This is a genomic window from Alteripontixanthobacter muriae (genome assembly GCF_013336795.1).
GTDB classification, from domain to species: Bacteria; Pseudomonadota; Alphaproteobacteria; order Sphingomonadales; family Sphingomonadaceae; genus Pseudopontixanthobacter; species Pseudopontixanthobacter muriae.
The window spans coordinates 1-57,671 of the sequence record NZ_JAAFZT010000035.1 but is presented as its reverse complement, the minus strand read 5'-3'; the positions used below and the strand labels follow the sequence as shown (position 1 = coordinate 57,671).

At 59.0% G+C, this 57,671-nt stretch carries 49 protein-coding genes, 1 tRNA gene and 3 pseudogenes (1 of these 53 running past the window's edge); 33 read left to right on the top strand and 20 right to left on the bottom strand.

Translation table 11 applies throughout. The annotated features are described in order from the left end of the window. Window positions 1-911: the 3' portion of a PH domain-containing protein gene (locus tag G7A66_RS10195; RefSeq protein ID WP_332310533.1), read on the top strand. The gene continues 697 nt to the left of window position 1, outside the view; only the last 911 of its 1,608 coding nucleotides appear in the window; its start codon lies off the left edge, out of view; it ends in the stop codon at window positions 909-911. A gap of 15 nt (window positions 912-926) precedes the next feature. Here G7A66_RS10195 and G7A66_RS10190 read toward each other — a convergent pair whose 3' ends face one another. Continuing rightward, on the bottom strand, window positions 927-1,250 hold the full coding sequence (locus G7A66_RS10190) for a GNAT family N-acetyltransferase (protein ID WP_232366801.1): 324 nt from the start codon (window positions 1,248-1,250) through the stop codon (window positions 927-929). Between the two features lie 58 nt (window positions 1,251-1,308). Between G7A66_RS10190 and G7A66_RS10185 the strand changes: the two genes are divergently transcribed. Continuing rightward, entirely contained in the window at window positions 1,309-2,313 is a 1,005-nt protein-coding gene (locus tag G7A66_RS10185) for a threonine aldolase family protein (RefSeq protein ID WP_174295576.1), read from the top strand. Beyond that, entirely contained in the window at window positions 2,310-3,320 is a 1,011-nt protein-coding gene (locus G7A66_RS10180) for a DMT family transporter (RefSeq protein WP_332310532.1), read from the top strand. The genes G7A66_RS10185 and G7A66_RS10180 overlap by 4 nt, the downstream gene beginning before the upstream one ends. On the opposite strand, the gene G7A66_RS10175 is transcribed toward G7A66_RS10180, so the two are convergent. Further along, complete coding sequence (locus G7A66_RS10175; RefSeq protein ID WP_174295575.1) at window positions 3,317-4,096, bottom strand: Rossmann-fold NAD(P)-binding domain-containing protein; 780 nt, start codon at window positions 4,094-4,096, stop codon at window positions 3,317-3,319. The two genes, G7A66_RS10180 and G7A66_RS10175, sit on opposite strands and share 4 nt — an antisense overlap. A gap of 88 nt (window positions 4,097-4,184) precedes the next feature. Here G7A66_RS10175 and pepN point away from each other — a divergent pair, with 88 nt between their 5' ends. The 8 genes from pepN (at window position 4,185) to G7A66_RS10135 (ending at window position 13,786) form a co-directional block, all read left to right on the top strand. Beyond that, window positions 4,185-6,863 carry an aminopeptidase N gene (gene pepN, locus G7A66_RS10170; RefSeq protein ID WP_174295574.1) on the top strand — a complete coding sequence of 893 codons (2,679 nt, stop codon included), beginning with the start codon at window positions 4,185-4,187 and terminating at the stop codon, window positions 6,861-6,863. Further along, complete coding sequence (gene pgeF, locus G7A66_RS10165) at window positions 6,856-7,575, top strand: peptidoglycan editing factor PgeF (protein WP_232366800.1); 720 nt, start codon at window positions 6,856-6,858, stop codon at window positions 7,573-7,575. Before pepN ends, pgeF begins: the two co-directional genes overlap by 8 nt. Before the next feature lie 249 nt (window positions 7,576-7,824). Next, entirely contained in the window at window positions 7,825-8,412 is a 588-nt protein-coding gene (petA, locus tag G7A66_RS10160; protein ID WP_174295573.1) for a ubiquinol-cytochrome c reductase iron-sulfur subunit, read from the top strand. A 14-nt stretch (window positions 8,413-8,426) separates the two neighbouring features. Then, complete coding sequence (locus G7A66_RS10155; protein ID WP_174295572.1) at window positions 8,427-9,722, top strand: cytochrome b; 1,296 nt, start codon at window positions 8,427-8,429, stop codon at window positions 9,720-9,722. Between the two features lie 28 nt (window positions 9,723-9,750). Continuing rightward, a complete protein-coding gene (locus tag G7A66_RS10150; RefSeq protein ID WP_174295571.1) occupies window positions 9,751-10,599 on the top strand; it encodes a cytochrome c1 in 849 nt (282 codons plus the stop codon). A 19-nt stretch (window positions 10,600-10,618) separates the two neighbouring features. Further along, complete coding sequence (locus tag G7A66_RS10145; RefSeq protein ID WP_174295570.1) at window positions 10,619-11,155, top strand: adenine phosphoribosyltransferase; 537 nt, start codon at window positions 10,619-10,621, stop codon at window positions 11,153-11,155. A 99-nt stretch (window positions 11,156-11,254) separates the two neighbouring features. Further along, complete coding sequence (locus G7A66_RS10140) at window positions 11,255-13,102, top strand: cation:proton antiporter (RefSeq protein ID WP_174295569.1); 1,848 nt, start codon at window positions 11,255-11,257, stop codon at window positions 13,100-13,102. Window positions 13,103-13,174: 72 nt separating this feature from the next. Continuing rightward, on the top strand, window positions 13,175-13,786 hold the full coding sequence (locus G7A66_RS10135) for an OmpA family protein (RefSeq protein WP_174295568.1): 612 nt from the start codon (window positions 13,175-13,177) through the stop codon (window positions 13,784-13,786). Here G7A66_RS10135 and G7A66_RS10130 read toward each other — a convergent pair. Genes G7A66_RS10130 through cysD form a run of 3 tightly spaced genes read right to left on the bottom strand, consistent with a single transcriptional unit; the run spans window position 13,779 to window position 17,469 of the window. Further along, window positions 13,779-14,540, bottom strand: coding sequence for a 3'(2'),5'-bisphosphate nucleotidase CysQ (locus tag G7A66_RS10130; protein ID WP_174295981.1), 762 nt, complete (start codon window positions 14,538-14,540; stop codon window positions 13,779-13,781). The two genes, G7A66_RS10135 and G7A66_RS10130, sit on opposite strands and share 8 nt — an antisense overlap. A gap of 20 nt (window positions 14,541-14,560) precedes the next feature. Further along, window positions 14,561-16,513: a sulfate adenylyltransferase subunit CysN gene (gene cysN / locus G7A66_RS10125; protein ID WP_174295567.1), complete on the bottom strand. Its 1,953-nt coding sequence runs from the start codon at window positions 16,511-16,513 to the stop codon at window positions 14,561-14,563. Beyond that, the gene (gene cysD / locus G7A66_RS10120; RefSeq protein WP_174295566.1) at window positions 16,513-17,469 is read right to left on the bottom strand and encodes a sulfate adenylyltransferase subunit CysD; all 957 of its coding nucleotides are present in this window, start codon (window positions 17,467-17,469) and stop codon (window positions 16,513-16,515) included. The genes cysN and cysD overlap by 1 nt, the downstream gene beginning before the upstream one ends. A gap of 111 nt (window positions 17,470-17,580) precedes the next feature. Here cysD and G7A66_RS10115 point away from each other — a divergent pair. From G7A66_RS10115 to G7A66_RS10095, 6 genes are all read left to right on the top strand, one after another. Further along, window positions 17,581-17,654 (top strand) — tRNA-Gly (locus tag G7A66_RS10115). A gap of 46 nt (window positions 17,655-17,700) precedes the next feature. Continuing rightward, on the top strand, window positions 17,701-17,880 hold the full coding sequence (locus G7A66_RS14640; protein WP_408609257.1) for a DUF6538 domain-containing protein: 180 nt from the start codon (window positions 17,701-17,703) through the stop codon (window positions 17,878-17,880). 694 nt (window positions 17,881-18,574) lie between these two features. Next, on the top strand, window positions 18,575-20,554 hold the full coding sequence (locus G7A66_RS10110; RefSeq protein ID WP_174295565.1) for a polysaccharide biosynthesis protein: 1,980 nt from the start codon (window positions 18,575-18,577) through the stop codon (window positions 20,552-20,554). Between the two features lie 471 nt (window positions 20,555-21,025). After that, window positions 21,026-21,730 (top strand): phytanoyl-CoA dioxygenase family protein, encoded by a 705-nt coding sequence (locus G7A66_RS10105; protein ID WP_174295564.1) that lies wholly within the window; start codon window positions 21,026-21,028, stop codon window positions 21,728-21,730. Window positions 21,731-21,759: 29 nt separating this feature from the next. Continuing rightward, entirely contained in the window at window positions 21,760-23,091 is a 1,332-nt protein-coding gene (locus tag G7A66_RS10100; RefSeq protein ID WP_174295563.1) for a hypothetical protein, read from the top strand. A 271-nt stretch (window positions 23,092-23,362) separates the two neighbouring features. After that, complete coding sequence (locus G7A66_RS10095) at window positions 23,363-24,553, top strand: hypothetical protein (RefSeq protein WP_206675166.1); 1,191 nt, start codon at window positions 23,363-23,365, stop codon at window positions 24,551-24,553. Here the strand turns inward: G7A66_RS10095 and G7A66_RS10090 are convergent. Beyond that, on the bottom strand, window positions 24,550-25,737 hold the full coding sequence (locus tag G7A66_RS10090) for a hypothetical protein (RefSeq protein ID WP_174295561.1): 1,188 nt from the start codon (window positions 25,735-25,737) through the stop codon (window positions 24,550-24,552). The genes G7A66_RS10095 and G7A66_RS10090 overlap by 4 nt on opposite strands. A 790-nt stretch (window positions 25,738-26,527) precedes the next feature. On the opposite strand from G7A66_RS10090, the gene pseB reads away from it, so the two are divergent. From pseB to G7A66_RS10040, 10 genes are all read left to right on the top strand, one after another. Further along, complete coding sequence (gene pseB, locus G7A66_RS10085) at window positions 26,528-27,538, top strand: UDP-N-acetylglucosamine 4,6-dehydratase (inverting) (RefSeq protein ID WP_174295560.1); 1,011 nt, start codon at window positions 26,528-26,530, stop codon at window positions 27,536-27,538. A 24-nt stretch (window positions 27,539-27,562) separates the two neighbouring features. After that, window positions 27,563-28,726, top strand: a complete 1,164-nt coding sequence (pseC, locus tag G7A66_RS10080; RefSeq protein WP_174295559.1) for a UDP-4-amino-4,6-dideoxy-N-acetyl-beta-L-altrosamine transaminase — start codon at window positions 27,563-27,565, stop codon at window positions 28,724-28,726. A 1-nt stretch (window position 28,727) separates the two neighbouring features. Continuing rightward, window positions 28,728-29,420, top strand: a complete 693-nt coding sequence (gene pseF, locus G7A66_RS10075; RefSeq protein ID WP_174295558.1) for a pseudaminic acid cytidylyltransferase — start codon at window positions 28,728-28,730, stop codon at window positions 29,418-29,420. Between the two features lie 4 nt (window positions 29,421-29,424). Continuing rightward, a complete protein-coding gene (pseG, locus tag G7A66_RS10070; protein ID WP_174295557.1) occupies window positions 29,425-30,918 on the top strand; it encodes a UDP-2,4-diacetamido-2,4,6-trideoxy-beta-L-altropyranose hydrolase in 1,494 nt (497 codons plus the stop codon). A gap of 40 nt (window positions 30,919-30,958) precedes the next feature. Beyond that, window positions 30,959-31,651: a methionyl-tRNA formyltransferase gene (locus G7A66_RS10065; protein ID WP_174295556.1), complete on the top strand. Its 693-nt coding sequence runs from the start codon at window positions 30,959-30,961 to the stop codon at window positions 31,649-31,651. Continuing rightward, window positions 31,648-32,331, top strand: coding sequence for a PIG-L deacetylase family protein (locus G7A66_RS10060; protein ID WP_174295555.1), 684 nt, complete (start codon window positions 31,648-31,650; stop codon window positions 32,329-32,331). Before G7A66_RS10065 ends, G7A66_RS10060 begins: the two co-directional genes overlap by 4 nt. A 17-nt stretch (window positions 32,332-32,348) precedes the next feature. Then, window positions 32,349-33,407 (top strand): pseudaminic acid synthase, encoded by a 1,059-nt coding sequence (pseI, locus tag G7A66_RS10055; protein ID WP_174295554.1) that lies wholly within the window; start codon window positions 32,349-32,351, stop codon window positions 33,405-33,407. 421 nt (window positions 33,408-33,828) lie between these two features. Then, the gene (locus G7A66_RS14250) at window positions 33,829-34,119 is read left to right on the top strand and encodes a hypothetical protein (RefSeq protein WP_232366799.1); all 291 of its coding nucleotides are present in this window, start codon (window positions 33,829-33,831) and stop codon (window positions 34,117-34,119) included. Between the two features lie 305 nt (window positions 34,120-34,424). Continuing rightward, a complete protein-coding gene (locus G7A66_RS10045) occupies window positions 34,425-35,717 on the top strand; it encodes a glycosyltransferase family 4 protein (protein ID WP_174295552.1) in 1,293 nt (430 codons plus the stop codon). A gap of 95 nt (window positions 35,718-35,812) precedes the next feature. Beyond that, window positions 35,813-36,760 carry an NAD-dependent epimerase/dehydratase family protein gene (locus G7A66_RS10040; RefSeq protein ID WP_174295551.1) on the top strand — a complete coding sequence of 316 codons (948 nt, stop codon included), beginning with the start codon at window positions 35,813-35,815 and terminating at the stop codon, window positions 36,758-36,760. Between the two features lie 359 nt (window positions 36,761-37,119). Here the strand turns inward: G7A66_RS10040 and G7A66_RS10035 are convergent, their stop codons facing one another. The 6 genes and pseudogenes from G7A66_RS10035 to G7A66_RS10010 all read right to left on the bottom strand — a co-directional run bounded on the left by G7A66_RS10035 (window position 37,120) and on the right by G7A66_RS10010 (window position 43,776). Then, complete coding sequence (locus G7A66_RS10035) at window positions 37,120-37,680, bottom strand: sugar transferase (protein WP_174295550.1); 561 nt, start codon at window positions 37,678-37,680, stop codon at window positions 37,120-37,122. 177 nt (window positions 37,681-37,857) lie between these two features. After that, window positions 37,858-38,201: pseudogene (locus G7A66_RS10030) on the bottom strand (integrase core domain-containing protein); the annotation flags it as partial. Window positions 38,202-38,299: 98 nt separating this feature from the next. Then, on the bottom strand, window positions 38,300-39,508 hold the full coding sequence (locus G7A66_RS10025; protein ID WP_206675165.1) for a hypothetical protein: 1,209 nt from the start codon (window positions 39,506-39,508) through the stop codon (window positions 38,300-38,302). 23 nt (window positions 39,509-39,531) lie between these two features. Further along, entirely contained in the window at window positions 39,532-41,742 is a 2,211-nt protein-coding gene (locus G7A66_RS10020; RefSeq protein WP_206675164.1) for a GumC family protein, read from the bottom strand. An 8-nt stretch (window positions 41,743-41,750) separates the two neighbouring features. Continuing rightward, window positions 41,751-42,455 (bottom strand): polysaccharide biosynthesis/export family protein, encoded by a 705-nt coding sequence (locus tag G7A66_RS10015; RefSeq protein WP_232366798.1) that lies wholly within the window; start codon window positions 42,453-42,455, stop codon window positions 41,751-41,753. An 82-nt stretch (window positions 42,456-42,537) separates the two neighbouring features. Then, on the bottom strand, window positions 42,538-43,776 hold the full coding sequence (locus G7A66_RS10010) for an O-antigen ligase family protein (protein ID WP_206675163.1): 1,239 nt from the start codon (window positions 43,774-43,776) through the stop codon (window positions 42,538-42,540). A 364-nt stretch (window positions 43,777-44,140) separates the two neighbouring features. On the opposite strand from G7A66_RS10010, the pseudogene G7A66_RS10005 reads away from it, so the two are divergent. Beyond that, window positions 44,141-44,931, top strand: a pseudogene (locus G7A66_RS10005) (IS5 family transposase). 246 nt (window positions 44,932-45,177) lie between these two features. Here the strand turns inward: G7A66_RS10005 and G7A66_RS10000 are convergent. Next, window positions 45,178-45,576, bottom strand: a complete 399-nt coding sequence (locus G7A66_RS10000; RefSeq protein ID WP_174295546.1) for a hypothetical protein — start codon at window positions 45,574-45,576, stop codon at window positions 45,178-45,180. A 291-nt stretch (window positions 45,577-45,867) separates the two neighbouring features. Here G7A66_RS10000 and G7A66_RS09995 point away from each other — a divergent pair. Then, window positions 45,868-46,967, top strand: a pseudogene (locus G7A66_RS09995) (IS630 family transposase). 21 nt (window positions 46,968-46,988) lie between these two features. Here the strand turns inward: G7A66_RS09995 and G7A66_RS09990 are convergent. Further along, window positions 46,989-47,737 (bottom strand): IS5 family transposase gene (locus G7A66_RS09990; protein WP_174295545.1). Its coding sequence is split into 2 segments (ribosomal slippage): window positions 46,989-47,401 and window positions 47,401-47,737, totalling 750 coding nucleotides; the frame shifts between segments, so codons are not numbered across the junction. A 171-nt stretch (window positions 47,738-47,908) separates the two neighbouring features. Continuing rightward, window positions 47,909-48,769: a pantoate--beta-alanine ligase gene (gene panC, locus G7A66_RS09985; protein ID WP_174295544.1), complete on the bottom strand. Its 861-nt coding sequence runs from the start codon at window positions 48,767-48,769 to the stop codon at window positions 47,909-47,911. A 148-nt stretch (window positions 48,770-48,917) separates the two neighbouring features. Between panC and G7A66_RS09980 the strand changes: the two genes are divergently transcribed. Genes G7A66_RS09980 through pgmG form a run of 3 tightly spaced genes read left to right on the top strand, consistent with a single transcriptional unit; the run spans window position 48,918 to window position 51,478 of the window. Further along, the gene (locus tag G7A66_RS09980) at window positions 48,918-49,739 is read left to right on the top strand and encodes a division plane positioning ATPase MipZ (protein WP_174295543.1); all 822 of its coding nucleotides are present in this window, start codon (window positions 48,918-48,920) and stop codon (window positions 49,737-49,739) included. A 3-nt stretch (window positions 49,740-49,742) separates the two neighbouring features. Next, a complete protein-coding gene (locus tag G7A66_RS09975; protein WP_174295542.1) occupies window positions 49,743-50,066 on the top strand; it encodes a J domain-containing protein in 324 nt (107 codons plus the stop codon). Continuing rightward, entirely contained in the window at window positions 50,063-51,478 is a 1,416-nt protein-coding gene (gene pgmG / locus G7A66_RS09970; RefSeq protein ID WP_174295541.1) for a phosphoglucomutase/phosphomannomutase PgmG, read from the top strand. The genes G7A66_RS09975 and pgmG overlap by 4 nt, the downstream gene beginning before the upstream one ends. A 97-nt stretch (window positions 51,479-51,575) precedes the next feature. On the opposite strand, the gene G7A66_RS09965 is transcribed toward pgmG, so the two are convergent. After that, complete coding sequence (locus G7A66_RS09965) at window positions 51,576-52,418, bottom strand: BON domain-containing protein (RefSeq protein WP_174295540.1); 843 nt, start codon at window positions 52,416-52,418, stop codon at window positions 51,576-51,578. Between the two features lie 227 nt (window positions 52,419-52,645). Here G7A66_RS09965 and G7A66_RS09960 point away from each other — a divergent pair, with 227 nt between their 5' ends. Further along, the gene (locus tag G7A66_RS09960) at window positions 52,646-55,102 is read left to right on the top strand and encodes a ligase-associated DNA damage response DEXH box helicase (RefSeq protein WP_174295539.1); all 2,457 of its coding nucleotides are present in this window, start codon (window positions 52,646-52,648) and stop codon (window positions 55,100-55,102) included. A gap of 177 nt (window positions 55,103-55,279) precedes the next feature. Here G7A66_RS09960 and G7A66_RS09955 read toward each other — a convergent pair whose 3' ends face one another. The 4 genes from G7A66_RS09955 to G7A66_RS09940 all read right to left on the bottom strand — a co-directional run. Continuing rightward, window positions 55,280-55,723: an ExbD/TolR family protein gene (locus G7A66_RS09955; RefSeq protein WP_174295538.1), complete on the bottom strand. Its 444-nt coding sequence runs from the start codon at window positions 55,721-55,723 to the stop codon at window positions 55,280-55,282. Between the two features lie 47 nt (window positions 55,724-55,770). After that, window positions 55,771-56,304 (bottom strand): ExbD/TolR family protein, encoded by a 534-nt coding sequence (locus tag G7A66_RS09950; protein WP_174295537.1) that lies wholly within the window; start codon window positions 56,302-56,304, stop codon window positions 55,771-55,773. 84 nt (window positions 56,305-56,388) lie between these two features. Then, a complete protein-coding gene (locus tag G7A66_RS09945) occupies window positions 56,389-57,219 on the bottom strand; it encodes a MotA/TolQ/ExbB proton channel family protein (RefSeq protein WP_174295536.1) in 831 nt (276 codons plus the stop codon). 84 nt (window positions 57,220-57,303) lie between these two features. Further along, on the bottom strand, window positions 57,304-57,671 hold a 368-nt coding region (locus G7A66_RS09940; RefSeq protein ID WP_174295535.1), incomplete at its 5' end, for an energy transducer TonB.

Sequence of the window (57,671 nt, the reverse complement as noted above, 5' to 3'; positions counted from 1 at the left end):
ACCTGTGGGATTTCGACGGCTGGCAAGATCGCCTCGCCGGGCCGGGCGCCTGGCTGCAGGGGCTGGGCTTCGCAGCGCAGGCGGCCGGAGCGGTAGTCGCGGCAGCAACCCTGATCGTGGTCGGCATGACGACCGGATTCATCCGGACATTTACCCGCGACTGGGATTTCCGCCTTGAGGAGACGGACAGAGGGTTCCGCCGCCGCCGCGGTCTGTTCACGCGAACCGATGTGGTGATGCCGAAGCATCGCGTTCAGGCCGTCCAGGTTACAACCGGGGTAGTCCGGCGGTTTTTCGGCTGGCATGGGCTGAAGTTCATCAGCCTTGCGCAGGACGCGGGCAGCGCCAGTCATGTCGTGGCACCTTTCGCAAGAACGTCCGAAATGACACCGATTGCCGAAACTGCCGGCTTCTCGCTGCCTGTCGACGCGGCCGGCAATACCGAATGGCGCAGATCCAGTGCGCGCTACCGTGTCGATCAAGCTCTGATCGAATTTGGCCTGCTGCTACTTGTATCGGCGTTTCTCGCGGCTTCCTTGTGGTTTGAGGCGGAGGAGGCGACTGTCCGGGCGATCCTGCTCGCGATTGCACCGTTTGCCGCCGTTACTCTCGCGGTACGCCAATGGCTTCTCTGGCAACGCGAGCGGCATTCGATCGACCTGCACCAGATTTACAATAGGACCGGCCTGTTTGCTCCGACGCTGAACGTCGCCAGCAGGATCAAGCTGCAATCGGCAGAAATCGTGCAGGGACCGATTGCCCGCAGACGCGGTTACGCAACGCTGCACCTGGGACTCGCAGGCGGCAAATTTGCGATACGCGGGATCGAACTCGATCGTGCTCACGCATTGCGCCGAGGTATATTGTCCAGCATCCGTTCCCGCGATTTCAGCGCACTTATGCAGGGCTGAGCGGCGATAAGGTCGTCAGCTTTCCACCGGAGCCCGCAGATCAGCCCATTCGGGATGCTTGCGGAACTGGGCCTCGACGTAGGAACACTGCGGCACGATGGTGAAGCCTTCCGCCCGCGCATCCGCCACCAGCGCCTTGACCAGATCCAGCGCCACGCCGCGCCCGCCGATCGCCGGCGGCACCAGCGTGTGGTCAGCGATGCGGGCATTGCCGCGCGCCTTCCACGTCAAACGGCCCTTGGCATCCGCGCCTTCGACGGTGGCGACATATTCGCCGTGGGTGGTCTCGTCATGATGGGTGATCTGGGCGGCGGTCTGCGGCGGGGTGTCTTGGGCCAAGGGGTTTCTCCTGCTGAGGCTTCTTGCCTTAAACGGGTCGGTCGGTAAGGGCGTTCCCATGAGTGCAAAGCAATTCCTGTCCGACAATGCCGCCCCCTGCCACCCGCGCCTGTGGGACGCGATGCGCGCAGTGGACGAGGCCGACAGCCCCTATGACGGCGACCGCCTGTCGCAGGCGATGGACGAAGCCTTCTCCAGCGCATTCGGGCGCGAATGCGTGGCGCTGTGGGTGGCGACCGGCACGGCGGCCAATTGCCTGGCGCTCAGCACCATGGTGCAGCCGCATGGCGGGGTGGTCTGCCACCTTGAAGCGCATATCGAGATGGACGAAGGCGGCGCGCCGGGTTTCTACCTCCATGGTGCCAAGCTGCTGCTGTGCGAAGGCGATCACGCAAAGCTGACCGTAGATACGATCAGCGCGGTGGTCGAACCCATTCGCGACGATGTGCATCAGGTGCAGCCGCATGCTGTCTCGATCACCCAGGCGAGCGAATATGGCTGCGCCTATCGCCCGGAAGAGATCGCGCAAATCGCGGACTACGCACACGCCAAGGGGCTGCGCCTCCACATGGATGGGGCGCGCTTCGCCAATGCAGCGGCGTTTCTCGGCGTTCCGGCGGGAGAGGCGGCAGGTTCCGTCGATGCGCTCAGCTTCGGCGCGGTAAAAAACGGCGGGATGAGCACCGAAGCCATTCTCTTCTTCGATCCGGCGCTGGCAGATGTCGCCCGTTACCGGCGTAAGCGGGCGGGCCATCTGCAATCCAAGGGCCGGTTCATGGCGGCGCAATTGCTGGCGATGCTCGAAGGCGATCTGTGGCTTCAGAATGCCCGCTCCGCCAATGCAGCGGCGCAGGAAATCGCGAGCGCATGCGCCGACAGGCTGATGCATCCGGTGGAAGCCAACGAATTGTTCGTCCGCTGCACGGCGGCGGAACGCGAGGCGCTGCGGGAGCAGGATTTCGCCTTCTACGACTGGGGCATCGACGCCGCCCGCTTCGTCACCGCGTGGAACAGCCGTCAGGATGACGCCATGGCCCTCGCTCGCGCAATCTCCTCGCTGTGACCAACGCCGCAAGTCCCGGTGACGGGGCCTCCGCTCCGGCAGAGCAGGCTGCCCCGCCACACGGCCTGCTGCAGCCCGCCATCGTGCTGCCCTTCCTTCTGACCGGCATCATCTGGGGCAGTACCTGGTGGGTCATCAAGGACCAGATCGACGGCGTCCCGCCAAGCTGGAGCGTCGCCTGGCGCTTCCTGCTGGCGACTCCGGCCATGTTCCTGGTCGCGAAGTTCATGGGTAAGAGCCTTGCCATCGGCCGCAACGGCCAGTGGCTGGCGCTCGCCATCGGGATCACCCAGTTCTGCGGGAATTTCAACTTCGTCTACAGGGCCGAATTGCACCTGACGTCGGGCATCGTGGCGGTGATGTTCACCATGCTGATCGTGCCCAATGCCATCTTCGGCCGATTTCTGCTCGGCAATGCGGTCACGCGCAATTTCGTCATCGGTAGCATGGTCGCGCTGTCGGGCATCGCCCTGCTGCTGGTTCATGAGGCGCAAATGTCGCCTCTGGACGGTAACATCGCCCTAGGGATCACTCTCGCGGCCATGGGCATTCTGTCGGCCAGCATCGCGAATGTGGTGCAGGCGAACAAGACGGGGCGGGTTCTGCCGATGGTGAGCCTGCTCGCCTGGTCGATGCTGTATGGCACGATCGCCGATTTCGCGCTGGCCTGGTGGACGGCGGGCCCGCCAGAAATACCGACGCGGCCCAGCTATTGGGCGGGTATAGCCTGGCTGGCGCTGGCGGGTTCGGTGGTGACCTTCCCGCTGCATTACACTCTGGTGCGCAACATTGGCGCAGGGCGGGCGGCCTACAATGGCATCGTCACCGTCATCGTTGCCATGCTGCTGACGACGCTGTTCGAGGGGTATCGATGGACTCCACTGACGGTGCTCGGGGCCGTCCTCGCACTGATCGGGCTGGTGCTGGCGCTGCGTGCCCGGCGCGTATCGGTTGCGCCGCCCGTCAGCGCCGCTGAAGAAGCCGGAGCAAAGGCCGCGATTCCCTAATCGGCTTGCAGCAGGGCACGCAGCCCGCTCCGATAATCGGGAAAGCGGGGGCGCCAGCCTAGCCCTCGCTTAGCCTTGCCGTTCGCGACCCGGCGATTTTCCGCGTAGAAACCCCGCGCCATGGGCGACAGTCCGGCCTCATCTATCGTCTGAAGCGGGGGCGGCGGGGTGCCGAGCAACCGGCAGGCTTCCTCCGTCACCAGATTGTGGCTGGCTGGCAGGTCGTCGGCAAGGTTGTAGGCTCCAGGCGCAGCATCCAGACCCGCCATGATTCCGCGCACGATGTCGTCCACGTGAATGCGGCTGAACACCTGTCCGGGCATGTCGATGCGATGCGCCCGCCCCTCGCGCACCCGGTCGAGCGGACTGCGGCCGGGGCCGTATATGCCGGGCAGGCGGAAGACCCGCGCGCCCGCCTCCAGCCAGCGTGCGTCGCATTGCGCCCGCGCCGAACGCCGCCCATGGCCGGTGGGGGAGGCTTCATCCACCCACGCGCCCCGTGCATCGCCATAGACGCCGGTGGAGGACAGATAGAGCAGGCGCCTGCCCGCAAGACTTGCCCCGTAACGGTCGAGCACCGGGTCGCTGCCATCGGCAGGAGGCACGCTCGACAGGATGTGGGTCGCTTGTGCCAAGGCACCTTGCACCGCGCCCGGGTCAGCAAAGTCGATATTGCCTGCGCTGCCCGTCGCATCCACGTGCCCGCCCGCCGCTCGGACGGCATCGGCGATACGGCTGGCAGTGTAGCCGAGGCCGAAAATGAACATCTGGACCATGTAGCGCGTTATAGCGCATGAACGCTCCGATGCACCCCCGCCGCCCGAATCTCGCGGTGGCCGACATGACCCGAGACAGGATTCTTCGATGGATATCGCCCCTACCCCGTCCACTGCCAGCGGCAATCACGAGATGGCGGACGCCGCGCCCGAACCGCAGCACCCGGCCACGATCCGGCGGCTGGACTATAAGCCTTTCCCCTGGGATGTGCCGGAAATCGCGCTCGATTTCAGGCTGGGTCTGGAGCGCACCCGCATCGCCGCGACGCTGAAGGTCAGCCGCAAGACAGATCAGGCGGCGGGTGACAAGGTCGCGGGCGAGGGTGCGCGCCACATCCGCCTCAACGGCGATGCGCTGGAACCCTTGTCGGTCGAAGTGGATGGCGAGATCACGCATGGCTGGACGATGGACGGGTCCGACCTGCTGGTTTCCCTCCCCGCCGACGAACACGAGATCCGCATGGTCACCGAGGTGAATCCCTCTGCCAACAGCCAGCTGATGGGCCTGTTCGCATCTGGCGGAATGCTCTGCACGCAATGCGAGGCGGAGGGCTTTCGCCGCATCACCTTCTTTCCCGACCGGCCCGATGTCCTGTCGAGCTATTTGGTGCGGATGGAAGGTGACAAGGCGCGCTTTCCCGTCCTGCTTTCCAATGGCAACAAGGTCGCCGAAGGGGACAATGAAGACGGTACCCACTGGGCCGAATGGCACGATCCGTGGCTGAAGCCTTCTTATCTGTTCGCGCTGATCGCAGGCGATCTCGTCGACAATCGCGACAGCTTCACCACGATGAGCGGACGCGAGGTCGATCTCGCAATCTACGTCCGCGAAGGCGATCTGGGGCGTACCGATCACGCCATGCAATCGCTGAAGAAGAGCATGGCGTGGGACGAGCAAACCTTCGGTCGGGAATATGATCTCGACCTGTTCAACATCGTCGCCGTCAGCGATTTCAACATGGGCGCAATGGAGAACAAGGGGCTGAACGTATTCAATACCAAATACGTCCTGGCCGACCCTGAAACCGCGACGGATGGCGATTACGACGCGGTCGAAGGCGTGATCGCGCATGAATATTTCCACAATTGGTCGGGCAACCGCGTCACCTGCCGCGACTGGTTCCAGCTGAGCCTGAAGGAAGGCTTCACCGTCCTGCGTGACCAGCTTTTCAGCCAGGATTGCCAGGGTGAGGCGGTGAAGCGCATCGAGGATGTCCGCATCCTGCGCAGCGTCCAGTTCCCGGAGGATTCCGGCCCTCTGGCGCATCCTATCCGGCCCGACAGCTTCCGCGAGATCTCGAATTTCTACACCAGCACTATCTACAACAAGGGTGCCGAGGTCATTCGCATGATGCGGACCATGGCCGGACCCGATGCCTTCCGCAAAGGCACCGACCTCTATTTCGATCGCCATGACGGCGAGGCCGCGACATGCGAAGACTTCATCCGCAGCATGGAAGACGGGGCCGGGCTGGACCTCGAAAAGTTCCGCCTTTGGTATTCGCAGGCCGGTACGCCGCAGGTGCAGATTACCACGCGCCACCAAGGCGACACCATTACCATTCGCCTCTCGCAAACAGTACCGCCGACTCCCGGGCAGCCGGCAAAGCATCCTATGCCCATCCCGCTGAAGATCGCCTTGTTCGACCGATTCACCGGCACACACGATGGCGAACGGCTGGTGATGCTCGATACGGCGGAAAAGGAACTGTCCTTCGAAGGCTCGACGCAGCCGCCCGTTCTGTCCGTCAACCGTGGCTTCTCCGCGCCGGTGCGCATTTCGCGCGAGATTTCCCGCGACGATCTCACCTTCCTTGCCGCGCATGACGATGATTCCTTCGCCCGTTACGAGGCGATGCAGGATCTGATCCTCGGCCATCTCACCGCCAGCCTTGGTGACGGGCTGGACGACCGCGAGCGCGACGCGGGGCAAAGCGCCATCGCAGCCGCGCTGCGGGCGGTTTTGCAGGATGAGAGGCTGGACGCTTCCATGCGGGCGGAACTGATGACCATGCCCGGCCTCACCTACATCGCCGAACAGATGCTGGTGGCGGACCCGGCGAAGATCCATGCCGAGCGCGAGAAACTGAAAGAATGGCTCGCCAGACAGCTTGAGGGCGAACTGATCGCCGCGCATGAACGGGCCGGCGGCATCGCATATTCTGCCGACGTCGCCTCGCGCGGTGCGCGCAAGCTGAAGACGCAGGCGCTCGTCTATCTGGCCGCGGGCAATCCGCAGCTTGCCGCGCAGATGGCAGCCGCTCAATATGATAGCGCGGATAACATGACGGACCGCCAAGGGGCGCTGATGGTGCTGACCGGCATCGACAGCGCCGTGCGCACCGATCGCCTGATCGACTTCCACCGCCGTTATGATGGAAATGCGCTCGTCATCGACAAATGGTTCGCGCTGCAGGCATCTTCACTCCATCCCGCAGTGCTCGACCATGTGAAGGCGCTGGCCGAGCATCCCGATTTCACGCTGACCAACCCCAACCGCGTGCGCAGCCTGTACATGGCTTTCGCCGGTAATCCGCACGGCTTCCATGCGGAGAGCGGCGAGGGCTATCGGATAATCGCGGATCTCATCCTCGAACTCGACCCCGTAAATCCGCAGATCGCCGCCCGTTTCGTGTCACCGCTGGGCCGCTGGCGGCGGATCGAACCACGCCGCGCTGCGATGATGCGCGAACAGCTGGAGCGCATCGCCAAGGCAGCCAAACTGTCGCGCGATACCTTCGAACAGGTCACCCGCAGCCTTGGTTGAGGAAGTAAGCGACGAGCAGGCTGAGCCGCAGGGCGTGACGGCGGGGGTGCTGCAGGGCATCCCCCACGCCTTCATGCAAAAGGGCAGCAAGGGTCCTGATGAAGCCGCTGCACTGGCCGCCGTCGGCCAAGGCGGACCGTTGCTGATGGTCCGGCAGGTGCACTCGGCAGATGTCGTCTTTGTCACCGATCCGGCAAGCCATTCCCGCGACATCGCAGCGGACGCTCTGGTCACGAAATGCCGTGAACTCGCCATTGCCGTCGTAACGGCGGACTGCGCGCCGGTCCTGCTGGCGGACGAGGAAGCGGGCGTCATCGCTGCCGTGCATGCAGGATGGCGCGGCGCGCAGGGCGGCATCCTTGGCAATTCGGTGAGCGCGATGGTGCGCGCTGGCGCGCAAGCAGACAGGATCAAGGCCGCTATCGGGCCCTGCATCGCACAGGAAAGTTACGAAGTCGGCGGCAACATGAAGAACCATTTCGAGCTTGGGGATGCCGCCTGCTTCGCGCCCGGTCGGAAAGATCACTGGCAGTTCGACTTGGCGGGGTATGTCGCGGCCCGGTTGGCGGACGCCGGAATTGAAAAGGTCGAGGCGCTGGCAATCGACACCTACCGACATCCGGACCGCTTCCACTCCTTCCGCCTTGCAACTCATCGCGGCGAAGAAACGGGCGGTCGCCAGATTTCACTGATCGCGCTGCCCGCATCATGATAGGCTGTTGCCAACCGAAGCCGTAGCGGAAGGCTGGGATCCAGCATCCGGTCTCACCACAATTTTGCCAAGAATCCGGTTGGCACCGGGCGCTTTTGTCACTATCAGCGCGGCAAAACCGGTATTGAAAGCCTCGCCTTTACAGGCGGCTTGGCGATCCGGCGTACCAGGGTTCCCGGGTGCGAAGACACCGTGAAAATCAACGCGAACCGCCGCACGATCGGGTCGCGGCAGGCAAGGCAAGGGCTGATGGCTGACACAACCGGTACCGCGACGACCGAAATTCCGGTCAGGCAAATCGATGACACGGCGGATGACGGTGTGCGTCGCCGCGATTTCATCAATATCGCGGCCGTCAGCGCTGGCGGCGTCGGCGCCGTGTTCGTTCTGTACCCGCTGATCAGCCAGATGGCCCCTTCCGAAGACGTTCTCGCCGAAGCGGTGACCGAAGTCGACGTTTCCGCAATCGAACCCGGGCAGGCCATCAAGGCCGTATTCCGCAAGCAGCCGCTTTTCGTGCGCCGCCTGACTGCCGCGGAAATCGCAGAAGCGCAGGCTGTTCCCGCTGGTTCTCTGCGTGACCCCGAGACATTGGACGAACGGACCCGGGAAGGGCATCTCGACATGCTCGTCACCATGGGCGTTTGCACCCACCTCGGCTGTGTGCCGCTGGGTGCCGCTGAGGGTGAGAACAAGGGTGAATATGGCGGCTATTTCTGCCCGTGCCACGGGTCGCATTACGACACGGCGGGACGCATTCGGAAAGGTCCGGCTCCGACCAACCTGCTGGTTCCGGAATATGAATTCACGACCGACACGACGATCACCGTGGGCTGAGGAAAGATAGCGACATGAGTTTCCCCTGGGCGCAAGCTTACGAACCCAAGACCGGCCTGACCAAGTTCCTGGACGAAAGGCTGCCGCTGCCGCGCTTCGTCTACAATGCGGTCGGTGCGGGCTATCCGGTGCCGCGCAACCTCAACTACATGTGGAATTTCGGCGTGCTCGCCGGTTTCGCGCTGATGTTGCAGATCGTCACCGGCATCGTTCTTGCCATGCACTATGCGCCGAACGCTCTTGTCGCTTTCGCCACGACCGAACACATCATGCGCGACGTCAACTGGGGCTGGATGATGCGTTACGCGCATGCCAACGGCGCCAGCTTCTTCTTTGTCGTCATCTACTTGCATATCTTCCGCGGGTTGTTCTATTCCTCCTACAAGGCCCCGCGCGAGATGATCTGGCTGCTGGGCGTCGTCATCTTCCTGCTGATGATGGCGACCGCTTTCATGGGCTATGTCCTTCCCTGGGGTCAGATGAGCTTCTGGGGCGCCAAGGTCATCACCGGCCTTTTCGGGGCCATCCCGCTGGTAGGTGAGCCGCTTCAAATCTGGCTGCTGGGTGGTTTTGCGCCTGACAATGCCGCTCTGAACCGCTTCTTCAGCCTCCATTTCCTGATGCCCTTCGTCATTGCCGGTGTGGTCATCCTGCACATCTGGGCGCTGCATATCCCCGGTTCCTCCAACCCCACCGGAGTGGAGATCAAGGGAGAGAGCGACACCGTGCCGTTCCACCCGTATTACACCGCCAAGGATGGTTTCGGACTGGGCATCTTCCTGCTGGTCCTCATGACGTTCGTGTTCTTCCTGCCGAATTTCCTCGGCCACCCTGACAATTATATCGAGGCGAACCCGCTCTCGACCCCGGCGCATATCGTTCCCGAATGGTATTTCTGGCCGTTCTACGCCATTCTGCGGGCCTTCACGCAGGACATCTTCTTCATTCCTGCGAAGCTGCTGGGCGTGCTTGCGATGTTTGCGTCGATCCTGGTCTGGTTCTTCCTGCCCTGGCTGGACAAGAGCCCGGTACGGTCCGGCCATTATCGTCCGCTGTTCCGCAAGTTCTTCTGGTTCGGCCTGATCCCGACGATGCTGGTGCTGTTCTATTGCGGTGGTGCTCCGGCAGAAGAGCCCTTCGTGATGCTGAGCCAGATCGCGACCGCTTATTACTTCCTGCATTTCCTGGTGATCCTGCCGATCATCTCATCGATCGAGAAGCCGCAGCCGCTGCCCTATTCGATTACCGAGGCTGTGCTGGGCTCCGACAAGAAACCCGTGCTGGGCGAAAACGCCTCGCCCGCGGTGTGACGAACGCAGGAATTGGAAAGCTACTGACATGATCCGCATTATCGGTATCCTCGCCGGCCTGTTCTTTGCCCTGGGCGTGCTGTGGTCCTTCGTGACCGGTGCCTTCACCGCCGCGACCGAAGGCTTCGGCGAAGAAACCGCCGAACACGCGTTCCATGAACATCCACTCGACCTTGAACTGTCGAGCGACGGTCCGCTAGGCACGTGGGACGTTCCGCAGCTGCAGCGCGGTTTCAAGGTCTATCAGGAAGTCTGTTCCGCCTGCCACGGCCTGCAGTATGTCGCTTTCCGCGATCTTGCCGACCTCGAATATACCGAGGCCGAGATCAAGGCGATTGCGGCGCAGTTCCAGGTCCCCGGCATCGATCCCGATACCGGTGAATCGGTCCTTCGGGCGGCAACGCCGACCGACTACATTCCTTCGCCTTACCCCAATGCCGTTGCTGCTGCGGCTGCCAACAACAACGCGATTCCTCCCGATCTTTCTCTGATCACCAAGGCGCGGCATGATGGGTCGGCCTATGTCTATTCGCTTCTGGTTGGTTACAGCGCGATCCCAGAGGAACTGAAGGCGGAGTTTCCCGACTTCTCCACGCCGCCAGGACTGTATTACAACCGCTACTTCCCGAACCTGAACCTCGCCATGGCTCCACCGCTGACGTCTGATGGTCAGGTGACCTACGAAGGCGGCTCCCCCACGATCGCGCAGATGTCCGAGGATGTTGCCGCGTTCCTGACCTGGACCGCAGAACCGACGATGGCTGAACGCAAGGCGGTAGGCTGGCCGGTGCTTGGCTTCCTGCTGTTCGCCACAATTCTCGCCTGGCTGGCGAAAAAGCAGATCTGGTCCTCGATCAAACCTAGCCGGAAGGACTGACCGCATTTCTGCCGCGCGGATGAGCCTTGCCGATTTGAAGGCGTTCATCCGTACGGTGCCCGACTTTCCGGTGAGCGGCGTCAAGTTCCGCGATATCACGACGCTGATTGCTGATGGTGCTGGCCTTTCCAGCGCCATCAGGCATTTGGCTGAACGTCTGACCGGGCACTCTGTAACCGCGATTGCCGGCATGGAAGCCCGCGGTTTCATCTTCGGTGCCGCTGTCGCCGCCGAACTCGGGATCGGGTTTCTGCCGGTTCGCAAACCGGGAAAGTTGCCCGGTCGCACAATTTCGGTTGCCTATGCTCTCGAATATGGTGACGACCGGCTCGAGCTGGACCCTGACACCATCCGCCAGGGCTCGCGAGTTGCAATCGTCGATGATCTCATCGCGACAGGAGGCACGGCGCTGGCCGCGACCGCCCTTCTGCGTAAAGCAGGTGCAATCGTCGACCGTGCCGAATTCGTCATCGACCTTCCCCATCTTGGCGGTGCCAGCCAGCTGCGAGAGGCTGGCGTGAATGTTGACGCGCTCGTAAGTTTCGCAGGCGATTGACAGCGAGGTGGCCGGCACAAGGCTGCGGATGAAGCCTCTGATGCGATCCGCGACAGCCAGTCTTTGCCCTGAGCAGATTTCCCGCCTAGAACGCTGACCATGGAAGAACAGGCACTTGTCATCGCCCTAATCGGCGTTTTGGGGATTGGGGCGCAGTGGATTGCCTGGCGGACGGGTTGGCCGGCCATCGTGCTGATGCTTGCCGCCGGGTTCCTGGCCGGGCCGGTGCTGCATCTCTTCAATCCTGAAGAGATTTTCGGTGATCTCCTTGAACCCATGATCGGCATCGGCGTCGCGCTGATCCTGTTCGAAGGCGGGCTCAGCCTTGACCTGCGCGAATTGAAACATTCGGGCGATTCGGTCTGGCGGCTTGCCACGGTGGGCGTGATCATCGGCTGGGTTCTGGGCGCGGGCGCCGGTTATTACATTGCCGGGCTCGTCTGGCCGGTCGCCATCCTGTTTGGCGGCATTCTGGTGGTGACCGGACCTACCGTCGTCCTGCCCCTGCTTCGCCAATCCAGCGTGCAGGCACGGCCCGCATCGGTGCTGAAGTGGGAATCCATTGTCAATGACCCGACCGGGGCCTTGCTGGCGGTGATCGCCTATGAATATTTCCGCCTGTCCGCAGATGGCGCGACCGTCTTCGAAGTGGTTCCTCCGCTGCTGATTGCGGCGGTCATCTCCGGCCTGATCGGCTATGCCGCGGCGTGGGTAATTGCCTTTACCTTCCCGCGCGGAACCGTACCCGAATATCTGAAGGTCCCGGTCCTGTTCACCACGGTGATCGGCGTGTTCGTGCTCTCCAACCAGATCGAGCACGAAGCTGGCCTCGTTGCCGTGACGGTCATGGGTGTGGCGCTGGCCAACATGAATGTCTCCAGCTTGCGCTCAATTCATCCTTTCAAGGAAAACATCGCCGTCCTGCTCGTCTCGGGCATCTTCATATTGCTGTCGGCCTCGCTCGAGGTTGAGGAACTGTCATACCTCAACTGGCGGTTCGGGCTGTTCCTGATCGCGCTCCTGTTCATCGTCAGGCCCGTCACGGTTCTCCTGAGCTTGCTCGGCACGTCGATGCCGTGGAACGAGCGTCTTTTCGTCGCCTGGATCGCGCCCCGCGGGATCGTGCTTGTCGCGATTTCCGGTCTGTTCGCCCTTCGGCTCAGCGAGCTGGGCTATGCCGATGGCAACGTCCTTATCGGGCTCAGTTTCGCCGTGGTGGTGGTCACGATTGTCGCACACGGTTTCACCATCGATACGGTTGCGCGCTGGCTGAAGATCAAGGGCAACGAACGTCCCGGGTTGCTCATCGTCGGATCAAACTCCTGGACCATCGCGCTGGCCGAACAGATGCACGAATTGAAAACGCCGGTGATGATCGTGGATTCGAGTTGGCAGCGGCTCGCACCCGCGCGGCAGAAGGGCCTGCCCTTCTATCACGGCGAGATCCTGAACGAGGCAACCGAACATAATCTCGACCTGAACCCCTTTCAGGTGCTGGTCGCCGCAACCGAGAACGAGGCCTACAACGCGCTGGTCTGCAACGAATTCGCTTACGAGATTGGCCGAGATTCCGTCTACCAGCTTGGCGAGGTGAACGAGGCGGACCCACGTGCGCTCCCCGAGAGCCTCAGGGGACGTGCACTGTTCGAATCTGGCTTCGGGGTGGAAGACGTCAACGAGCGCCAAGGGGAAGGGTGGATCTTCCGCAAGACGAAGCTGTCGGAGCAGTTCGATTTCGATGATGCCCAGGAAAAGCTGCCCGACACTGCACATATGCTGCTGCTGCTGCGCGAAAGTGGCAGGATGCGCTTCTTTACGCATGCATCCCGCCCCGACCCGAGCGCTGGCGACATCATACTGAGCTATACTCCGCCGGTGACGCGCACTGCAGAAGAAAAAGCGGCGAAGAAAGCCGCAAGACGAGGAGCCAAGCCGCAGCCGACCTGATCAGGCGGCAGGCGGATAATGAGAGCGGGCTGAATTTGCCTGTTCGGCTCGACAGGAAGGAAGGAATTTTCGATGATGCGTTGGGGAACGGCCTTGATAGCTTCGATGGCGCTGACCGCGTGCGACAACGACACGGTGGCTCCGGAGCCCGAAGAAACGGCAATTGCCGAACAGCAGGGCGCGGCGCCGACGACCTCGATCATCCGACCCGACGTGGAAGTCGTTCGAGAAGAGCCGGCGATGCAGGATCTGAAGGCGGTGATCCCGTTTTCGGAAGGTGGTGCCGAGCTAAGTCAGGCAGCAGAGGCCCGATTGGCGGAAGTGCTCGAGAGCCCGCAGATCGCCTTCGGTGGGCCGATCGTCCTGCGCGGTCACAGCGATGCGGTCGGCCGCGACGAAGCCAATCTTCGTGCCTCCCGCGAAAGGGCCGAAGCGGTGCGTGAGTATCTGGTGCAGAATGGCATAGAAGAAAACCGCATTCGCGTGATCGCATTAGGGGAAATGCGGCCAATTGCCCCGAATGCGACAGAGGAAGGCGAGCCTTACGAAGAAGGCCGTGCCGCAAACCGCCGAGTGGAACTGTTCGTCGATTTACCGGAAGGTCCTCCGGCAGAGCCGGACATCGTTCCCCTGATATCGTCCGGGAACGAGGCAACGCTCGAGAGCGAAGAACCGATCAGCTAATCGGTTCTTCTTCCGCTTCCCGGGCGACAAGTGCGAGCACGCGCTCGGCATAATCCAGCCGGCAGATCAGCAGATCGGGGATCCGTGTGTCGGCATTGTTGTAGCGCATCGCCGACCCGTCGATACGTGAGCAATGCAACCCATGCGCCGCCGCCACGGCCACAGGTGCGCAATTATCCCATTCGTGCTGACCGCCGGAATGCAGGTAGATCTCCGCCTCACCGCGTACAATAGCCATGGCCTTGGCCCCTGCCGACCCCATCGGAACGCAGTCCGCTCCCAAGATTTCGGCCACGGCAGCGGCCTCAGCAGCAGGACGGGTTCGGCTGACTACCATGCGCGGGACATCGGGCAGCGGCGGCAGGACCGCCGGAAAATCCGACCGCAGCACCGGGGAGCCCGGCACACCGGGCAGAGCGACCGCGCCGATCGCGGCGCGACCGCCGATCGAGAGCGCGACATGCACGGCCCAGTCGCTTCGGCCTTCGCCGTATTCGCGTGTTCCGTCGAGTGGGTCGATGATCCAGACTCGGTCCATCCGCAACCGTTCTGGTCCATCGGCTGACTCTTCGGAAAGAATCCCATCATCGGGCCTGATATCGCGGAGTGATTCGACCAGTAGCGTGTTCGCCGCAGCATCGCCCGCATCGCCGAGTTCGCGGCCGGTCAGTCCGGTGCGTTCGCGTAATTCGAGCAGGAGCTGGCCCGCTTCGCCCGCAAGCACGGCGGCAAGCTCCGCATCCTGTGCGTCCATCGCCGCTTGGTCGCTGTCGCTCACAGTTGAGGACTCCAGATGCCCAGGACGCGTGCAGCGATAAGCTCGGCGGCCTCGTCTGGCGAAATGTTCATCGTGTCGATCATAATCTCTGCATTTTCGGGGCGTTCGTAGGGGCTGTCGATGCCGGTGAAGTTCTTCAGCTTGCCGCTCCGCGCTTTTGCGTAAAGACCTTTGGCATCCCGCCGCTCCGCTTCTTCCAGTGGCGTGTCGACGAACACCTCGCAGAACTCGCCCTCGGGCAGCATGGCGCGCACCAGATCGCGCTCGGCCCTGAATGGGCTGATGAAGGCGGTGAGGACGATCAGCCCGGCATCGGTCATCAGGCGTGTTACCTCGCCCACGCGGCGGATATTCTCGATCCGGTCTGCTTCCGTGAAGCCAAGGTCGCGGTTGAGGCCGTGGCGGACATTATCGCCATCCAGCAGGAAAGTGTGTTTGCCCGCCGCATGCAGCTTTTTCTCGACCAGATTGGCGATGGTCGATTTGCCGGAACCCGATAGCCCAGTGAACCAGAGCACCTGCGGCTTCTGCCCCTTGGCCAAAGCGCGGGTTTCCCGGTCGATATCGAGTGCTTGCCAATGCACGTTCTGTGCCCGGCGCAGCGCGAAATTGATCATCCCCGCGCCAACAGTCGCGTTGGTCAGCTTATCGATGAGGATGAAGCCGCCCAATGCCCGGTTTTCGGCATAGGGCGAGAATGTCAGCGGCCTTTCGCACTGCAGTTCGGCCACGCCAATCTCGTTCAGCTCGAAGGTCGTCGCGGCCAGCCGATCGAGCGTGTTGACGTTGATGCTGTATTTCGGCTGCTGGACGGATGCGGTGATCGTCTGCGTGCCCAGCTTCAGCCAATATCCCCGGCCCGGCATCAGCGGCTCGTCGCTGAGCCAGACAATTGAGGCATCGAATTGGTCGGCACTTTCGGGCGGATCGCCGGCGCTTGCGATAACGTCACCGCGGCTGCAATCGACCTCATCCGCCAGCACGAGGGTGACGGACTGGCCCGCAACCGCCTCCTCCAGATCGCCGCCGAAGGTCACGATCCGTTCAATGCGAGTCGTCCGTCCCGAGGGCACGATGCGCACCTCGTCGCCGGCGCGGATGGTGCCGGCAGAGATCTGACCAGCGAAACCACGGAAATCGAGATCGGGGCGGTTGACCCACTGCACGGGCATCCTGAACGGTTCGTCCTGCAGTGACGACGTACCGATGTCGACATGCTCAAGGTGCGAAATCAGGCTGGGGCCGGAGTACCAGGGAGTTTGCGGCGAGGGCGCAGAGGCGATGTTGTCGCCCCGGAAACCGCTGATCGGGATGGCGGTAAAGGCATCGATCCCGATCTTTCCGGCGAATGCCGCGTAATCGGCGCAAATCGCGTCGAAAGTGGCCTGGTCATATCCGACCAGATCCATCTTGTTCACGGCCAGCACGATGTTCCTGATGCCCAGCAGATGCGCGATATAGGAATGGCGCCGCGTCTGCGTCAGAATGCCCTTGCGCGCGTCCACCAGGATGACGGCAGCGTCCGCTGTGGATGCGCCGGTGACCATGTTGCGCGTATATTGTTCATGACCGGGCGTGTCGGCGACGATGAATTTGCGCTTTTCGGTCGAGAAGAAGCGATAGGCGACATCAATCGTGATGCCTTGCTCCCTTTCTGCCGACAGACCATCGACCAGAAGAGCGAAGTCGAGTTCCGCCCCTTGCGTCCCATGCCGGCGCGAATCGCTTTCCAAGGACGCCAGTTGATCCTCGAAGATCATCCGTGAATCGTAGAGCAGGCGGCCGATCAGGGTCGACTTTCCGTCATCCACGCTGCCACAGGTGATGAATCGAAGCAGCCCTTTCTCACGATGGCTGGCGAGATAGGCGTCGATATCCTCTGCGGCCAGGGCGTCGGTCGCGTAGGCGGAAGCCGACGTCGCGCCGGATGAAGAGTGGGGAGGCACCATCAGAAATACCCCTCCTGCTTCTTCTTTTCCATGCCGGCACCGCCCTCGTCGCGGTCGATTGCACGACCCTGTCTTTCGCTCGTGGTGGTCAGCAGCATCTCCTGCACCACTTCGCTCAATGTAGCGGCTTCGCTCTCGACCGCGCCGGTCAGCGGATAGCAACCCAGCGTACGGAAGCGGACAGATCGGATCTGCGGTTCCTCGCCGGGGCCGAGCGGAAACCGGTCGTCATCAACCATCACCAACATGCCGTCACGCTCCACCACGGGGCGCGGCGCGGCAAGGTAGAGCGGCACGATCTCGATGCTCTCGGCCATGATATATTGCCAGATATCCAGCTCGGTCCAGTTCGACAGGGGGAAAACACGGATGCTTTCGCCCTTGGCAAGACGGGTGTTGTAGAGGTTCCACAATTCGGGCCGCTGGTTTTTCGGGTCCCATCCGTGGCTGGCGGTGCGGAAGGAAAAGACGCGCTCCTTGGCGCGGGCCTTCTCCTCGTCACGCCGTGCGCCGCCGAACGCCGCATCGAAGCCGTAGTGGCCGAGCGCCTGCTTCAGCCCTTGTGTCTTCCACATGTCGGTATGCAGCGGGCCGTGATCGAAAGGATTGATGCCGCGCTGCCTGGCTTCCTCGTTATGCCAGACCCGCAGATCCATACCCGCTTGCTCGGCCACCCGGTCGCGCAAGGCGTACATCTCGCGGAACTTCCAGGTGGTGTCGACATGCAGCAGCGGGAACGGCGGCGGCGCGGGGAAGAAGGCCTTGCGCGCCAGATGCAGCATCACGGCGCTGTCCTTGCCCACGGAATAGAGCATCACAGGATTGCCGCATTCGGCCACCACTTCGCGCATGATGTGAATGCTCTCGGCCTCGAGCCGGTCGAGATGATTCAGCCGCAAGGGCGAGGGTTCGGACACCGTGACGGGCGATTTCGGATCGTGGGCAAAATGGGACATGCTGCCCGGCTAGCTAGGGTGGGGGAGGGTAAAGAGAAACAAAGAATGCGTTGCCGTGTCCAAAGCCAGTTGACGCAGCCCTGCAGTTGGTGGCAATCGCATCCGCAGCGGGCGGGTATAGCTTAGTGGTAAAGCCCTAGCCTTCCAAGCTAGTTATGCGGGTTCGATTCCCGCTACCCGCTCCAGCTTACACAGCCTTCTAAAACTGTATTGAAATTTGCCTTTAAGCAGATGGACTCGCGTGTTTGGAACACAGAAGTGGATCACAAACGGTCTGTGCGCGGACAATTTGTGAGAAGGTCAATCTATCAGATTCGAGTGCGAGTTTCGGTCGATCTTCGAGAGGCTTTCGGATGCTCTCATGTGAAGCCATCACTCCGCACCGACAGCCCTCATTGGCTGTTCGATTAAACCGGATGATCGGCAACTGACCCCATCGCCGACATCAGAATACGATCGTGAGCGGTAGCGCATGTCGCTTCCGCAAAGGCGACATGCGCGGACCAATTTTTCAACATGTCGATCGCGCGGACCAGCCAAACTCTGCACCCCGCGTCCCGGTTCGTGGTCCCATCTCCAAGGCCCTCCTGCATGATGACGGCGACACCCAAATCCCTGCGCTTCGGCAGCCTCTCTCTTTGAGCGGCAGCAAGCGCTGGTTCCATGAAAACTCGGCACGTTTCGCGCGCAGGTCATTGAAGTCTACGGCGAGGTAAATTTTCTTCGAGCTCGCAAAACCATGTCTAAGTTGCCTTTGAAGGCAGCGGATGGGCACGAATCGGCTGGAGGAGCGGTTCTTTATGCGCGATCCGGGACAGTCTCGACAAAAGAGATCACACCTCATGAAAAGTGACACAACAGATCTCGTGGATGGTTCCAATGGCTTGCGAAATTGCGTATCTCGGCCGGCGAGCCACTCGTTTTAGCGGACGAAAACGGCTTAGCTACTCCCAGATAGGGCGATCCGAACCTCCAATTTCCCGAAGGTCTCCTGCAAAAAATTTCACACCAACGATGCAGCCGATGCAGCGCGACGTCGAGCCAAACTATTGATTCCGGTCAATTCTATCGTGGGTCAGCGCTAAGAGAGAGAAAGAGTCCTTTCATGTCCGAGCTTAGAAGGCAGAACGGCACCCGTACAGAAGCGATAATCGGCCTTCTCGTCGATGCGGCGATCGCTATTGCCGCGCCCGCTACATCGTGGAGACGCGATCAAAAACGAGCGGCGGTCATTTTTGGTGATCTGTTCCTTGGCATCACAGCAGTCTGGCTCGCGTTCTCGCTTCGCTTGGAACAGTTTGCTGAGCTTTATGAGGCGACGCTGATCTTCGCAGGAGCTTTGCTTCTGTCCTGGTTCGTGACAGCGATCGTCCGGCGGACATATTACACCATCTTCCGTTATGCCGGGCGAGGCGCGATCGTTTCCTTGACGGGCACAATGCTCTGGGCTTCCATCATTCCGATCATGTTTTTTGGAGTGGTTTCCTATCCCGGCGTACCTCGAACAGTCTCCATCTTGGCGCCGTTCTTTTTTCTCGTCCTCATTTCCCTTGCACGAATCGTGGGTCGCTATGTCTTGGTCGATTTACTCAACGGCCGCGACAGCAGCGAGAAAACTCGTCGTATAATAATTTATGGCGCCGGCGGCGCTGGACAGCGCCTGGCACAGTCCATCACGGCAGAGACTGGAATGAGGCTCGTCGGTTTCATCGACGATGATGCGACTAAGCAAAGCCATCTTCTAGATGGCATGAAAGTACGTCACTCAAGTGAGATTGGAAATCTGATCCGTTCGACAGGTGCCACGGATGTCGTCCTCGCGGTAAACACCAAAAACTTTCGGAAGCGGCGCCAGATCGTGGAGCAGGTGTCGAAGTTTGAGGTCCAAGTGAGCAGCCTTCCAGCAACTCGAGAAGTCATCGAAGGTCGCATCACGGTCGATGCCTTGCGCCCCCTACAGGTCGAAGACCTTCTCGGCCGACCTCCCGTTGAACCGCGCAAAAACCTGCTCGATCGCGCTATCTTTGAAAAAGTGGTGATGGTAACAGGAGCTGGTGGATCGATCGGCAACGAATTGAGTCGCCAGATATGCACTTTACGACCCAAGGAGCTTTTGCTCGTCGAGGCGAACGAGTTTTCCTTATTCAACATAGGCCGGGAATTGACCGAATTGATCGCGGGTCTTCCCGCAGATGCCCAACCCATTTTGCGCAGCAAATTATGCAATGTCGCAGACGCAATCTCCGTAGAGCGGCTTTTTCAAGACCACAAACCTGAGACCATTTTCCACACCGCAGCCTACAAGCATGTCTCGCTGGTTCAGGATAACATCCTCACTAGCGCGCAAAACAATATCGATAGCACGCGGCACCTTGTTGCCGCAGCCTGCGAAGCTCGTACTGATCGGTTTATCCTGGTAAGTTCGGACAAGGCTGTGAGGCCGCCAAATGTGATGGGTGCGACAAAACGGATCTGTGAGATCCTATTGCAGTCCCGAGCGCGCAGTTCTCCCAACACGATCTTTGCCATGGTACGGTTTGGCAATGTTTTGGGGTCGAGCGGATCGGTAGTTCCGATCTTCCGCGAGCAGATCGCAAAGGGTGGACCGCTAACGATAACTCACCGCGATGTGACGCGCTACTTCATGACCATCCCCGAGGCAGCACAATTGGTGATTCAGGCCGGCGGCATGGCCGAGGGCGGGGAGGTGTTTGTACTCGATATGGGTAAACCGGTCAGGATATGGGATTTGGCGAAGACGATGATCAGGCTTTCAGGTGGGTCTGTGCGAGACACCACAAACCCCCATGGGGACATCGAACTAGTCGAGACCGGCCTTCGACCTGGAGAGAAGCTCTATGAAGAGCTACTGATCGGCAACGAGCCGATAAAAACCAGCCATCCATCGATAATGCGTGCTCAGGAAGCTTGCCCTACCGATCGTGAGATCGAAGAGTTCCTCGCAGATTTGGACAATAGTTTGACGCGCAATGACAGTGCTCGATGCCTCCGGGTCATTGCAAGATTTGTTCCGACGGTGCGGATTGAGGACTGCCATGAAAAGAGCCGCATGCTGACCGGGTAAAGGCGCCCTATGTACTGATCTGGCGCCATTGCGGTCCAGCCAATAACTTTCTTTTAGGAAATTAGACGGCTGACTCAGACAGTTGCGCGTACGCTAAGCACTCTTTAGCGCGAGGATGTTTGCGAACAGCCTCTGTCAGATCAGGGCCCTCAAAGTGTGAAAATCGCCTCCGGCCAAATGACATAGTGGTCTATTATGTCTGTTCATAATTCGGGAGGATTTTCGTTGCTGATGACGGAGATGAAAATCGAACTGAACCAGTATAACGGATTATATAAGTCAAGCAATCAAAGTGCGGGGCGACTCGCGACTCGCGCCTCGTAAGCCGTTGCCTGCGCGCGGCCTGCGCCTTAGGGCGAACTGCGCTCTGGACACACGCGGTGCTTTGCCGCTTCCAAAAACAGCCCCAAGTGGTTAAAGCCCGCCGCTCGGCCGGATTAATCGGGCGTCTTGTCATTTGGGACCGCAGTTATGGTTAACCTGCAGAATTTCTATGAGGAATTCGATTCACAAGCGGTCCGCCGGACCATGGCCGATGAAGGTTATTACATCTTTGACCGCCGATTGGACGACGCCAGTCTACCGATGCTGCGTTCGCAGATCGACGAGCTCGCCGAGGCCGAAGATACCGAGATTAATTATGCTGGCTCTGAGCACAGGGTTTGGAACGCGCAACGCCGCACCGCGAATTTCGCCGAATTCCAGAAACTTTCTGACTGGATCATGCCTCAAATTTACGGCGCCCCCTATCCGTCGTACACGGTGCTCGCGATCCGTAATCGTCCAGCGCCGCCACAAGCCGAGCGGATGGAAGTCCGCTGGCACCTCGACAGCTTTCGCCGCCAGCTGAAGCTGTTCGCCTTCCTCACGGACGTGACCGAAGAAACCGGGCCACTCGAAATTGTTCCCAGAACCCACAGGCCGGCGTTTAAATTAAGGGCGACGGTACCGCTCGGTCTGTATCGCGCAAGAGACATCCTCCGTTGGCGAGAACAAAAACGCTCTTGGCAGCGCATTCACGACCGTAGCATCAACAAAGTCACGGGCTGGGGCTATTCTCCCAAAGAGATGACTGTTCCCGCTGGAACGTTGCTTTTGGTTGATACCTCTGCCCTTCACCGTGCGAAGCCCTGTCTTAGCGGGGAACGTTATGCGGTCACCGTCTATCACCGTTAGTGGCGCCATTGAACATGCACCGGAAAGGTATGCTTCCTTTGCTTCATCGTAGAGATGCCGATAAGGCGACCCGATTAGCTCGCGCCATTTTAATGTTGTATGGAACAATCTATTACATCATCCCTATGCTGCTCACCGCAACCCTGGGTCAGCCTCTCGATGCCATCCTTGCGGGATCGCCTAATTATACGCTCGGATCTGCCTTTATACTAACAGTTCTGGGATTGACTTGGTTCACTTGCGGAAAAATTCGGGCGCCCTCATTCGCTTGGTTGCAGCCGTTTGCCACAGCGATTTTCGGTCGCTTTGTGATTTTAGGCGCGAGCGTCGCCTACCTACTCTTGGCTTATTGGTATTCTCAGGAACTTGGCATCTCCTTCCGGCAGACCGGTGATCGCATCGGCTCGTCGGGAGGGTTCGTAATCGTCTTTTTGTCTCTGCAGGGATACATCTTCGCCGCCTTATTGCTGACCCTTGGCATGAACGACGAACTTCAGCAGCAGGCTGGCTGGCCAATAACAACCGCACTCGCGCTAATAGTGATCGGCTCCTTACTCTCGCTTTCCGCGGCATCTGGCGTAGTCTTGGTTGCTACAAGCCTGCTGCTGCTGTTGCGCCACATCCGAGCCATCGATCTAATCGGAGCGAGCGGTATCGGACAAACTTTTCTAGCACTTACTGCGTTGGGTGTTGTTTTCATTCTCGCGCTTTTTGTTGGGATCGCAAACAAGGTCGGAGTCGAGGAGGCGATGTATATGTTCAGCAACGAGCTGGACGCGGTAATCTATCGCTTCCAGTATCGAATCTCTTGGCATTTTTTCTCAGCCTCCTTTCATCTCACTTACAATTTCGCAGATTTCAGTTTGGGCGTTCAGGCGGTTCGCGAGGTACTGAGTGCGATATCGCATCGGCTGGACGTGTTGCTCGGCAATCCCACTTATTTTAACGAGGTTGCTTCAGTGCGCCGGCTGAATTGGGAGGAGCTTTCGCTCGTAAAGCGAGAGAGAACTGGAGCTTCGCCTGGGATGGTCGCTAGCGTTTTTTTCGTACCAGGTGGTGTGTTCATGCTACCGGTCTCGATCGTAGTTTATGCACTGCTACTGTTAATGATTGCTAAGGCGGCAAGTGGACGTAAGCTCTCGATTTTTGGCCTTATCTTTCTTGTGGTTTATTACTCAGGAGTGGCCGATTCTTCGATTGACCTTCTGAACCCTCTTGACCCTGCTTTCTTGAAGCTGACATTTCTCGCTTTAGCCTGCGCGAGTTATTCTCCGGCGAGCCGATCAGCGGGTGACGAACGCGTGGAAGCGAGTCGCTATTCTACGACGACCACGAGGGCAGCGGCACAACTTGGAAGATAGGGTGGTAGATCTAAGCAATTTTCAGCAAGTCCGGCATTGAGGTGGAAATTAAATATCGGTGCTGGGTTGCGCACATATTTCGACGAACCACAAGCACCCCACTTTTGTTCTGTGCAATATCAACAACAATACGACCGGTCTCCCAAGCGACGGGCAGATTCAACATGCTTCTGAACCAAGTATGAGCAAGCTAACGAGAATCGTTTGGCTTCGCTCGCTCCGTGATCGGCAGATCTTGATTTTCACTGCTGCGCGGATTGGTGGTCTCGCCATGAAGCCGCTGATAATCTTTGTCGCTGCCTCAGCGGGCCGAGACGTATTCGCAGAAAGATATGCGTTGCTGATCAGCGCTCTGGCCTCACTGTTCGTTTTGACCGGCGGGCAGACTCACATCGATTACTATAAACGCCGTTTCGGCGCGAACACTCTCGCCATTCGGCACCATTACGAGCGCTATTTCGGCGACAGCATTATTCAATTTATTGCTGTGCTGCCGTTCGTCGCGCTTTTAGCCTGGGCTTGGACGCCAGAAACGTCGCTTATCGCACTCATAGTCGTGCTTGTTGGGATCGAGAAGTTCTTCGACGAAGACCAGCGCCACTTTCTTTTTACAAAGCAATACGGTCGATGGTCTCTGAATTTCGGTGCGCGAGTCATTGTTCCTAGCTTGATTATCCTCCCGGCGATCTGGCTCGTCACGGAGCCCTTGATCCTCATCTATGCAGGCGGTTCGGCAGTCAGTTTCGTTCTCTATCTCTTTGTTCGACGCCGACACACACGGTTTCACGTGCGCTTGTTCCGACGTCACTTAGCCTCGATCACCTCGCAAGGCCGCATGGTTTTCAAGAGGTTCTGGGTTCGCTGGCGGTCGGAATATGCTTTCAATCAGGCCTGGACGTTCACGAGCATAAACATCTATTTGATCGACCGATTTTGGGTTGCAAACGCTTCCGATTTGCGACTGGATGTCTACGTTTTTTTCGACAGCATTCTCAAGGTAGCAGTGGTCGGCCACTCCCTCTTTTACTTCACCCCTAGACGGCCGCACTTGATTAAGGCCGAGACGCAGCCGGCCGCGGAGCTTCTGCGAATTCCCAATCTTGCCCTGCCAGCTCTCCTCTGCCTTGGCGGGGTTGCCATTGCCACCGGCTTTACAGAACTGATGCCCGATTACCGTTGGATTCCATTCACGATGCTTGCAGGCATGGGTTTCTTTTATTTCCTGCAAGCGGCTTCGTTGGTAATGGTGGAGGCTGTATTTTGGCGCGCTTCAAGGCGCAAACTGCTAACGATCGACATTCTATCGATGGCTCTAATCTTCTGCCTATACCTGCTGTTACGCCCAGATCTTTGGGCTGTTCCCTGGATTGCATCAATCGGTGTAGCGGCCCGTATTGCCTTTTACCTTTTTGTCAGCCGAACGGATATGCTGTCAGATCGCGGGTGCAAATCGGCGTCCTAACGCTCCCCTTTCGGCCCTTCCGCATCGTGTAATTTGGGTGTTCCGTCGCAAACGTTGTGGGCGTCAGAGCCGCGCAGGATCGAATCCAGAACCTGAGCGATCTTCTCTTTAGCCGACCAATTAGGACTGGAAGCCGCCTCAAGTAACTCGAGCTCTCGCCCAATGACCCAGTCCCTTGGTAATCTCGGGGCTGCAAGGTCGATCTGACGAGCTAGTTTCAACTCAAAGAGCCCGTAGTAGTCCTCGGGTAAACCGCAATTTGCTTTCAGGTCTGAATCCCGAAGGATCAGCGGATAAAGTCCGATAAGGAGCGCATCGACAGCGACACCGCTGACCCCGGTTACCAGATATTTGCAGTTTTTCGCACTGTCGAACAGCGATGAGCGCGGATCAGAATAATCGGCCCCGGTCCGCCGGCAGAGTCGGCGGTGTGCCTCGAATCGGCCGCTATCGGCCGGGTGTGGACGGACCACGACCCGAGGCTGCAGATCGATCCGCAACAGTTTCTCGACGAAGCGTTCGATCTCGCCAAGATCGCGATTCAGCGCATTGGTCGCAACGATAACGCCATTCTCGCCGCTGCGGTCTTGCCAAGCCTGCACGAGATTAGAGCCACGCATTGAGCCAGTGACAATCATCTTTGCGCGGCCGGGCGGGTAGAGCCGCTTTTGAAATTCCCCATCTAGCAGCGCCACGTCTGTTTCGAGCGGAACCTGCCCGCGCCCGACGGGAGCGTGGGTCATAAAAACGGTAGTCATCCCGACTTGCCGGGCCGCCTCAACAAGTATGTTGTTGTAGACGGCAAGATTGGACAGAGTGACAAAGACTTCGGCGCCGCTCTCTTGCATAAACTTTCGTATGTCGTGATGGCTGCTGAGCGACAAAGCTAGATGATCCAACCGCATCCGCATCGACCGCCGCACATGCGGCCGCCGCTCAACCGTAAGCAAAAGCGGGAGAGCGATGAGGGCGATCCATCCCGTCATGTAGCTCTTAAACAGCTTCAGATGCGGCACGCCGGGAGTGGCGTAATTATGAAAGGTGAAAATCGCCGCACCCGGAAGGTCGGAGAAAACAGGCTCAGCGGAGCGGAAATTATTGTGGGTGCCAACGGCGACTAAAATCCGGCAGCGGGGCGGCGCTTCGGATGGTGTACGCAATTCTTTAAACGTGAAAAATATCAAGCGTGCGACACCTTCAACGAATTGAAAGCGAAAGCGCGGCCTGAACGCTACACCGCCCCAGGCATCGTTACAGGTATGCGGGTCAAGGCGATGAAATCTCGCTGCCGCGCGTCTGGCCCATCGTACTGGAGAAAACGCGAGTTTCAGGCGAACAGGCCCCAACTAGCAGGCGATATTAACTGAGCGGTTTCGGACAACCTGGGTTGACCGCGAAAAAGCTCCAGATAGGCTTCGCGAACTCCGGTCTGTCTGCAGCTCAATGCCCATATCCCTTCCAAAATGCCGCGACGCATTAGACACCGGGGCAGTCAATAAGCTCCATCGCCAAGCGGTGGATATGGCGCCTCCGTCTGGAAGGCGCTATCACGGCCGAGATGCCGCGGGCAAGCCCAGATCGAAGGATATGCCGGCTCCGAGCTTACCCAAAGCTGGGACGCTGAACCGCGAGTTCTCTGTCACGACGAACTAGATTGGGAACCCACGTACAACCATCAGTTCGCGCCGCTGCCAACTTCGACCTGTAGCCGTACCACGCAAAAATGCGTTCGATTCTGGCAGGCTCGGGCGCAGTGGCGGCCGCAGTCGCCGAGTGACTGCTTACCGCGATTTCGAATGATGCACATGAATTTCGAAACAGTCCCGTCGAATTTTCCAATTGCCCAACAGGTTGTCCAGCGAGTAAGGGCGGTGCTGATCGCAGCCCATTCCCCTATCCGAAGCCAAAGAAGCGCCAGCTCAGGGGCGGATATTTTTATATTAATATTCCGATAAATAACGAGGTCCAATATTCATGCTCGATAATAAATCCGTTCTCGTGACTGGGGGTACGGGATCGTTCGGTAAAGCCTTTATTCGAACTGTGATAGATCGTCATCCAGATATTAAGCGACTAGTCGTCTATTCAAGAGATGAATTGAAGCAGTTCGAAATGCAGCAAATTTTCTCTCCTAACGAGCATCCGGCACTGCGTTATTTTCTGGGCGATGTGCGCGACGAGGGGCGGTTGCGCAGGGCGCTTGAAGGGATCGACGTGGTCGTCCACGCCGCCGCGCTGAAGCAAGTTCCCGCGGCGGAATACAACCCTTTCGAATGCATCAAGACGAATGTGATCGGTGCGCAAAACGTCATCGAGGCCTGCCTCGACAGCGGGGTGAGCCGGGTGGTCGCCCTTTCTACTGACAAGGCGGCAGCGCCCATCAATCTTTATGGTGCCACCAAGCTTTGCAGCGACAAGCTGTTCGTGGCTGCCAACAATATAAGGGGCCCGCGTGACATCCGCTTCAGTGTGGTGCGCTACGGCAACGTTATGGGTAGTCGGGGCTCAGTGATTCCCTTCTTCCTTGCCCGCAAGGACAGTGGTAAATTGCCGATCACCGACCCGCGAATGACACGGTTCAATATCTCGCTGGATGAAGGGGTCGAGATGGTGCTGTGGTCTATCGAAAACGCGATGGGCGGCGAAGTGCTGGTTCCTAAGATCCCGTCATACCGCATAGGCGACGTCGCCACCGCGATTGCGCCCGATGCGGAACAGGAGGTGATCGGAATACGCCCCGGCGAGAAAATCCACGAGGAAATGATCACAGCAAGTGACAGTTTCAACACTGTCGACATGGGAGATTACTACGCCATCCTGCCAGGCTCCGCGGATTACACGATGGAGCAGTATTGCGAGCACCGGGGTGGTGAAATGGTCGAGCCTGGGTTTGCCTATAATAGTGGATCCAACCCCGATTTCCTAACTGTCGAACAATTGCGCGACCTGATCGAAAATCATGTCACCGGCAAAGCCATAGATTGATCTCTATTCGTACAGGAGTCGCGCATGGCTGAAGAGTTTATACCCTATAGCCGTCAGGAAATTGGTGAGAAAGATATCGCCGCGGTTGAAGAACTGCTGCGTTCCAATTTTCTGACGCAAGGCCCGGCTGGTCCGGCCTTCGAGAAAGCTTTTGCTGAAAGGCACGGCGTGGCTCACGCCGTCGCCGTTTCAAATGCCACCGCAGCGCTGCACCTCGGGTGCCGGGCGCTGGGCGTTGGGCCGGGCAGCCGCGTGTGGACCAGCCCCAACAGCTTCGTCGCTTCGGCCAATTGCGCACTGTACCTCGGTGCAAGCGTTGATTTCGTCGATATCGATCCGGTGAGTCGCAACATGTCGATCCCGGCTCTAGCCGCCAAGCTCGAGGCCGCGGATCGCAGCGGCACTTTGCCGACGGTCGTCATTCCGGTCGATTTTTCGGGTCTGCCCTGCGATTTGGCGGATCTGCGGAGCTTGGCAGATCGCTACAATTTCAAGATTCTGGAAGACGCCAGCCATGCCACGGGCGCCTCCTACAAGGGGGCCCCGATCGGTGCAGCTTATGCCGATGCAACCGTTTTCAGTTTTCATGCCGTCAAAATCGTCACCACCGCTGAAGGTGGCATGATCACCACGCCGAATGAAGCTTTGGCTGAGAAGCTGCGTCTGCTGCGCTCGCACGGCGTGACCCGCGACGAAAATCTGATGGCACACCCGAGCGAAGGCGGCTGGTATTACGAGCAGGTCGCGCTGGGCTGGAATTACAGGCTCACCGACATCCAGTCCGCCCTCGGCCTGTCGCAATTGCAGCGAGTCGACACCTGGCGCGACCTGCGGGCACGCCATGCGGATCGCTACGACCGCCTCCTTGATTCGGGGCCGTTCAAGCTGCCCATTCGCGAAGCGGACAAGGTCTCGGCTTGGCATTTGTATGCAGTCGAGTTAACCGCGGAAGCGAACATCGGTCGCGCCGAACTGTTCGCGGCGATGCGCGAAGCAAACATCGGGGTAAATGTTCATTACATGCCCATCCACTGCCAGCCCTATTACGCCGATCTCGGGTTCGCGCGGCAGGACTTCCCCAATGCCGTCCGCTATTACGAACAGGCGTTGTCGATCCCCCTGTTCCCTGCGATGACCGAGGCTGAACAAGATCGCGTCGTCGAGACCATGATGGCCCTAGCGATCTGATATGAAAATCGCCGTCATCCCCGCACGCGGGGGCAGTAAGCGAATTCCGCGCAAGAATATCAGGTCCTTCGCCGGCAAGCCGATGATCGGTTACGCCATCGAAGCGGCGCTGGCCTGTGAGGGTATTGATCGCGTGGTGGTCTCCACCGACGACGACGAGATCGCGGCCATCGCCGCCGATTTCGGTGCGGAATTGCCGTTCTGGCGACCCGCCGAGTTGGCCGACGACATCACCCCCACGGTCCCGGTGATCGCCCATGCCATCACGGCTTGCCGCGAACTGGGATGGGACGTGACCCACACCTGCTGCATTTATCCCGCTGTTCCATTCATCCGCACCGAAGACTTGAGCGAAGCATTCGCGCTGCTGGAAGAGCACGGCGGCGAAGGCTACACCTTCCCCTCTGCCGAATTCCCTTCGGCCGTCCAGCGTGCGCTGAGGCGCGATAAAAAGGGCGCTGTATCGCCTTTCAATCCCGATCATGTCGTGACCCGTACGCAGGATCTCGAACCAGCATACTACGACGCCGGGCAATTCTATTGGGCTAGAGCCGAAACCTGGCTTGAAGGCTTGAATATCCACGCCAACGGCCGCACTATCGTGCTGCCGGAATGGCTAGTAGCGGACATCGACACGCCGGAAGACTGGGAACGGGCCGAACGGCTGCAACCCTTGTTTAATGCGGACGTCTGAGCGCATGAGAGTCGCCATCCGTGTAGACGCCTCCTTGCAGATGGGCACGGGCCATCTGCACCGATCGCTGTCGCTCGCGCAGGCGCTGCGGGCCCTAGGGGCGCAGGTCCGGTTCGTTACCCGTTATCTCGGCGTTGACAGTGCGGCGATCATGCGAGAGCAACGCTTCGATGCGGTCCATGTGCTGCCTGCAAGCGAAAACCGCAAGCCGGACGATAGTATCGCGCACGCGGCCTGGGCTCAGGTGCATCAGGAGGACGACGTATACCAAACCACTGCGGAGCTGGAGGCTTTCGATCCCGATTGGGTGGTGGTGGACTCCTACAGTTTCGACGCACAGTGGCACGATAGCGTGCGGGAAGCGCTCGATTGCCGGATAGCCGTCATCGACGACCTCGCGGACCGCAATATTTCGGCCGATCTACTTATTGATCACAACCTCGATGACGATCATGACGAGAAATATGTTGGTGTTCTTAGGCGCCCCGCAAAGCTGCTAGGCGGCCCGCAATACGGCCTGCTCGCGCCTGCGTTCGCCCGAGGGGAAAAATATGAGTTTTGGTCAGAAGTGCGCGGCATCGGGATCTTCATGGGCGGCGGCGACGCGCTCAATTTCACCGAAAAGGTCTTTGAGGCGGTTGTCGCCGCCGGGTTCGAGGGTGCGCTTGAGATCGTCACAACCTCTGCCAACCCTCACCTGCCGCGCCTCCGCAAGCTCACCGCTGGGCGGTGCGACACCTCGATCAGCGTCGACCTCCCCGATCTCGTGGCGTTCTTCGCCCGGCACGATCTGCAGATCGGCGCGGGTGGCGGGGCCACTTGGGAGCGGTGCTGCATTGGCGTGCCTAGCGTGCTGATAATTACAGCGGGAAACCAAAACGTGGTCGCCCCGCAATTGGCTTCGCGCGGCATCGCGGCCACGCCTTCACAGACCACGGTCGATGCCATCGCCGCAACGATCCGCGCCCTGATCGACGATCCGGAACTCCGTCGCGAACTGGCGCGCAAGGCGCGCGAAACAGTTGATGGCAACGGCGCAAACCGGGTCGCGGTGGCCATGCTGGCAGACACTCTTACAGTCAGGCCCGCCGCTGCAGGCGATTCGGAAAACCTGTTCAACTGGCGGAACGCTCCAGAAAACCGCGTGATGATGAACAATCCCGAAGAGATGGATTGGGCAAGGCATGTCGCGTGGCTGGATCGCGTGCTGTCCGACACTGCGCGCAAGCTGTTTGTCGGCGAGGTCGGTGGGCAACCGGTCGGTTCAATCCGTTTCGATTTAGAAGAGAGTGGGGCGACAGAAGTCTCGCTTCATCTCGATCCCGGATTTCACAGCCTAGGCCTCGGTCCGCATCTGTTGGCAGCGGGAGAAGCCGCGAGCGGGGCTGATGTCTTCGTGGCGAAGGTGCTGGAAAAGAACCGCCCGTCGCAACTGCTTTTCGAACGTGGCGGATATACGCGCACTGCGCCGGAAAGCTGGCGTAAGGATACATCGTGAGCCGGTTGGCGTCGCGGCGACTGCGCGATAGGATAGCGCGATGATTCACCGGATCGCGATTGCCACGCACCATCGGCGTTACGACACTTTGGTCGGGGCGCTCGAATCCCTCGACGCCTACGAGGTTCTTCATATCCGTGAGCGCACGGAACTGACGCGCCGGAAGCTGGAAGAATTCGGGGCCGAGTGGGTGTTCTTCCCACATTGGTCGTGGATGATCCCGCCCGACATACACGAGAATTTCAGAGCGGTGATCTTTCATATGACCGACGTACCCTACGGCCGCGGGGGCAGCCCGTTGCAAAACCTGATCCTGCGCGGCCACGAGAGCACCAAGCTCACCGCCCTTCGTTGCGAGGCGGAGCTGGATACCGGACCCGTCTATCTAAAAAGAGACCTGTCGCTTGCAGGAACCGCCGAGGAAATCTTCAAGCGGGCGAGCGAATTAATGCGCCCGATGATTCGCGAGATGGTGGAGCAGGATTTGTGCGCGACCCCGCAACGAGGCGAGCCGACCAACTTCAAGCGCCGAACTCCTTATCAGAGTGCAATCGATGGCACGGACGGGCTGCAGCACGCATACGACCATATCCGGATGCTCGACGCCGAAGGATACCCGCATGCCTTTGCCGAGACGGGGCACTACCGGATTGAATTCACCGATGCGGAGCTCGGAGAGGACGGGGCGCTTTATGCTCGCGCGCGGATCACGCAAAAGGACTACGAGACATGACCACACTGGTAATTGCAGCACATCCCGACGATGAAATCCTGGGCGCTGGGGGCTATGTCGCGAAGCTCTCGGCCGCGGGTGAGGATGTCCACCACCTCATTCTGGCCGAGGGAGCAACCAGCCGCGACGACTCTCGCAATGCGAGCGGACGTAGCGAGGAAATGTGCGAACTCGCCCGCTGCGCGCATAAGGCTGCGGACATCGTCGGTGCGCGATCGGTGTCGCTCGAAGCGTTCCCCGATAACCGCATGGACAGTATAGACCTGCTCGATATTGTGAAGGTGATCGAGCATCATATCCGCGAGCGGACCCCTACCCGAGTGCTCACTCATGCAAATTCCGATGTGAACATCGACCACCGCGTGATCCACGATGCGGTGATCGCCGCCACCCGCCCCCAACCCGGCAACCGCATCAGCGAGGTCCTGTTTTTCGAAGTCATGTCGAGCACCGAATGGCGTCCGCCTTCTTCTCTGCCGCCCTTCACGCCCAATTGCTTTATCGACATCTCGAAACACTTGGGAGCCAAGCTCGATGCGCTGCGCGCCTATGCGACTGAGATGCGCAACTGGCCGCATGCCCGCTCAGTCGAGGCGCTGGAGCATCTTGCCCGTTTGCGCGGCGCAACGATCGGGGTAGAAGCGGCCGAAGCTTTCGCAATCGGGCGCATCTGCGCCTAACCCGAGGAATTGATCCGATGAACCCGAAACCGATCGCCATCGCCGGTCGTGCGATCGGCCCCGAGGCCCGCCCGTATTTGATCGCGGAAATGTCCGGCAACCATAACCACTCGCTCGACCGCGCTCTGGAGATTGTGAGCGCAGCGGCGGAAAGCGGCGCGGATGCGGTCAAGCTACAGACTTATACTGCCGATACGATGACGCTCGATTGCGACGGCCCGGGCTTCCTAATCAACGACGAAAAATCACTTTGGAACGGGCGCCAACTGCACGAGCTGTATGTAGAGGCGCACACCCCGTGGGACTGGCACGGCCCGATCATCGAACATTGCAACAAGCTGGGGCTGCACTGCTTTTCCACCCCCTTCGATGCAACGGCAGTAGACTTCCTCGAAGGGCTAAACGTTCCGGCATACAAGATTGCATCTTTCGAGGTCGTCGACCTGCCGCTGATCCGCAAGGTGGCCAATACCGGAAAGCCGATGATCCTTTCCACGGGCATGGCGAGCGTGGTCGAGATCGGCGAAGCGCTCCGCACTTGCCGTGATGCGGGCAACGACCAGGTGGTCCTGCTGAAATGCACCAGCACCTATCCGGCAACACCCGCCAATACCAACATCAACACGATCCCAAACATGAGAGAGACCTTCGGCTGCGATGTCGGGCTCTCCGATCACACCATGGGCTGCGGCGTCGCGGTAGCTGCGGTCGCACTGGGTGCGGTGCTGGTTGAGAAGCACTTCACTCTCCGCCGTGAAGACGGCGGGGTCGACAGTGCCTTCAGCCTCGAGCCGGAGGAATTCCTGCAGTTGCGCGTGGAGACCGAGCGCGGTTGGCAGGCGCTGGGGCAGGTGACCTATGGCGGCACCGAAGCCGAGCGCGGTTCGCGCGTGTTTCGACGGTCCCTCTATGTGGCCCAAGACATGGAAGAAGGCGAGGCGTTCACCGAGGCTAGTCTGCGTTCGGTACGCCCCGGCTTTGGCCTCCCCCCCCGAAATTACGACATCCTGCTGGGCAAACGGGTGAATCGGGCGCTGAAAAAGGGCACCCCGGTCAGCTGGGATCTGATCGCCTGAGCTGGCGATGCACTAGGCCCTCATGATCGTTTGCGGGGCCATCGCCGGCGAATACTACTCCGGTCGCTCGCCCGCTGACCTATGCGGGCGCGTTTGCGCGAGGCGACCGGTTGAATTAGCTGCTTGCGTTGAACCGGACAAAACCGCGCACGAGGCATCCGCGAGCCGCTGGGCCCTAACCCGACCATGCGGTGACCATCGGGCTCGGTGTCGGAGCGAGGATGTTCGACGTAATTGCGATCTGCTCTCCGACCGCGTTCCACGCCTAGCGTCCCGATCCAGAGTTAGCTCTCAAGCTCTTTCGCTGAGGTTACGAGGCAGTAAACTCATAAGCGCTGATCCAGAGGTACGCTGAGAAGGGCTTGATTGCAGCGAGGAAGTTGTCGGCTCGCTTGTCGCGACGGGTGGCCAAGCCTCTGGCGTGCTTGAGTTTTCCGAAAACGCGTCCGATCGGATTGTGATAGCGGTAGAGGAACTGGCTGAAGGCGTAGCTTTTCCTGCGATTGCGCCTGGGGGGTATGTTGGATATGGTGCGGCTGATGCACAGTATGAAGACCATTGCTGTGCCCACTCCGCTCAGTCGCTCTGGTCAGTCGATTGCCTGATCGATGATGGTACGGTGGATCAGTTCGCGAACTTCCTCGACGGTCAGGAATTTAGAAATCCTTCTATTATGGCGCGGGCTCGACCCGAGACGTCGGTGATCCGGTAAGACGAACTATCGATACCAGCAGCTCGCCTTCCTCCGCCTTGACGATCGACCAAAAAACCATGTCGACGCCCTCAGTAAGAGGAGTGTTGACGCACGTCATCTCGGGATCGGTGGTTGGTAAGAGCTCGAACTCTTCATGCGCATTGCCGTATGCTCAAAGCGGTAGATCCGGTCGGCATTTGCGCTTAGAAACATGCGATCAATTTCGAATTTCCCACATAAGGCCCACGGCAGATTATGATTGTTTTTCGACACACTATCGCGCCAGCGAACACCAACGCAAATGAGGGCGAGATTCAAAACGGATGATTGTTTGGATCTGGCGCGATTGCGAACCTTTACCTTTTGATCCGAACAATCCTCGGCTCATGCGTGCTGGCATGCTCTGTGCGACTTTGGCCGCGAGAGGTCACACTGTGCGATGGTTTTGTTCGAGTTTCGATCACTACCGAAAGCGTATTCGCACGCAAGCTGCGGGGCGTTACACGCTGGAAAGCGGTGTGATAATCGAGCTTGTGGAGGGATTAGGATACGCCACCAATGGCGCGCCACGGCGACTCTTGCATAACGCCCTCGTGGCACGACGCTTCACAGCTCGTGCTGAAGAGATAGCCACCTACTTAGAAGAAAAACCCGACCTAATCCTCGCGGATCTACCTATATCCGACTCTGCATATGCTGCGGTTCGGCTAGCAAGACAATGGAATGTCCCGTCGGTAGTTTCAATTAGAGATCTATGGCCTGACTTTTTCGTGACATTCCTCCCTCCGCTGGTCGGTCTGTTGGCGAAACCTCTGATCTGGAACCTCGACCGGATCGCGAAGGTGGCATGCGCGGGAGCCGATCACCTCGTCGGTATTTCTGGCGAGTACTTGGCTTGGGGTCTGAAAAAGGCCGGCCGTGACCGGCGTGAAGGCGATGCCATCATTCCGCTCGGCTATGATCCGCCGAGCGGCAAAGCGAGAGCCAACGCATTGGAGCGTTTATATGCTAAGGGTATCGATCCCAAAAAGGACTCGGCCATTTTCATCGGATCCTGGGGTAAAACCTACGATTTAGATATGCTTGCGGACGCGGCTAGCCTTCTGCAAAAGGACGAGAACCTGCAATTCGTCATCGCTGGTGATGGTGAACAGGGTGGCCTGTTCAGGTCGCGAGTGAAGGGAATCGCGAATATTGTTCTTCCTGGCTGGCTAGATCGGGACGAGATTGCAGCGCTCTTGGAGAACGGCGCCGTGGCTTTGTCACCTTACAGCGCCTCTGCCCCGCAGGGCTTACCCAATAAACTATTCGAATACATGGCCTCGGGACTTTACCAAATCTCAACTTTAGGCGGTGAAGCAGGAAGAGTTGTGGGTGGAAGTGGCAGTGGCGCAGTGGTTTCGGCAGGCGACGCTCGCGGCTTTGCCGATGCGATCTCAGTGGCCCGTTCCTCCGGTATAGGCGCTGATCGCCGTGAGGGTATTAAGGCTTACTTCCGCGAACATTTCGATGCCGAAAAGGTGTATGGAAAGTACGCTGCGCTGCTCGAAAATTATGCCGAAAACTTCGTGCCCACCAACGTGGCGGACAAAGCAAAGACGAAGCAACAACCTTAGCTGATGACTAGGTCGCAACATCTTCCGAGGGCGGTAGAAATATATGAGGGGCACGAGGTGAGCAGGTATTTAATGAAAGCGGTAAGGGCACTGTCATGAGGATTGTGGTCACGGGGGCGAGCGGGTTCGTCGGGCGAGAGATGTTGCGCCGAACAGCTTTGTCGGGGCACCACACGGTTCCGCTTGTTAGGCACTCGGCTGGCATAGAAGAGGAAGTGATAGTCGGCGACTTAGCCGAAGTGGATCCGATCGTCATCAATCGCGCGATGGAAGGAGCCGACGCCGTTGTCCATCTCGCGGCACGGACTCACGTGATGCGTGACGCTCCAGACGCGACCGAGGCTTTCCGGCGCGCCAACGTCTTAGCGACGGAGAAAGTCCTGAGAGCAGCCAACCAGAGTGCGGTTGGCCGATTTGTTTTTATGAGTTCAATAAAAGTCAACGGAGAGGAAACGCAGCCAGGCGAGCGCTTTTCAGGTGAAGATGTGCCCAAGCCGGAAGACGATTATGGTCGAACCAAGCTCGAGGCCGAACGGCTGGTTACCAACGCGGCATTGTCCTCCCAAACGGAGGTCGTCATCCTACGTCCTCCGTTGGTTTACGGGCCGAGTGTGGGCGGAAACTTCGGAAGGCTAGTAGCAGCCGTCCGCAGAGGAGTTCCGCTTCCATTTGGCGCGATTGACAATCTTCGGAGCCTGATTTCAGTGCGCAATCTAGCCGAGGCGACTCTGCGCGCGGTGGAAGCGCCGGTGCAGGGGGCGACGGTGGTCACCCTTTGCGATGGAGAGGACGTATCCACGCGAGGCCTGGTGTTGTCCATAGGCAAAGCTATTGGACGTCCGGCCCACCTCCTGCCAATTCCCCCCAGTCTGATGCATATTGCCGGCCGCCTCACTGGGCGTTCGTCCGAAGCTCGACGGCTTTTAAATAATCTCCAGGTTGACACCTCTGCAGCGTGTAAACTGCTGAGCTGGAAACCATCTGAACAGCTTGATGCGGCGCTAACGCGCATGTTCAGACAGGGCAACGAAGGCGCGCAATAAGGCGGAGATCAGATTTGGCTCAAAACCGTGAAAAGGGAATGTAGTTTCGACGAAAAGCGAATGCCTATTCCAGCCTGGATAGGCCCGTCACGTTCGCCTCATCATGGCTGAAGTCTCTGATCATGGCGGTGAATCAATGCCGCGCGAATGATATGACGCCCCGATTGAAATCGAGACTATCGACCAATTTCATTCGATCACTGGAGCTTCGCAGAGAGCGCGATGCATTGTGAACAGGATCTTGCAGTCGCGATTCAAGCTCAGCCTGTATCAAGAACATGGTGGTATCTTGAAAGGGCAAGCCAAGAGGCTTTCAAACGCGCTCTATTAAATGCCGTACAGCTATTTCAATAGCTGAACTATTTACGAACGACAGCTGGATCCCCGCTACCTTTACCCAGAAAGGTGTGAAAAACCATTTTGATGTCTTGGGTTAAAGACCAGCCTTCAAGATAGGCAGCGTCGGCTTTGGCCAGCCGTCGCGGTTGTGACATGTCAATCCCCGCAAGTTGAGCAGGACCAGTAATGCCGGGGCGCAGGGCGAAGACTCCGCGCTGCTCCCTCTCGGACACAAGTTCGGACTGGCTCTGCAAACAGGGCCTAGGCCCAACGAAGCTCATGTCGCCCTTCAGTACGTTTAAAATTTGGGGAAGTTCGTCGATCTTTGATCGTCTTACCAGACCGCCCATACGTGTGATTTGGCAGGACTTAATTTCATGCGAAGCTACATGCTCCGTGCCTGGCCGCATTGTACGCAGCTTAAGAATTGTGAAGGGTTGGCGATACCTTCCAACCCGGGTCTGCAAGAAAAGCGGATTCGCGCGCATTTCGATGCCGAGCACGATCATTGCGATAAGGCATAGGGGCGCCGCTAAAGGCAGCAGACCTATTCCGATGAGAATGTCAAAAGTTCGCTTCATTGATGGGCACAGCTCATAGGGAATAGTGGGACGACCGCAGCGCCGCATATCATGAACGCAAACCACGTTCGATATAGCAGAGGGTTAATCCAAAAAAATGGCTCCGAAGGCATTATTGTTTTAACAGAATTACGTCGAGCCCTTCTGACCTAACCCGCAGCTTTTCCCCAGCTGAGATTAGAGTCGGGCAATTATTTTGCTCCTCAGCGCGGTTGCCGTAATGGCTACGTAGCGGCGTAGCGAGGCAGGCCATTGCTTATTCAGTTTGGCGGCGGAAGCCGCCGGTGTTGCGTATCCAAGGGATGAGTGCGGTCTCTCGCGGTTGTAGTCCTGCACCCAGGCGGCGATCTCGACGCGGGCATGCGGCAGGCTGAGGAACAGCGTCTCGTTGAGCAGCTCGTCGCGGATCCGGCCGTTTAAGCTCTCGCAGAAGCCATCCTGCATCGGCTTGCCTGCCACTCCACACCGATTCCCCCGCACCATGCCAGCACCGCGTTGCTAGTGAGCTCGGTGCCGTCATCACGTCAGTTTGCCTGCGCCGAGTGCTGCAAAAATAAAGATCCTGAGGCCAGTGCGTTGTTCCGGTCTTCTGTAATTTTGCTCCGCAAGAACCTCATTTTTAGTAGACGTTTGGCATCATTTCTATTTTATTTATCTGCCCAGCCACGCCCGAAGCCTTATCTGAAGCTCGTGCGACCAGTTCTAATGTCTGCACATCGCAATTCTGTGGTACTGTGAGTAGCCCGGAAAAACTATTTGCATCTGACGAGGATGTTATAGGAACTCGTCCCAATTCTCGTCCATCCAAGCATAACAACGCCCAATAAGGCTGACTTCTCAAAGGTTGTTCGATGTTCGTACTTAAGCCCTGCAAGCGATATGTCCCAGCAGGAAGTAGTTGCAGCTGTCTTACAACAACACCCCCCACACTCGGGGGCAGTGCGAAGTCCAAGATCCCGCCCTCAGGCGACTGAAGTATCGCAACAGAAAGTCCAGGTGCTTTGCCAAACGACCAATCGAAAGCTGAGCGGATCTTGCCGTCAAACATGAAATTGGGATCACGAGAACGGTTGCGGTCTCCACCTCGGAAAGTCAGGAAGTAGTCCCATGCTTTTTCGAACTCACCTTGGTTGATTAGAAGATCGACCAGCTGCGCGCGGTGATCAGCGGAAACGGGTAAACCCACTCGGCGCCCTAGCTGAAAGAATTGAGCGACATCTTCAGGGGCTGCCCCGCTTTTAGCGGCGTAATCGATAAACGCTTCTCTCCAAACTGGCCCGGATTCCATTACCTGCAACAGAGCTGAGCGAATCTTCGGCTCTGACAATGCCGCAGTCAGAGTTGGGAATAAGATCGCTCGGGCGTCATTGGAGGTGCGAAGGGCGATGTCGTAGTGCCGCAACGCACCTTGGACATCCCCTCGGCTAACTGCTTCCTCGATGGCCCATAATTGCGGACGCAGCTCTCGGCGCGATAACTGCGTTGAATGCGCAAGAATCTCATCCGATCGCGCTGCGTCTCCCAATAGTTGTGCTTGGAAGCCGAGGACAGTAAGGGCATCAACCGCTGTGGGATCCAGGCGTAGTGCTTGCTTAGCAAGTCGAGACGGTAAAGCGTGACGATCTGTTGTTGGCCGAAGTGTAAAAATGTGTTGTGCATATGCAGCGGCAATCACGCCATTGCTGGGATCGAGTGTATAAGCTAGCTCTGGATCCGACTTTTGGACGACATTGGCTAAACTCGATGTAACTCCAAAGTAGCCAACCACTGCAACTCCGATCGACAAAGCGATGCGAGTTGCCCAAGCCAAAGGGGCGCGGCCGCCCACTTTGCGTCGCCGTGAGCTTCCCATTAGACTAATTCTTCATCTTTTTTACCGTAACCGTACCCATAATCATAACCGTATTGACTTTTCCGCATGTCCAACTTTGTGAGTACACCACCGAAGATGTGAGCGTTGGCAGCCACCAAGCGCCCTAGAGCGCTCTTGACTTGACCCGTTAAAACTCCGTGAGCCTCCGTGACGTATACGACGCCTTCCACGCTCCTCGATATGAGAGGAGCGTCCGCCAGATTAAGGAGCGGGGGAGCGTCAACAACAACATGGTCGTAAGTCTCGAGCAAGCGATTTACCAGTTGACCTATCCTATCTCCCGTCAGCAATTCAGCAGCGTTTGGAGGGATTGGGCCGGCAGTCATGGCGCTTAGCCCGAAATCACTGAGCTGTAAGGTAAGCTTCGCAATATCGTCCTCACCGGCTAGGAAATTGCTGACGCCAGACTCATGGTGACTTCCGGCAAAGCTGTGAACAGTCGGTGAGCGCATATCTCCATCGATAAGAATGACCCGCTTTCCTGACCGCGCGAGCAGAGTGGCCAACGCGAGTGCCGTGGTCGACTTTCCTTCTGCCGCTCGCGTAGAAGTGACCGCGAAGGATCGAGGCGCACCATGATCGGTTGTGAAGCCCAGGTTCGTCTGAATTGTCAGATAAGCATCCACAAGTTCAGATTTGCGATCGAGCAGGGCTTCACGAGGGTTGTCTCTGTCGGCAATCTTCGGAACAGATCCAAGTAACGGGATACCCAGGCGGTCAGGGATATCTGAAGGTTCCTTTAACTGCTCATCAAGTTGTTCAAGTGCGAAAGCTGCTGCCAAACCAAGCCCCAGCCCCGCAAAAACGGAGAGTGCGAGGTTTAGTAGCAGATGCGGACTGGACGGTTGTTCTGGAATTTCAGCGAGATCGACGATCGTGATGTTGTTGACGCCAACTCCTCCTGCCACCCCAATTTCCTTGAACCTCTGCAACAGCCCTTCGTAAAGCACACGTGTCGTATCTACTTCTTGCTGGTAGATATTGTACTGAATTGACCGGCGGCGCAAATCGAGAAAGTCGTCTTTCAACGCGCTGACCCTCTGTTGCAGCGCCTGTTCGCGGGCAACTGCCTGCTGATATGCTGCTTGGACCGAACTCGAAACTCGTGCTTCTTCACGTGCTATCGAACTATCGATTTGATCGATCTGAGATTGGATCGCTTGTGCCGCCGGATAGCCCGGCTCGAAACGAACCATCAGCTGTCCGTATTCTCCGGCGAGTTCTGCTCGGCGTTGGCGGAGATTATTAATTGCACTATTGCTAAGAGCTTCCACCGAGCTACCCGCCGCCCCGGCGCCGCGGTACCTGGCTTCTGCAGCGATTCTGTCCGCTATCGCTTCATTCAAAGCAGAGTTCAGCGCAGCTAGATCATCGGCAACAATCGAGCGCTCTTGAGTGGTCGTGCCATCCCCAACAGGTGCAGCAGGAAGGTTGATAATCGCTTGGTTCGAGGCGTATGCAACCAGCTGCCGCTGCGATTCATCGAGCCTGTCTTTGTACTCAGCAAGTTGACGCTCGAGCGCTTCACGTCCGTATGAAGTCGCCTGGACTTTGCGCTCTAAATTGAGTTCAATGAAGTTTTCAGCCCAAGCATTGGCGACCGCACGTGAGAACCTTGCGGAAGGACTCGTGAATCGAATGTCAACGAGGCTTGAAAAACGCGTTGGTTCAATGGTGAGGTTCTCAAGTAGAATTCGACCCGCCTGCCGAAGGCGATCGGATCGGCCGTCTGGTTTAAACCGCTCATTTTCTGTCGCAAAAACTGCATCATCGTTGTCCCCTGCTCCGAACATTTCGAAGAATTCGGGATTATCCACGAGTTTTAACTCTGTTGCCACGCGTTCCGCAAGCGTGCGAGAGCGCAACAATCCGTATTGTGTCTGATAGAACTCTTGATCTGCAGCACCGATGTCGCTTTCGACACCCTCTATGTTCGTTACTTGATCCGATTCCCGGGAAATCTCTATTACAGACTCAGCAGTGTACTGAGGGGTCATTAGAATTGTCACGACTACGCCCAAAAGGAGGCAGGCTGCGACCACCCCTAGAATCACCCAGCGCCGCCGACGTATGACGTTTAAATACTGCTTCATGAGCGGTGAACCCGGGATGGCCTGAGGCGAATATTGCATAATCGCTCGCTCGTTAGCAGCAACGAAGGCGGTCGATTTCGGTTCGGACGTTTTCATTTAGTTAATCAATTTCTCAAAAGAGCCACGATAGGAGCAACGGCAAGAGGAGCAACGCCCAGGAAATCCCGGAACAAGCGTCGCTGAGGGCTATCGCCAACAACAATAAGATCATTGGCGTAGATGGCGGGGTCTTGGTAAGCACCTCGCCGGATTGCAGCGATGCTATAGAGGCCTGCCATTCGTTGTCCGTCTACTGTTCGCAAGATTACGACATCGTCCTCTTTGGCAAACTCCGTGAGGCCTCTTGCAGAGGCCACTGCCCGCAACAGTGTCATTTGATTGGTGACGGGATAGAGGCCAGGTTCAACAACCTGGCCGTCGACCGTGACAACTTGGCTGACTGAGCTGTCGATATTCACCGTCACATCAGGGTTACGGACGTACCTCCCAGCTAATTCCCTTTCGATATCGCGAGCAAGTTCTGATGCAGTTTTGCCTCCCGCCTCGATTGTGCCGACTAACGGCATGGAAATCTGCCCATTCGCATCAACTTGCATCACTCGGCTGAGGTCAGGCACGCCAAATACGTCCACACTAATGGTGTCTAGAGGGCCGATTAAAGCGAGGCGGTCGCTTGCTATCAGATCGCTTCGATCCGGAGCAGGCAGGAGGGTTTCCCCGGTGACAACCGGAAGGTTTGATGTTGACTGAATCGAAGGTTGCTCGCCGCAGGAGGACAAGGCAAGCGATACCACAAATATGCTGATCATTCTGCGCATTAGATAGGACGACCTGACATTTCCGAGAAAGAGTAGCGGCGTATATGGTTATTCGGGCGTTCGGTAAAGCTTCCTACGCAGGCCGCTCGAGCAGCTCACTTTTGCCGTCAGCGAGCCAAGCTGCAGCCAAGGCTAGAACGGCCATTATCATTGGAGTCCTAGCGGGATAGTCGAAAATGCTAGCAATCATTATCAGAAAGATAATGAGAGACGCCACACGTGTAAGTATCCGAGTTGGATCGCTGCTAAACCAGGCTCTTGCACTTGCCAACGCCCACCAACTCACCGCCACGACCAGCAAGAGCGCTCCCGCGAGGCCAGCGTCAAGCGCGACCTCGAGCCAATCATTATGCACACGATTGAAGTAAAGCGGCATCAGTAGTTTATCTGGTTCATTGATCCTGTAAACTGGGTCAAAGGCCCCAAAGCCGGAGCCGACTGGAAAGTATCGAACTATTTCTTGGAAGACGACCGGCAGTACTTTATAGCGCAGATCTTCAGTGGCATCCATGATGGAAGCTCTATCAACCGAAGCGGCTCGATCAAGTGTAACAGACAACGCTAAAGTCGTGACAATTATAACAACTATGCCTAGAACAATTCCGATTGAAAGGGAGCGAGGTAGCTCATATAGTGTGCGCTTAGCTTTAGGTAAAACTAAAGCAATCCCTAGGACTATAGCCACGGCGCCCAGCAAAAGTCCCGTTCGCGACCCTGTAGCTAGAATAATGAGAAGAAAGGACAGTAAAGCGCCGACCGCAAGGAAGATCTTAAGCCGAATAACTCGCTCGCCGTGAAAAGCCCACCCGCAAACCAGCACGCTTCCTATTGCCAGGAATAGAGCGAAGTGGTTGCGATTAGCGAAGTTTCCACTCACGGAGGTTCGAATGTCGTTCGTTAGCGGATTGTCGAATCGCCCGCCTGCGAATTGCAGAAGGCCCAGCAGAGCACCGAAAGCCACTAAGACCAACAGCACACCCAATATCTTCCAGTGCTGCTCTCGCGTTAAGCTGGCCGCTAACAATAGAGTGACAGAAGGCACAATCAACGAGCCTAGCGCATTAACTGTGGCGCTGGGTGAAATTGAAATCGGACGCCAAGGCTGAGGTTCTCCGGCGACTTCAGCGGTCTTGACGAGCAGCTCACGCCCGGGGAGTTCGGCCCAGAGTGATGGAGGCAACGGAACCAGTTGCATTGCTACTAATAATATCGAGAGGCCAAGAATTATAACCGGCGGCTGAATGTGGCGCAAGGTCAGAGCTGGTGATTGTAAGATGAAAATTACCAAAAAGCTCCAGGCGAAGAAGCGCACCACTGCCTGTCCCCCCACGTCAGCGCGGGAGGCGCCGCCAGCCCCCCATAGGATCACTAGGAAAGCGACAAGTAACCAGAATGGAAGCGCCGAGCGGTGAGAGGAGTGCGATGAGTTGGGGGGCATTCGGGCTCCTTAAGATAATCGCAGGCATAGGCAAGCATGTTGATTGCATGACAGGCAATCGCAGACGGATCCGAGCCGGTACAGCTAAGGCCCCTCTCATTATGAGCAGCCGGGCGCGCACTCGGATCATGCATTGATTTTTCAAGGGAGCAGTGCACCGGCTTAGGAGCTAGATACTAGGCTTCGTGGACAAGCTTGATCTGAGACACGTCCTTCGATTCAAGGCTACCTTTTGGAGGTGGCGTTGGGCGAGCGGATTGGGGTATCGGATAGCGAGTGGGAACTGATCGGGCCGCTGTTGCCGCCGGAGCGCGGACGTGGTTGCCGACCTGCGCAGGATAATCGACGCTACTTCGAAGGTATGATGTGGATCGCGCGCACGGGTGCGCAGTGGCGGCATCTGCCGGACGAGTATGGCAAGTGGAACAGCGTCTTCCGGCGCTATAGAAGATGGGTCACGACCGGCGTGTTCGATGCCATGCTCGAAACGCTGGCCGAATCGGCAGGACGGGACACCACCGCCGACATGATCGATAGCACGGTTGTTCGAGCACATCATTGTGCAGTCGGCATAAAAAGGGGACTCAGCAAACAGAGGCGCTCGGCCGATCGCGGGGAGGCTTCACCACCAAACTGCACGCCAGATGCGATGCCAGAGGCCTCCCACTCGGCTTCATGCTGACGCCCGGCCAGGCGCACGACGTTCAAGGCTTTGCACCGCTGTTCCGGATGATCGGCGATCAGATCGAAGCGTTCCTCGCCGACCGCGGCTATGACGCCGATGCCATCCGCGAAGAGATCGCCGATGCCGGCGTCGAAGCGGTCATCCCTGCCAAGGCCAACCGCCGCAGGCCTGCTCCGCACGACCGTGTAAAATACCGCTGGCGGAACCTGGTCGAACGGCTCTTCAACAAGCTGAAGAACTGGCGCCGGGTCGCCACCCGCTACGACAAAACCAAAGAGCCCTACCTCGGCTTCGTCGCACTCGCTTCAGTCAAACTCTGGATACCCTTTGTCCACGAAACCTAGTTGCTCTGCTTTAGCAATGCGTGATAATTTCGATTCTCAGCTGAGCCAATCGCCACGGCCGCCTGTGTGGTAACCTTATGGATTTGCTCAGCACTTCAACTCCCCACTCGTTGTGGTTCGTCTATCAGCCTTGGTGATCCCGCGGCGCTCACCCCAGTCAGGACCGCCGCGGACATGGACTGACGCGCTCGATGATGAAAGGCTAAGCTCATTCCGACGCATCTGTTCCGCCGGCAGTCACTTAAGCTACGTCAGTTCACGAAGGCAGCCTATAGCTAGCCGAGCCCTCTGCTTGACATCAGGATACGCTAACTCGATTTCGCGACGGTCCCGATTGATCTGCGCCTCATCCTCTCCACTAGCACTTACTCGTTGAGAATAGATGGCTTGGACCTGTTTTAATGCCGTCCGCTGCTCTCCCGCTAAAGCTTCACCACTCGATAGTTGGTTGGTGATAGTCTGAACCGCTAGTTCGCACAGCAGTGCTTTCTGATACGGGCCAGCCGCAACTTCCAAGTTGCTACTTCCAATTGAAAGCACTTTCGCTATCTCTTTATCTCCCTGGCTAAAGGTTTTTGTAGCCGTGAAGCCTGGCTCCTCGACCTCTGGTTCGGCCAAAGAACAAGCACTGAGCGCAATGATCAACAAGAACGTGACTGTCAGGAGGGGGTGAGACATAATCGCGTCTGTCTAGACATTTCTGGACGCAGGACCAAGTTTATTCCCGCATTTGAAGAGATATTTTTACGCCCGATCGCTATCATCACATCTCTCGTTGCTGGCATCATTATCTCTAGCCCAGGCTCTTGAAGTGCCGTCGGAAGGCGAGTTGAAGGTGCGTCAACAGCGCTAAAACTTTGCAATCTTCACCAAAGTTCTAGTCACCTGGAACTGTAATTCATATCATTGATTCAGATCAAGGTGAGGAGATGAGCGATGTTAGGTCGGCAGGCGGACGCGGTGGTGTTAACAGGCGAGGAACGCGATTTCCTCGAGACGCAGGTTCGGCGGCACAAAACCCCGCGGTCGTTGTCGGATCGGTGCCGAATGATCCTGCTGTGCGCAGATGGCTCGCAAAGCAAGGAGGTCGCCGAGCGGCTCGGGGTGCACGAGTACACGGTCGGGAAGTGGCGCCGCAGGTTCGTAAAGGACCGGATCGAGGGGCTCACCGACGAGTACCGGCCCGGCCGCCCGCGAACCGTCTCCGATGAGCAGGTGGCAAAGGTGATCGAGCGCACGCTGAACACCACGCCCAAGGATGCGACCCACTGGTCGATCCGCAGCATGGCCGCCGAGACTGGGGGCTCTCTCATACTACCATTCGCCGGATCTGGGCGGCCTTTGGCCTGCAGCCGCACCGGTCCCAGACCTTCAAGCTCTCCACAGACCCGCTGTTCGTCGACAAGGTGCAGGACATCGTCGGCCTCTACATGTCGCCGCCGAACCGGGCGGTGGTTCTGTGCGTGGACGAGAAGTCCCAGATCCAGGCACTCGATCGTGAACAGCCGGTCCTGCCGATGGCGCCCGGCGTGCCCGAGCGGCGCACCCATACCTATGTTCGTAACGGTACGACATCTCTGTTCGCAGCGCTCGACATTGCCACAGGGGCAGTGATCGGCAAATGCTACAAGCGCCACCGGGCAACCGAGTTTCTCGACTTCCTCAAGCAGATCGATGCCGTGATGCCAGCGGGACCGGACGTGCATCTTGTGATGGACAACTACGCCACGCACAAGACGCCGAGGATCAAGGCTTGGCTGGCGAGGCGGCCGCACTGGCATGTTCACTTCACGCCGACATCAGCTTCCTGGATCAACCAGGTCGAGCGCTGGTTCGCCGAACTCACTCGCAAGCAGTTGCAGCGCGGTGTCCATCGATCCACCGCCGAGCTCGAAGCAGACATCATCGCGTTCATCGAGACGCACAACGAGAACCCCAAACCCTATCGCTGGACCAAATCCGCCGACGAGATACTCGCCTCGGTCAAACGCTTCTGTCAAAAAGCTATGAGCCGAACTTCGGATTCAGGTTACTAGGGTCCGGACTCATTAGAGCCATCAGGTGACGATGGCTGCGATAGCGATTGTGCCCATAAAGGTCTTGATGTTGCGGTCGAAGCGGGTGGCGACCCGCCGCCAGTCCTTGAAGCGGCAGAACATGCGCTCGACGACATTGCGCTGGCGGTAGATCTGTCTGTCGTGCTCGATCTGGACCTTGCGGTTGGACTTTGACGGGATGATCGGCGTGGTCCCTCGCTCGATCAGCCATGAGCGCAAGGCGTTGCTGTCGTAGCCTTTGTCGGCGACCAGATACTCCGATGGCGGCGCGGCATTGATCGCCAGCATGGCGACCTTGGCATCGTGCGTATTGCCGGGTGTCAGGAGCAGGACGTGGGGGCGGCCCTTCTCGTCGCAGATTGCGTGGAGCTTGGTGTTCCTTCCGCCTTTGGTGATGCCGATACCATGAGCCAAGGCCCCCCTTTTGCGCCTCCGGCAGTGCGGTGGACCTTGATGCAGGAGCTGTCGATGAACAGCCTGGCAGGCACGCCCTCGACCCCGGCCAGGCTCGAGAAGATGCGCTGCCACACGCCGCGCTCGGCCCAGCGACGGAACCGGTTGTAGAGCGTCTTCTTCGGTCCGTAGATGTGTTCCGGGCAGTCGCTCCAGCGACTGCCACTCTTCAGCGCGCGGACAATCCCGGAGAGCACACGCCGATCATCCACCCTCGGCATCCCGCGCGTATCCTGCGGTAAAAGTGGCTCAACCCGAGCCCACTGCTCATCGGAAAACCAGAAGAAATTTGCCATCCACATGCCTCCTCATTGGAGGATCATGAATCATATCCCGATGCCGCTGTGAATCCTGTTTATGGGTCCGGAGCGTAAAACGATACGGCTTTTTTCGTATTCAAAAGTTTCGGTTAAAGGTAGCCTATGATCCTTTCCATTGCAGCGTCTCGAATGAGTCAAAGTTTGCGCTCAAGATAACGACTTTACAGCCAAACTGTCGATTAGTCTTGTGCCGCCGACCCGGGCAGCGACAAGCAGCCGGGCAGGGGTGCTGGGGGGGGCGACAAGTCTTTCCAGCGATTCGGCGTCGGCGAATGCCGCATAGTCGACGCTCTCGAATCCGACCCGAAGCAAAGTCGTTCGCAAGGCATTCAGCACCTCCTCAAGGGCCATGCCGCTTTCCAGATCGGTGACCGCCGCGCGCATGGCGACGGGCAGGCCGCCTGCCTGCCGCCTGTGTTCGGGGCTGAGGTAACGATTGCGGCTGCTCATCGCGAGGCCGTCCTCCTCGCGCATGGTCGGTATGCCGATGATGTCGTCTGCGCACGGGCGGAACAGGTCGAGGTCGCGCGCCATCCGGCGGATGACGGCAAGCTGCTGGTAATCCTTCTCTCCAAACAGCGCGATGTCAGGGGCCACTTGGTTGAACAGTTTGCACACCACGGTGGCCACGCCGTCGAAATGGCCGGGCCGCGCCGCACCGCAATAGTTCTCGCTAACGCCGGACACTGAAATGCTGGTGGCAAAACCTTCGGGATAGACTTCCTCCACCGGCGGAGCCCACAGCAAGGCGACACCTTCGCCCTCCAGCATCCGGCTATCTTCGGCCAGCTGCCTCGGATAGGCGTCGAGATCCTCGTTCGGGCCGAATTGGGCGGGGTTCACGAAAATCGAGGCGACGACATGATCGGCGCGCTCCCTCGCAGCGCGCACAAGCGACAGGTGGCCGTCGTGCAAGGCGCCCATGGTTGGTACGAGGGCGATCCTGCCGCCTTCGCGGAGCTTATCCACGGCGATTCGCAAGTTTTGCAGCCGGGTAACGGTTTCCACGACGCGGTGCCTCCTTTAAGGACTGAAAGGCCGACTAGCGCGGCAGGCGCTGATAGCGCAAACCAGAACATCAGCAACAGGAAGACACGTGCCAGAAAACCGGCCCCAACCATCCTCATCCGGCACTTCTTCCGCCCTGGCCGGCGGAATGACGAGGCCGCACCGCATCGTTTTTGCGAATGAGAAAGGCGGCACCGGAAAGTCGACGACAGCAGTTCATGTCGCCGTGGCGCTGGCCTATCAGGGGGCGAAGGTCGCCGCGATCGACCTCGACCCGCGCCAGCGCACCCTCGACCGGTATTTCGAAAACCGGGCCGAGACCATGCGCCGGCGCGCGATCAATCTTCCGACCGCCAATGCCGAGGTATTCAAGGGTGACAGCGTCGAAGCGCTGGAGGAACAGGCCGCACGCCTGAGCGAAGGCGCCGACTTCATCGTCTTCGACACGCCCGGCCGCGACGACGCCTTCGCCCGTCACGCGGCGACCGAGGCCGACACCCTGGTGACACCGCTGAACGACAGCTTCGTCGATTTCGACCTCATCGGACAGGTGGATGCGGAAACCTTCAAGGTTCGCAAGCTGTCCTTCTATGCCGAACTGATCTGGGAAGCCCGGCTGAAGCGCAGCCGCGCAACGCTGGAGCAGGACCGGCGCGAGATGGACTGGGTGGTGCTGCGCAACCGCACCGGCCATGTCGAAGCGCGCAACATGGCGCGTATCGAGAAGGCGCTGGGCGAATTGTCGCGCCGGGTCGGTTTCCGCATTGCCAAGGGCCTGTCGGAACGCGTGATCTATCGCGAATTGTTCCCGTCTGGCCTGACCCTGCTCGACAAGGGGCATCTGGGCGAACTCGGTACCAGCCACCTGGTCGCGCGGCAGGAGATGCGGGCGCTGGTCGCAGGCCTGAACCTGCCGATGCCCGATGCGGCGCGCCAGATGCCTCGCTCGGCTGCGCTAGAGACCGTCTGACGCGTGCTGCGCCTCCTCGTCATGGCCGGGCTGGTCTGCATCGTCTGCTTCATGCTGTTCGGGAAATGGCCTTGGCAGATGCTTGGGGGGCAGATGAGCGGGGGCCGAACGGAGCGCTCTACAGCGCGGCGGGAACTCACCGACGCCCGCCGCGTGCTGGGTGTGCGCAAGGGCGCGAAACCGGACGAGATTGCCTTGGCACATCGGCGGCGTCTGTCCGTTATCCATCCGGATCGTGGCGGCAGCGATGCCGAGGTGCATGAAGCGAACGCCGCCCGCGACCTGTTGCTGGAAGATTTGCAGAAAAACGCGAAGGATAGATCATGAGCCACAATTTCGACCCCACCGTTTTGCGCGAATATGATATTCGCGGCATAATCGGCGAAACGCTGGGCACCGACGATGCCCGTGCCATCGGCCGCGGTTTCGCGACCCTGCTGGGCCAGGCGGGGGGCACGAAAGTGGCGGTCGGCTATGACGGGCGAACAAGCTCGCCCATGCTGGAACATGCCTTGATAGAAGGGCTGACCGGCAGCGGTGTGGATGTCGTGCGGATCGGCATGGGGCCGACGCCCATGCTCTATTATGCCGAGGCGTCAGCCGAAGATGTAGATGGCGGCATTCAGATAACTGGCAGCCACAATCCCGCCAATTACAACGGCTTCAAGATGGTATTTCAGGGGCGCCCGTTCTTCGGCGAAGATATCCTGACCATCGGCAGGATGGCTGAAGTCGGGCTCGGAGACGGAGGCTGGGTCGCCGGCACTGGCACGGTTGAAGCGCGTGACGTGATGGACGCCTATATCGACCGCCTGCTGCGCGGCCTCGACGGGATCGACCCTGCCGCCCTTGCCAGTCTCCGCGTCGCCTGGGACAATGGCAATGGCGCGGCCGGCCCCGCTCTCGAGGCGCTGGCGGCCCGGCTTCCGGGCGAACATCATCTGCTGTTTACCGAGGTCGATGGCAATTTCCCCAATCATCATCCTGATCCGACTGTGGAAGCCAATCTGGAGGATCTCCGCAGCCTGGTCGAAGCCAAGAAGCTCGACTTCGGAGTGGCTTTCGACGGCGATGGCGACAGGATCGGCGCAATCGACGGCGAAGGCAGGGTCATATGGGGGGATCAGCTGTTGATGATCTATGCCGAGGACCTCCTCGCGAAACTACCTAACGCCACCATTATCGCCGATGTGAAGGCCAGCCGCGCCCTGTTCGACCATGTCGAGGCGCATGGCGGGAAGCCGCTGATGTGGAAGACCGGTCATTCCCTGATTAAGTCCAAAATGAAGGAAACAGGTGCGCCGCTGGCCGGAGAGATGAGCGGGCACGTCTTCTTCAAGGACGACTATTACGGCTATGACGATGCGCTCTATGCCGGTATCCGGCTGATCGCCGCCAGCGCAAGGCTGGGTAGAAGCGTTACGGATCTGCGCGGTGCGATGCCAGCGCTGGTGAACACGCCGGAAATGCGCTTTCAGGTCGATGAAAGCCGCAAATTCGCCGCGATCGAGGAAGTGAAGCAGCGCCTTTCCGGCACCGATGCCGTGGTCGATGGCACCGACGGTGTGCGGGTGACGAATGAAGATGGCTGGTGGCTGCTCCGCGCCTCTAACACGCAGGACGTACTGGTCGCCCGGGCGGAAAGCGAGAGCCAGGCGGGGCTGGACCGGCTGATGGCGCAGATCGATGCGCAGCTTGAAGCATCGGGACTGGAGCGGGGAAAGCAGGCGGGGCACTAGGCAGCGCCTGAACCCAACCATGTTCGCAAAAGAAAAAGGGCTCCGCATCGGCGGAGCCCTTTTGGTTTAGAGTGAAGCGCGGCTGGCGCCTGACCGGTCAGCTGCGCGGAACAGCCTTGTTGGTGGCGTCGGCATCATTCGGGAAGGTCTTTACATCGTCACGGTCTCCGTAACGGTCGTCACGGTCAACGATGCGCAGATTATTCTGCACATGAGTGACGCCGCTCATGTCGTGTACGCAATCTTCGGCACGGCGCTTGGCCCGGCGGCTGTCGACGGTACCGTCCAGTGTTACTTCGCCGTCGTCGGCCGTAACCTGAATGTCGCGAGCATCAACGTGATGATCGTGCATCAGCCGTTCGCTGGCATCTTCGAGCAGGCGTTCGTTCGACCGGGTGTAATTCTTCGGCCCGCGTCCACGATGGCTGCGCCCACGATAATTGCGGTCGCCGCGATTGTAATCATCGTCATCATCGTCGAACCATCCGGAGATGGTATCGCCGGCACGGTCGAGGAAGCCGCGATCATTGTCGTAATCGTTGCCATAGGAGCGGCGCGTTCCGCCATAGCGCGATCCGGCACCGAAACCTGCGACACCGCCGTAGGAATTGCGGTCACGCTCCATCACGAAGTCGTCGCCGCCAAAGTTGTCGCCGTCGAAGTCGCGTTGCCTGCCACGTCCGCCATAAGGCTGACCGTAGCTGCGGGTACCGAAGCCACGACCTTCGGCGGCATATTGCTGGCCACCACCGCGATATTGCTGCTGTCGGGACTGGCTGCTCTGGTCGTCATAGCTGCCGTTGAATTCGCCCCGGCTGTCATAGTCACCCATCTGGCCGCCCCAGGTGTCGCCGCGGAAATTCGGATCGTCGCGCATCTGTTCTGACTGGCGATAGTCGCTGCGGTAGGAGTTGTTGTAATTGTCGTTTCGGTTTCTCATGTAATTGATCCTTATACTGCCGGGGAGCAATCGATGCGCTGCGATCGGCAGTTCTCAGCCGCGCATCACCCTTACATATTACCAACGCCTAGTTCGCAGCTTCGTTGCACGGTTCGGCTCGCATGAATGTCCGCTCATCCTGTAGCGGCATCTGGAGCATGCACTTGACCGGCGCCGCAGCCCTTTTCCCTTACAGGTCAAGCCGCTCTGCTATAGGAAGGACGCCCATGGCCGGCACGAGCATACCTTCTGAAGTCAGCGCCTGGTTCGAAGGCCGCGGCTGGCGTATCCGGCGACATCAGTCCGAAATGCTCGAGGCTGCCGATGCCGGGCTTCATGCGATGCTGGTGGCGGATACGGGTGCGGGCAAGACGCTGGCGGGCTTTCTGCCCACTCTGGCAGCCTTCACGCCCTCGCGCCTTGGCCACGGGCCTGTTCCGGAAGGGCTGCACACGCTCTATGTCTCGCCCTTGAAGGCACTGGCGCATGACGTGCATCGCAATCTCGTCGTGCCGGTGGAGGAGATGGGGCTGCCAATCCGTGTCGAGGCGCGGAGCGGCGATACGTCTTCGGATCGCAAGAAGAAGCAGCGGACGAAGCCGCCGCACGTCCTGCTGACAACGCCAGAGTCCCTGTCGCTGCTGTTATCCTATCCCGAAAGCTTCGAAATGTTCGCCGGATTGAAGCGAGTGATCGTTGACGAGATCCACGCCTTCGCCACCGGCAAGCGCGGCGATCTTCTCGCGCTGGCGCTTGCCCGTCTCGAAGCCATCGCCCCCGATGTGCAGCGTGCGGCGCTTTCGGCGACGGTGGCGGACCCGCAGGCGTTTCGCGAATGGCTGGCACCGCATGGCGATATCGACAGCGTCGCTTTGGTCGAGGGAGAGCCGGGGGCCGACCCGGAGGTCGAGATCCTACTGCCGCTGGAGGAGCGCGTGCCTTGGGGCGGTCATGCGGCGACCTGGGCGATCCCGCAGCTTTACGAACGGATCAAGGCTAACAACACAACGCTGATCTTCACCAACACACGTTTTCTGGCCGAATACATTTTCCAGAACCTGTGGGACGTGAACGAGGACAATCTCCCCATCGGTGTCCATCACGGATCGCTGTCGAAAGAAGCGCGCCGCAAGGTGGAAGGCGCGATGGCGGAGGGCACGTTGCGGGCACTGGTGGCGACGAGCAGCCTCGATCTCGGCGTTGACTGGGGCGACATCGACCTAGTCGTGCAGATGGGTGCACCGAAGGGTTCCAGCCGGCTGCTGCAGCGCGTCGGCCGCGCCAATCACAGGCTGGACCAGCCAAGCCGCGCCTTGCTGGTGCCCGGTAACCGTTTCGAGTTCCTCGAAGCGACCGCGGCCCGCGATGCGGTGGAAGAAGGGCAGCGCGACGGCGAGGATTTTCGCCCCGGCGGGCTGGACGTGCTGGCGCAGCACATCATGGCCTGCGCCTGCGCTGCTCCTTTCGACGAAGCGGAGCTGCTGAGCGAGGTACGCTCAAGCCTTGCCTATGCCTATGTCGACGAGACGATCTGGCAGCGCGTGCTGACCTTCGTCGCGACCGGCGGCTATGCGCTGAAAGCCTACGACCGCTTCAAGCGCATCGTCCGCGACCGTGATGGCACATGGCGGCTGGCTCATCCCGAACATGCTGCACGGCACCGGCTGAACGCGGGCATCATCGTTGATTCGGAGATGCTGAATGTGCGCTTCGGCAACGGGCGATCGCTGGGCAAGGTGGAGGAACGCTTTGCCGCCTCGCTCTCGCCGAAGGACACATTCTCCTTCGCAGGCATGAGCCTGGAGGTGGAGAAGGTGAAGGATATGGAAGTGATCGTGCGCGCTGCCAAGAAGGCGGCCATGATACCTTCCTATGGCGGCCAGCGGATGCCGCTGACAACGCATCTGGCGGGGCGGGTACGCGAAATGCTGGTCGACCGGGCGGGGTGGGCGCGCTTTCCCGACGACGTGCGCGAGTGGCTGGAGGTGCAGGACTGGCGCAGTCAGATGCCTGGGCCGAACCAGCTGCTGGTCGAAAGCTTTCCGCACGGGCAGCGCGAATACAGCGTCTATTATACGTTCGAGGGCTGGAACGCGAACCAGTCGCTGGGCATGCTGATCACCCGCCGGATGGAGGAGCGGGGACTCCGGCCGGGTGGGTTCGTGGCAAACGATTATTCGCTGGCGGTCTGGGGGCTGGAGCCGGTGAAGGATCCCGCTCCGCTGCTGTCGCCTGACATCCTGGCGCATGAATTCGTCGAATGGGTGCAGGAATCGCATCTGCTGCGCCGCGCGTTTCGCGAGGTTGCGGTAATCGCCGGAATGGTCGAACGGCAGCAGCCGGGACGCCGCAAGAGCGGTAAGCAGGTCACCTTCTCCACCGACCTGATCTACGATGTGCTTCGCAAATACGAGCCCGAGCATGTTCTGCTGGAAGCAGCCTGGGCCGATGCCCGCGAGCGGATGACCGATGTCGGGCGGCTCGGCAACCTTCTGGAACGATCGACCCGTGAACTCGTGCATGTCGAACTGGACCGAGTCAGCCCGCTAGCGGTCCCGGTGATGGTCGTAATCGGCCGCGAAAACCTGCCGCAGGGGGCGGTGGATGACGAACTGCTGCTGGAGGCGGAGAGCCTGGCTTCTGCTGCAATGCGAACGGACCTGCCCGTGCTGGAGGGCGATTGAAGCGCGTCGGCGTAGCGGTTGGTGAGCGGCCCGGGTTCAGTCGCTCCATGATCGGTTGCCCAAGAAGCGAGATTGGCAGAAGCAACCGCATCGCCGGGTTCGAAGCCAAATGGCGAAGGCGAAACGAAAAAGGGGCGGATCGCTCCGCCCCTTTTTGTAGTTCCTGACTGACCGAATTCAGCCGCCGTTCGGACCAGCAAAGGTGCGGTACTTCTCATTGCCGACAAAGCCGAACCGCGTGACGCCCGATGCCTTGATGATGTTCAGCACATTGGCCGAAAGGTCATAGCTGGCGAGCGCCTCGGGTTCGAACTGCAGTTCCGGCTCGACTTCGAAATTACGGCTCTGCTGCAGGTTATAGACCAGTTCCTGATCGTTGATCCCTTCACCGTTCCACAGGATTTCACCCTGCTGGGTCAGCACGATCTTGTTCTGGATCGGGTCGACTTCAGGCGTATCCTGATTCGCATTCGGCTGCGGAAGATCGATGTTGGTCGAATGGGTCGCCACCGGAATGGTGATGATGAACATGATGAGCAGAACGAGCATGACGTCGATAAGCGGCGTCGTGTTCATTTCCATCATCGGCGAACCGTCGTCCTTGCCGCCTGACATTGCCATCGTGGGTTACTCCTGAATTAAAGCTGGTGCCGGTCTGATGCTGGCGATCAGATGCCGGGTGCGACCGGGTTCGAGATAAAGCCGACCGTCGGATATCCGGCAGCCTGCACATTGTAGATCGTACCGGCAACGCAGCGCCACGGTGCGTCGATGTCCCCGCGGATATGCACCTGCGGGATCAGTTCCGGGTCGGCCATGATCTGTTCTGGGCCGCCAGCGCGCTGAACGATAGCGTCCAGACGGTTGAAGGCCTGATCGTACAATTCTTCCGAATCAACCGGTGTCGTATTGTTGAAATAGACCCGGCATTCCCCGTCGCGTGAGGCACCGGTGTAGCCCGGTTCGCCGGCGCTGCGGCCGGTGCTGTCGGTGGTGCTGACCGTCAGCAACAGGTTTTCGACCTTGTCCTTGGATTCCGTCGATTCGATGATCGGAATCTGCAGCTGATCGATGGTCTGGATCGCGACCGGAACCGCGATCAGGAAGATGATCAGCAGCACGAGCATCACGTCCACCAGAGGGGTGGTGTTGATGTCGGACATCGGGGTTTCCATGTCGCCGCCGCCGCCTGAGATCGCCATTTTTACATCCTATCCATTGAATTGACCGCCAGGGCCGGTGCGGCGGACATCCAGATGATGCCCGCCGCGTCCTTAATGCAGGCTTTAAGCCTTGCGGGTCGTCGTCGTGGTCGTGGTGCCGGTGGTGGCGCCGGTCTTCGCTGCAACCGGGGCGGGAGCAGTTGCTGCCTTGCCGCTGGTGGTCGTGGTGGTCGTGGTTTTGGCCGAGTAGTCGGGACGCACCGCGCCACCCGAAGTAATGTTGGCAAGCAGGTCGGTCGAGAAGCCCGAGAGCATCGCGGCGATCTTCTTGTTGCGGCTCTGCAGCCAGTTGTAGGCCAGAACGGCCGGAACCGCGACGAGCAGGCCGATGGCGGTCATGATCAGCGCTTCACCAACCGGACCTGCGACCTTGTCGATCGACGCCGAACCGGCGAGGCCGATGTTGATCAGCGCGCGGTAGATACCGATAACCGTGCCGAGCAGACCGACGAAAGGTGCCGTTGCACCGACCGAAGCGAGAAACGGCAGGCCGCCGGCAAGCTTGGTGTTGATGGAAGCTTCCGAACGGGCGAGCGATCCATGCAGCCAGTCATGCGCTTCGAGGTTGTTGGGCATCTTGCCGTGTTCTTCCTGAGCGGCGAGGCCGTCGTCGACCAGCTGGCGCCAGGCGCTGCTCTTGTCGAGCTTGTTGGCACCTTCGCGCAGGTTGTTGGCACGCCAAAAGCTGGTCTGCACGCTCTTGTACTGGTTCATCACCTTGCGCTGCTCGAGCAACTTGGTGATGAGGATGTAGAACGAACCGACGGACATGATCACGAGCACGCCGAAAATCGCCCAGGCAATGGGACCGCCCTGTTCCATGGCTTCCCAGAAACCGAAAGCATTCTGCGGTGCTTCTTCACCGGCCACAGCGGCAATAAAATTGAAAGTCATTGGAGATGTCCTCTCGAATATAAGCAATATGGATATAGTTTGGACAACCAGCGCACCTGCGATGAGCGCTGATCGCAGATCGGTTTAGTCAGGAAGCTGCCAGCGGATTGCCGTGCTGTAAGTGCCGGCCACTTCGTTTCCATTTCGCGTGGCAGGCGTGAAGCGGGCACGCCGTTCGATGAGCCTGCATGATGCATCCTTCAGATCCTGAGGAGCCGAGCCACCCGTCACGCTACACGAGCTCACCCGGCCATTTGCGCCCACATTGAGCGAAACCGAAACGGTACCCGCATAATCGCGGCTGACCCAGCTTGGCCGGTAATCTGAAGTCGTGATCCACTCCGCAGCGTTGCGCGGCTGTGCCTGCGTGGGCGGAGCAGCTGGCGGCGGCGGCGGGGGGGGCGGCGGCGGCGGTGCCGGACGCGGCGGGGGCGGCGGGCCCACGGGCGCAG

What these genes read in the sequence shown, in the direction of transcription:
- pseF (WP_174295558.1), top strand. Translation starts at nt 28,728, where the DNA reads ATGAAAATCGCCGTCATCCCCGCACGCGGGGGCAGTAAGCGAATTCCG.
- G7A66_RS10105 (WP_174295564.1), top strand. Translation starts at nt 21,026, where the DNA reads ATGGTTAACCTGCAGAATTTCTATGAGGAATTCGATTCACAAGCGGTC.
- pseB (WP_174295560.1), top strand. Translation starts at nt 26,528, where the DNA reads ATGCTCGATAATAAATCCGTTCTCGTGACTGGGGGTACGGGATCGTTC.
- G7A66_RS10175 (WP_174295575.1), bottom strand. Translation starts at nt 4,096, where the DNA reads ATGGTCCAGATGTTCATTTTCGGCCTCGGCTACACTGCCAGCCGTATC.
- G7A66_RS10045 (WP_174295552.1), top strand. Translation starts at nt 34,425, where the DNA reads ATGATTGTTTGGATCTGGCGCGATTGCGAACCTTTACCTTTTGATCCG.
- G7A66_RS10035 (WP_174295550.1), bottom strand. Translation starts at nt 37,680, where the DNA reads ATGAAGCGAACTTTTGACATTCTCATCGGAATAGGTCTGCTGCCTTTA.
- G7A66_RS10020 (WP_206675164.1), bottom strand. Translation starts at nt 41,742, where the DNA reads ATGAAAACGTCCGAACCGAAATCGACCGCCTTCGTTGCTGCTAACGAG.
- G7A66_RS10135 (WP_174295568.1), top strand. Translation starts at nt 13,175, where the DNA reads ATGATGCGTTGGGGAACGGCCTTGATAGCTTCGATGGCGCTGACCGCG.
- cysN (WP_174295567.1), bottom strand. Translation starts at nt 16,513, where the DNA reads ATGGTGCCTCCCCACTCTTCATCCGGCGCGACGTCGGCTTCCGCCTAC.
- G7A66_RS10100 (WP_174295563.1), top strand. Translation starts at nt 21,760, where the DNA reads ATGCTTCCTTTGCTTCATCGTAGAGATGCCGATAAGGCGACCCGATTA.
- G7A66_RS10110 (WP_174295565.1), top strand. Translation starts at nt 18,575, where the DNA reads ATGTCCGAGCTTAGAAGGCAGAACGGCACCCGTACAGAAGCGATAATC.
- G7A66_RS09945 (WP_174295536.1), bottom strand. Translation starts at nt 57,219, where the DNA reads ATGACTTTCAATTTTATTGCCGCTGTGGCCGGTGAAGAAGCACCGCAG.
- G7A66_RS09955 (WP_174295538.1), bottom strand. Translation starts at nt 55,723, where the DNA reads ATGGCAATGTCAGGCGGCAAGGACGACGGTTCGCCGATGATGGAAATG.
- pseI (WP_174295554.1), top strand. Translation starts at nt 32,349, where the DNA reads ATGAACCCGAAACCGATCGCCATCGCCGGTCGTGCGATCGGCCCCGAG.
- G7A66_RS09965 (WP_174295540.1), bottom strand. Translation starts at nt 52,418, where the DNA reads ATGAGAAACCGAAACGACAATTACAACAACTCCTACCGCAGCGACTAT.
- G7A66_RS09980 (WP_174295543.1), top strand. Translation starts at nt 48,918, where the DNA reads ATGACGAGGCCGCACCGCATCGTTTTTGCGAATGAGAAAGGCGGCACC.
- G7A66_RS10040 (WP_174295551.1), top strand. Translation starts at nt 35,813, where the DNA reads ATGAGGATTGTGGTCACGGGGGCGAGCGGGTTCGTCGGGCGAGAGATG.
- pseC (WP_174295559.1), top strand. Translation starts at nt 27,563, where the DNA reads ATGGCTGAAGAGTTTATACCCTATAGCCGTCAGGAAATTGGTGAGAAA.
- cysD (WP_174295566.1), bottom strand. Translation starts at nt 17,469, where the DNA reads ATGTCCCATTTTGCCCACGATCCGAAATCGCCCGTCACGGTGTCCGAA.
- G7A66_RS10060 (WP_174295555.1), top strand. Translation starts at nt 31,648, where the DNA reads ATGACCACACTGGTAATTGCAGCACATCCCGACGATGAAATCCTGGGC.
- G7A66_RS10130 (WP_174295981.1), bottom strand. Translation starts at nt 14,540, where the DNA reads ATGGACGCACAGGATGCGGAGCTTGCCGCCGTGCTTGCGGGCGAAGCG.
- G7A66_RS09960 (WP_174295539.1), top strand. Translation starts at nt 52,646, where the DNA reads ATGGCCGGCACGAGCATACCTTCTGAAGTCAGCGCCTGGTTCGAAGGC.
- pseG (WP_174295557.1), top strand. Translation starts at nt 29,425, where the DNA reads ATGAGAGTCGCCATCCGTGTAGACGCCTCCTTGCAGATGGGCACGGGC.
- G7A66_RS10095 (WP_206675166.1), top strand. Translation starts at nt 23,363, where the DNA reads ATGAAGCCGCTGATAATCTTTGTCGCTGCCTCAGCGGGCCGAGACGTA.
- G7A66_RS14640 (WP_408609257.1), top strand. Translation starts at nt 17,701, where the DNA reads ATGGACTCGCGTGTTTGGAACACAGAAGTGGATCACAAACGGTCTGTG.
- G7A66_RS10155 (WP_174295572.1), top strand. Translation starts at nt 8,427, where the DNA reads ATGAGTTTCCCCTGGGCGCAAGCTTACGAACCCAAGACCGGCCTGACC.
- G7A66_RS10065 (WP_174295556.1), top strand. Translation starts at nt 30,959, where the DNA reads ATGATTCACCGGATCGCGATTGCCACGCACCATCGGCGTTACGACACT.
- pgmG (WP_174295541.1), top strand. Translation starts at nt 50,063, where the DNA reads ATGAGCCACAATTTCGACCCCACCGTTTTGCGCGAATATGATATTCGC.
- pepN (WP_174295574.1), top strand. Translation starts at nt 4,185, where the DNA reads ATGGATATCGCCCCTACCCCGTCCACTGCCAGCGGCAATCACGAGATG.
- petA (WP_174295573.1), top strand. Translation starts at nt 7,825, where the DNA reads ATGGCTGACACAACCGGTACCGCGACGACCGAAATTCCGGTCAGGCAA.
- G7A66_RS10185 (WP_174295576.1), top strand. Translation starts at nt 1,309, where the DNA reads ATGAGTGCAAAGCAATTCCTGTCCGACAATGCCGCCCCCTGCCACCCG.
- G7A66_RS10145 (WP_174295570.1), top strand. Translation starts at nt 10,619, where the DNA reads ATGAGCCTTGCCGATTTGAAGGCGTTCATCCGTACGGTGCCCGACTTT.
- G7A66_RS10140 (WP_174295569.1), top strand. Translation starts at nt 11,255, where the DNA reads ATGGAAGAACAGGCACTTGTCATCGCCCTAATCGGCGTTTTGGGGATT.
- G7A66_RS10150 (WP_174295571.1), top strand. Translation starts at nt 9,751, where the DNA reads ATGATCCGCATTATCGGTATCCTCGCCGGCCTGTTCTTTGCCCTGGGC.
- G7A66_RS09950 (WP_174295537.1), bottom strand. Translation starts at nt 56,304, where the DNA reads ATGGCGATCTCAGGCGGCGGCGGCGACATGGAAACCCCGATGTCCGAC.
- G7A66_RS10015 (WP_232366798.1), bottom strand. Translation starts at nt 42,455, where the DNA reads ATGATCAGCATATTTGTGGTATCGCTTGCCTTGTCCTCCTGCGGCGAG.